Below are 57,671 nucleotides of genomic sequence, written 5' to 3' on the forward strand. Positions count from 1 at the left end.
CCACCGCCGTGGCCCTGCTGAGCGCGCGGCCCGGGCGCCGGCTCCTGGAAGCGGGGCATCTGCTGCGTGGAGTCGGCGGGCCCCTCGGCGGGCTCGCTGCGGAAGAGACTGTCGAACTCGGCCGGCGGCTGCCGGTCCCCCGGCGCCCCGGGCCGGATCCCGTACGGCGCTCCGGCCGGCGCGGGCGGCACGGCACCCTGAGCGGTCGGCATGGCGTTCTGCGCGGGCGGCACGGGCGGCAGGTACTGCGTGGCCTGGGCGTCGGGGCCGGCAGGCGCCTGCTGGCGTCCCAGGATGTACGTGGACTCGGCGGACTGCTCCGGAGGCAGGGCACCGGGCGGCGTCTGCGGGGGCAACTGCTGCGCCCCTGCGCCCATTTCGGGCGAATTGCCCATAACGGGCGGAATCATCTGCGTGGCGGCTTCGTCGCCCCCGGGCGCACCGTGCGGGCCCTGCGGCATGGGCGGCGTGGGCGGCATCTGCTGATTCGGCTGCATCTGCTGATTCGGCTGCATCGCCTGCATCGGCTGCTGAACCGGAGGCATCTCGGCCGGAGGCTGCTGAACCGGAGGCAGCTGAGATCCCGGCTGCTGAGCGGCCGGCATCTGGGGTATCGACTGCCCCGGCACCGGCGGAATGTACTGCGTCGCATCGGCATCCGCCTGCACGGGCGGAAGCGACGGGGACGAGGGCTGAGGCTGGGACTGAGGCTGCACCTGCGCGGCAGGCGGCAGCGGCTGCCCGCCACCCGAAGGCGCCTGCGGCGCCCCCCAGGCCTGCCCCGTCACGGGCCCTGCCTCGGACCCCGGCGCGTGCGCCGACTCCGGACCCCAGGGCTGGCCCCACGGCTGTCCGCCCGTGGGCACCGCCGCACCGGCGGGCTCCGCGTACATGCCGGGCATCAGCGGCTCTCCGCCGTCCGCGGGCAGCACGACGCCTTCGTGGGCGGGCCGCGCCGCGGGAAGCTGCGGCTCCTCGCCCTGTCCGCTCTGCGTCACCGGGACTCCTACCAATGGGGGAACTCTGGAATCGTCGGTTAACGCTACCGGCTCCCCAGTCGACGGCGGTACACAGCTCCGCCCCACCGCCCCGGCTGTAACAAGTGGGGCCGCAACGACGCTGTTCCTGGCCGCCCGAGCCCGCCCCGCCTGCCGTTCACGACCACATGTCCCGCAGTACGCCCAGCTCCGGGCCCCGGTTCACCTCCCGCACGCAACCCCCGGCGGCCCTGCACAGAACCCTTACGCCGGCCCGCGCCGCAGAACCCGTACGCGGGCCTGAATCACCGACCCCGTACGACGCGATCGCGCCGCACCTTCACACAACCGCAGCTCACCGCACCGTCACACAACCGCAGCCCACCGGGCCAGAGAACCCGCGCCCTCACCCAGCCCGCATATCCGCCCCTCACGCAGCCTGAATGTCCAGCCGTGCCCCGAACTCCCGGACCACCGCCTCCTCGCCGAACGGCTCGAGGCGCTGCTGCAGATCGTCCAGGTACTCGGCCCCGCGGTTCGACCGCAGCGTCCCGAGCAGTTCCACGGCACGCATCCCCGTATGGCAGGCGTGCTCCACCTCACGCCGCTGCACCTGCGCGGAGGCGAGCAGCACCAGTCCGATCGCGCGCCGCCGCACCCGCGTCTCCGGAAGCCCGTCGAGCGCCTCGCGGGCCGCCCGCTCGGCCGCGTCCGCCTGACCCAAGTCCCGGTAGCAGTGCGCCAGTTCATCGGCGAGATACGCCCGGTCGAAGTGCCGGATCCACACCGGGTCGTCACCGGACCCGGCCCCGGGGCCCGAGCCGGACCCGCTCGACTCCGCCCGCTCCATCGCCGCCTCGGCCCGCGCGACCACCAGCTGGGTCGTCCGCGCGTCCCCGAGCAGCGCGTGCCCGCGCGCCTCCGCCGCGTAGAACATCGCCTCGGCCCGCGGCGTGACCCGCCCGCGTGCCCCCTCCTGCGCGGCGCGCGCCAACTGCGCGATCTCGCGCGGATTGCCCAGCTGGGCCGCCAAGTGGCTCATGGACGCGGCCAGTACGTAGCCGCCGTAGCCGCGGTCGCCGGCCGCCTGCGCGAGCCGCAGCGCCTGGATGTAGTACCGCTGCGCGAGACCCGGCTGCCCGGTGTCGATGGCCATGTAGCCCGCGAGTTCCGTCAACCGGGCCACCGCGGCGAAGAGTTCACGCCCCACCGCTTCCCGGTACGAGCCGGCGAGCAGCCCGGACACCACGGAGTTGAGGTAGTGCACGACGACCGGGCGCACGTGCCCGCTGCCGAACTGGTGGTCCAGCTGCGTGAGCGCGTCCGTCATCGCCCGTACGGCTTCGACATCGGCCGTACCCACCCGCGCCCCGGCCGCACGCGCCACCTGCTGGTCAGTCCCTGTGATCAGCCAATCCCTACTGGGCTCGACGAGCGCGGACGCGGCCACGGACGAACCGGACAGGAAGTCGCGCCGCCCCACATCGCTGCGCCACAGCTCGCAGACCTGCTCGATCGCGCCGAGCACGGTGGGTGAGAACTGCAGCCCGACGCCCGATGCCAGGTTCTTGCCGTTGGCCATGCCGATCTCGTCGATCGTGACCGTGCGCCCCAGCTTGCGGCCGAGCGCCTCGGCGATGATCGCGGGGGCCCGCCCGCGCGGCTGCTGCCCGCGCAGCCAGCGCGCCACGGACGTCTTGTCATAGCGCAGATCGAGCCCGTGCTCGGCGCCGCACATGTTCACCCGGCGCGCGAGCCCGGCGTTGGAACAGCCGGCTTCCTGGATCAGCGCCTGCAGCCGTTCGTTCGGCTGCCGCGCTACGAGAGGCCTTGCGGCCATGGCGTACCCCCTGTGTGCGCCGCGGTGTCCTGCGAAGTAGTGATCACTCGTGATGATCAATGCCCAGGTACGGAAGGGAAGATGCACAAGCCGTGACCGACCCCTCACAGCTGGCTACCCACCCCCGCTGCCGATCCGCTCGCGCGCCCCCGCCCATGCATCCATGCGCCCCGTATGCAGGATCGATGCGCCTGCGCGGCGCGCGGACAGCCCGTAACCCGCGGTGACGGCTGGAGTTGAACACTCCGTGGAAGAGACCATCACCCCCGCGACGGCCGACCGGATCCCTCAACAGCGCGGCGAGACGCTGCTCGACGCCGCCGTGCGGTATGCGGAGGAACGGCACTGGGACGTGTTCCCCGGCACCTGGCTCGAGATCCGCGAGGACTCCTCCGGCTCCGAGTCCTGCTCGTGCGGGGCGCACGCCTGCCCCCTGCCCGGTGCGCACCCGGCCCGCGAGGACTGGGCCACGCAGGCCACGGGCAGCGCCACGGTCGCGCGCCGGCTGTGGTCGAAGCAGCCGGGGTCCTCGATCCTGCTGCCGACCGGGCGCACCTTCGACGCGCTCGACGTGCCGGAGACCGCGGGCTTCCTGGCGCTCGCGCGGCTCGAGCGGATGGAGCTGACGCTCGGCCCGGTGACGCTGACACCGAACCGCCGGATGCAGTTCTTCGTCCTGCCCGGGGCCACCGTCAAGATCCCCGATCTCGTACGGAAGTTGGGATGGGCCCCTGCCGCGCTGGACCTGCGCTCGCTCGGCGAGGGCGACTGGGTGGCCGCGCCCCCGACCCGCTTCGGCTCGCAGGGCGCCGCACAGTGGGCCCGCCGCCCCACCCCCGCCAACCGCTGGCTGCCGGACGCGGAAGAACTGATCAGCGCCCTGGCGTACGCCTGCGGCCGCGAGGCTCGCCGCTGAGCAGCCCCACAAGGGGACAGGGGGACCATCTGTTCAGCGAGGCGCCCGATTTGGGGCATTCTCGCGGACAGATGGTCCCCCTGTCGCTTTAGCCTGTGAGGACTCCGTCCAGGAACGGTTCCACCACCGCTCGCCAGCCTTCCGGCTGGTCGTAGTGGACCAGGTGGCCGGCGTCGGGGACCTCCGCGTACTCGCCGCGGGGCAGTACGCGGACCATCTCCTGGGCCTCGGCCCGGCCCAGCTCTCCGTCGAGGCCGCGGACCACGAGGGTCGGGCACTGCACCTGGGCGAGCTCCTCCCAGTGGGCGTCGTACACCCAGGTCTCACGGGTGTTGAGCATCTGGTCGCGGTCGAAGACCGGACCCCAGCCGTCCTCGGACTCGGTCATGACCTCGGCGTAGAAACTGCCGCGGGCCGGATTGGGGCGCTCCACCCAGGGGTCGTCCTCGCCGAACCACTTGCGGACGTCGGCGAGGGTGGCGAAGGGGACGGGCCAGGCCTCGAACCAGTCGGACCACTCGCGCTGCGAGGCGGCGCCGAGCGCCGATGCGCGCATGTCGCAGATGACAAGGCCGCTGACGAGATCGGGGCGGCGGGCGGCGAGCTGCCAGGCGGTGAGGGCGCCCATGGAGTGGCCGATGAGCACGGCGGGCGCGAGATCGAGCTGGACGAGGGCGGCCTCGGCGTCGTCGACATAGGCCTCGCGGGTGAAGGGGCCGCCGGCCGGCTTCTCGCTCTGGCCGTGGCCGCGCTGGTCGAGGGCGACCGCGCGATGCCGCTCGGCGAGCCAGCGCGCCGTACCCGCCCAGTGCGAGGCGCGGCCCATCAGGCCGTGCAATAACAGCACCCCGGGTTCGCACCCGAGCTCGGCGAGCTCCTTGTCGTCCTTCGGGGGATCGGCGAACTCCCAGGCGGCAAGGCGCACCCCGCCTGCTCCGGTCACATCGATGCGCCGCACCATACGTCCTGGCACCCCCCTCGCTCGGGCCTGTTGCCGTAGTGCTCCGTGAAGCAATGCTCCGTACGCCTAACGTACGGCCACGTTATCGAACCCCCATTCGAAAAACCCTTTTCGCCCGAAAACACCCCTCATTCGAGTGACCGCACTCAAGGATTGACCGGCGCGGCCGAGGGGAGATCTTCTGCGGGAGGCGGGCCGCTCGGGGAAACCGGTCCGGCGGGGTGACCTTGAGAGCTCGGGGCTCCAGGTCAGCACAGGGGAGGACAGGCCCCGGCACCGCGAGGTGCCGGGGCCCTCTGCTGTGTGGCGCCAGGGGTGACGAACAGGGGCCCCTGGACCCCCGGGAAACCTCGCCCTCCGGGGAGACGGCACCGACGGCGAGGCAGGGCAGGCGTGCGCCGTCTCAGTACGGCGGGTTGTACGGCACATCCTCCCGCCCCTCCCTCGCCGGCGCCCACGCGGTCAAGAGCCCTCAGGTCATATGCCTCACGAACAGCCTCGCACTTAAATTCCCCGGGCGGGGCGATTCCGTCCGTGAATCTTGGAATCGCCGGCCCCAACTTCCGTGTGCCATGGGGCAGTTGGGGCCCGACGGGCCCGTGGGCCCACCGCGGCACCAGGCGGGAGCCCGATCGGCCCCCGCCCCCGCCGCAACTCGGCCCCACCCCGCCCCAGGAGGACACGGCGTCCGAGGCGGCAGCGACTTCAGCCCTCGGCGACGACCACACGCGACGCCACCTCAGCGCTCGGCGACGAACACGCGCGACGCCACCTCAGCGCTTGGCGACGAACACGTGCGACGCGACCTCGGCGTCCAGCTCCGCGGCCTCGCCGCTGCTGCCCACCAGGACACCGCCGGCGGCCTGGGTCACGCTGACCACCGCACCGGGCTGTACGCCCGCGCGGCGCAGCGTGTACATCAGCTGGGCGTCGGTCTGAATGGGCTCGCCGATCCGGCGCACCACCACGGTCTTGCCCTCGGTGCCCGGCTCCAGGTCGGCGAGGCTGACCATGCCCTCGTCGAGGAACGGGTCGGCCTCGGCCTTCTCGCCCAGCTCTTCGAGACCGGGGATGGGATTGCCGTACGGCGACTCGGTGGGATGCCGCAGAAGCTCCAGGACGCGGCGCTCCACGGCCTCGCTCATCACGTGCTCCCAGCGGCAGGCCTCGGCGTGCACCTGCTCCCACTCCAGGCCGATCACGTCGACCAGCAGGCACTCGGCGAGGCGGTGCTTGCGCATCACGCGGGTGGCGAGCCGGCGGCCCTCGTCGGTCAGCTCCAGGTGGCGGTCCGCGGCGACGGAGACCAGTCCGTCGCGCTCCATGCGTGCGACCGTCTGGCTGACCGTCGGGCCGCTCTGGTCGAGCCGCTCGGCGATCCGGGCACGCATGGGGACCACACCTTCTTCCTCGAGCTCGAGGATGGTGCGGAGATACATCTCCGTGGTGTCGATCAGTCCGGACATACGTGCCCCTCGATGCAGTCTCGATGCGTCTCGTCGCGTCAGGGCCTGTCTTCGCACTCCCGCCGACGCCCGGCGCCGGGCCGTCGGGGATGCCAAGACAGGTCCTGGCCCTGAGTCAATTCTGACGCATCGCACCGACAACCGTGCCGCGCGGGCGAATACGGGCCTGCGAACACGGCCGCGGCGCTACTGCGAGGGCGTCTTTCGCGGCCCCGCGCGGCCCCCGCCGCGTCACGACAGCCCGTATTGACAGAGCACTGGTCCAGACCGCAACGTGATCCGCGGCACGTTGGCACCCACCCCCGGAAAGGGGCCTGAAGGCGATGAGCCCTACGCGCGAGAACAAGCTCGCCGACCAGTACTTCGACGCGGCCATCGGCCTCCTGGAGCGGGTGCGCGACGAGGAGGCCGCGAACATCGCGGCCGCGGGTGGTCTGATCGCCGAGGCCGTCGAGGCGGGCGGCCGGCTCTTCGCGTTCGGCGCGGGCCACTCCTCGCTGGCCGCGCAGGACATCGTCTACCGCGCCGGCGGGCTCGCCCTGATGAATCTGCTCGCCGTCCCGGGCGTGGTCGGCGTGGACGTCATGCCGGCGACGCTGGGCTCGGCGCTCGAACGGGTCGACGGGCTCGCGGGCGCCGTCCTCGACTCGTCCCCCGCACAGCCCGGGGACGTCCTGGTGATCATCTCCCTGTCGGGCCGCAACGCCCTGCCGGTCGAGATGGCCATGAACGCACAGGCCCTGGGACTGCGCGTGATCGGTGTGACCTCGGTGGCGTACGCCACGGAGACCCGCTCCCGCCATGTCTCCGGCACGTATCTCAAGGACCACTGCGACGTCGTCCTCGACAGCAAGATCGCGATCGGCGACGCGGAGCTGACCCTCGACGGGATCGAGGCACCGTTCGCCCCGGCGTCCACGGTCGTCACCAGCGCGCTGCTCCAGGCCACCCTCGCCACGGCGGCGGGCGACCTCGTCTCCCGCGGCATCGAGCCGCCGCTGCTGCGCTCGGGCAACGTCGACGGCGGCCACGAGTGGAACGGCCGCATCCTGACCGAGTACGGGGACCGGATCTTCTACCGGCACTGACGGCCGTCAGCGTCCTCGGCCGGCATCAGCGACCGCCCGGATCACCTACGGCACCAGCGACGGTCCGGATCCCCTACGGCACCAGCGACGGTCCGGACCTCCTACGGCGCGGCACTGAGACCGTCCGGATCCACTACCGGCGCTGACGTTCGCCCAGATCCTCCACGGCTCCAGCAACCGCCCGGCGGGACACGGCTCCTACGAGCTCCCCACCACTCCCGCCAGGTCCACCGCCGCCGCCACCCGCACCGCCACACTCTCCGCGTACGTGGCATCGGAGCGCTCGAACGGCGGGCGGCTGTCGCTGCGCAGGAACGTCACCACACCCAGCGTCCGGCCCCGGCTGCGCAGCACCGCGCACAGCGCGTGCACCGTGGAGTCCGGCCACTGACGTGCCTTCGCCCAGCCACGCGCGGCGTCCGGCGCCGCGGCGCCCGCGGAGGCACGGACCGAGCCCGCGCGCTGCACGCACTGGAGGGCCGGGTGCCCGTCCGGGTAGCGGACCGGGAGACCGGCCATCGGAACCGGCAGCACCGGGCCGGGGGAGCCGACCGGGCTGGCGGCCGCGCGGACCAGCCGCGGCGGCTCGAGCGACGTGGTCAGATCGATCAGGGCGTGGTCCGCGAAGCCCGCGAGGGCGAAGTCGAGATGGGCCGTCGCCGCCTCCATCGGGTCCTCGCACTCCCCCGCCGCGCGCCCGGCCCGGTGCAACTGATTGCTGCGGAAGCGCAGTTGGGCCGCCTCCTGCTCGACCGCCTTCGCGTCGGTCACGTCCTGGAAGAGCCAGCCCACGCCCAGCGGCACGGGCTCCTCGGCGAGCGGCGATCCCAGACGCAGGAAGCCACTGCGCCAGCAGCGCCGCTCCCCCGCGCCCTGCGCGTCACCGCGCACCGACACCCACAGCTCGGCCGGCGCGGGCGGCGCGCCTTCGGCCAGAACGTGCGTGAGCGCGCTCTCCAACTCCTCGACGCCCTGCGCGAGAAGCTCACCGAGCGGCCGCCCCAGCACCGCCGTACGCCCCACGCCGAGGGCCCGCGCCGCATGCGCGTTCACCACGGCGGGCCGCAGATCCGCGTCGACCAGGACCACACCCCACGAGGCGTCGTCGAAGAGCGCCTCGCTCAACGCGATCGAACGCTCCAGGTCGATCTGCGCGTGCACCTCGCTGAACGCGCAGTAAAGACCCGCCGGTTTGCCGTCGGGGCCGGGCACGGCCGCCGACTGCGTCCGTACGAGCACGCGCCCGCCGTCCTTCGTCACCAGCGCGAACTCGTGCACCTGCCGCCCCGGCGCGTGCATCGCCGCGAGCAGCCGCCCCTCGATCTCGTCCGCGTCCGCCGTACGCACCGCCCAGCCCGCGAACCCCCGCCGCCCCACGGCCTCTTCGGGGCTCCAGCCGAGGATCCGCGCCGCCTCACGGTTCCAATGCGTGACGACGCCGTCCGCGTCGAACGCGCACAGCGCCGCGTCCATTCCGTCGAGCAGCGCGGCGAGCAGATCGGCCGAACCGGGCCCACCGGTGCCGCTCGACTCCCCGGAACCACCGCCCGGCGTACCGGAGTCGGCGCCCGAGCCCTCGCCTGGGTTCTCCGGGTCCGTGGGCTGCGCAGTTCCGCTGCGCCGGGAAGCACTCACCTGGCCACCCCCTGCAGGACGAGTCCACCTGTCGGATTGCACTGACCATCCAACACAGATCATTGAACTCGAACGTGACGCAGCCCACATCAAGTTCGCCGAAATCGTTGCGCCCCGGAAACGTCCCGCCCACGCCTGCTCGGCCCGCGTGCCAGTCTGGGCACCATGACCATCGCCGTCCGCCCGGCCTCGGTTTTCGAGGACGTCGCCGCCGTCATCGGCCCCAAGTCACCCACCGCGAACGTGTGTTTCTGCCTGAGCTACCGCATCGGTTCGAAGCTCAACAACGAACTCCGCGGCCCGGCCCGCGCCGAGTACGTCGCCGGACTCTGCCGCGCCGACCCGCCGCCGGGCGTCCTCGCCTACGACGGCGACGAACCGGCCGGCTGGGCCGCCGTGGCTCCCCGCGCGGACACCTCCTTCGCCCGCAACCGCAAGATCCCCCACGTCGACGACCTCCCGGTCTGGTCCCTGTGGTGCATCCGCGTCCGCCCCGGCCACCGCAAGCAGGGCATCTCGCACGCCCTGATCGAGGGCGCGGTGGAGTTCGCGAGACAGCACGGGGCGCCGGCGATCGAGGCGTATCCCCTGGACAACGGCGACGCCCGCGTCGACCTGACGATGGCGTACGCGGGCCTGCGCAAGAACTTCGAACGCGCCGGCTTCACCCACGCTGCCGACACCACCTCGGTACTGGCGGGACACCCGAGGGTATTGATGCGGCTTGACCTGCGGTGATGCGCCGGCCCAAGCCGCGTAGGCAAACTTGCGGAAAAACCGGTTGAAGCGACGCCGGCCCCTTCCTAGTGTGTGGGGCACACGAGAAGGGAGGTGGTTCGGCAGATGGCAAAGAACCGGACGCGTGAGGTGACTGCGGGCTAGCGGCCCGCCGCCACACACAGTGCGGTGCCGGACCAGCGCGGGAGCGAACCGCGCAGCCGGCCCAATCCCAGCAGTCACCCGACCCACGGTCTCGCCGGTACGTCCGGCCGGCTCCCTCAGGGGATCCCGAGACCGTGGGTCGTCTGCGTTTCCGGGTGCGCGAGCACCCTCAGCCCTTGCTCACCGCCGTGAGGATCTCCGGCAGGCGGGCCGCCGCGCGTGGGGCCGAGAAGCGCAGGCCGAGGTGGGCGATGGCCCAGCCGTAGAGGGTTCCGCCGGGGAGCAGGAGCCAGAGCAGGTGGTCGTTGCCCGAGGCGTGCAGCCAGATCGTCAGGGTCAGCAGCGGGGCGCAGAGCAGGGCCGAGGCGAGCATGCCGCCGAAGATGGAGATCCAGGCGAGGCCGGCCTGGCCGGGGGCCACGTTCTTGTAGCCCTCCTGGGGGATCGAATAAGGGAAGCGGGCCGAGCACCAGGCGCCGGTGGCCAGCATCGAGCCGAGGAGCGCGAAGGACAGGCCGAGCGCTTCGGGCAGGGGGCGCCAGTCCCCGATGATCGCCGTGGTCACCAAGGTCACGAGCACGGCGTACGGGATGGTGATCAGCGCCAACGCGAGGGCTCGGGCCCGGAGTTCGGTGTACGCGTCGCGGGTCGTGGAGATCGTCTGGGCGACCATCCAGAAGGCCGAACTGTCCTGTCCGAACTGGTTGTACATCAGGATGCCGAGCATCCCCGCGGCGAAGCAGGCGAAGTAGACCGAGCCGGTGCCCTGGAGGGCGTTGAAGACGGGGACGATCAGGCCGATGGCGAGGGATGTGACCCAGGCGGCCTTGGTCTTGGGGTCGCGCCAGACGTAGCGCAGGGTGCGTTCCATGACGGTGCCGGTGCGGCCCTCGGGCAGAAAGCGGGTGAGTCCGTGGGCACGTGCGCGGGTGCGGGTGGGCTCGGCCGCCTGGAGGGTGGAGCCGTCGGGTGAGGTCATGAGGCGGGTGAGGCTGCGCTGCCAGTACGTGAGCAGGGCCGCCAGGAGGGCGATGCACAGGGCGAGTTGGGCGAGTCCGGTGGCGTACGAGCCCTGGGAGACGGAGTCGACCGCGCCGAGTGCGGAGGCGGGCGGGATCCAGCGGATGATGTCGGCGGCCGGGTCGAGGCGGGAAAGGCCGCCGGAGCGGCCGAGGCTCTGGGCGCCGAAGTTGACGACCTGGATGCCGACGGCGATGACGAGGCCGCTGAGTACGGCGAGGTCGCGGCCCTTGCGGCTGGAGAGCAGCCGCAGGTTGGCGGAGGCGACGCTGCGCGCGAGCGCGACGCAGACCAGCAGGGTGAGCGCGATCGCGACGAGCCCGGTGAGCGCGGCGGCGGTGCCGTGGGCTACGGCGACGACCGAACCGGCGGCGAGGCAGAGTGTGAAGAGCGGACCGATGCCGACGAGGGACGAGGCGAGCAGTGCGCGGACGAGCGGGCGGGGGCGCAGCGGCAGCATCACGAGGCGGGTGGCGTCGAGCGTTTCGTCGCCGCTCGGGAAGAAGAGCGGCATGAAGGTCCAGCCGAGCGCGAGGACCGCGGCGAGCAGGATCACGAGGGTGGCGGCGTGTTCGTTGCCGCGCAGTGCGATCAGGCCGATGAGCTGGAGGGCGGCGAAGAGCAGGGTGACGACGACGGAGGCGATGTAGGCGGCGCGGCGGCCCGCGGACTGGCGCAGTCCGTTGCGCAACAGGGCCAGCTTGAGGCTCACGAAGGTGGGGGTGAGGCTCGGGGTGCGGGCGGGGCGTGGGGCTTTGGTGGTCGTGGTGGCCATTACGCGGTGCCGCCGGTCGAGCCGAGCCAGTCCAGGGTGTCGCCGTTCGCGCGGTCGTTCGCGCCGACGAGTTCGAGGAACGCGCTCTGCAGGCTGGGGGCGTCTCCTCGTACGTCCGCGAGGGGGCCCTGGGCGCGGATCCGTCCGGCGGCCATGACGGCGACCCAGTCGCAGAGGGACTCGACGAGTTCCATGACGTGGCTGGAGAAGACGACGGTGGCGCCGGAGGCGGTGTAGCGCTCCAGGACGCCGCGGATGGTCTGGGCGGAGACGGGGTCGACGCCCTCGAACGGCTCGTCCAGGAAGAGGACTTCGGGGTTGTGCAGGAGAGCGGCGGCGAGGCCGATCTTCTTGCGCATGCCGGTGGAGTAGTCGACGACGAGTTTGTGCTGGGCGCCGGTGAGGTCGAGGACGTCGAGGAGCTGGGTGGTGCGCTTGTCGACGTCCTCGGCGGGCAGGCCGCGCAGGCGTCCGGTGTACGTGAGGAGTTCGCGGCCCGAGAGGCGCTCGAAGAGGCGGAGGCCTTCGGGGAGTACGCCGATTCTGGCCTTGACCTCGGCGGGGTCCTGCCAGACGTCGTGGCCGACGACGTGGACTTGTCCCATGTCGGGGCGGAGTAGGCCGGTGATCATGGAGAGGGTGGTGGTCTTGCCGGCTCCGTTGGGGCCCACGAGGCCGATGAACTTTCCGGCGGGGAGGGTGAGGTCGATGCCGGCCACGGCGATCTGTTCGCCGAACCTCTTCCAGAGTTGGGTGACTTGTACGGCTGCCGTCTCGGGCACGGGGGCCTTCCGGTGGGTTCGGTGGGAGGGTCGGGTGCGGGTGGGGCCTGCGGCGGCCAATTTTCCCCTACCCGCCCCTTCCCGAAACCGGGGCTGCGCCCCGGACCCGTATCCGACCTTGGGTCGGATGGCCTCAAACGCCGGCCGGGCTGGAGTGGAGCGGGCGCACCCCTACGCCGACTCGAACCCCCGTACCTCCTCCGGGCTCCGCGACGGCGGGCCCACGTAGCGGGCCGAGGGGCGGACCAGGCGGCCCGTGCGCTTCTGTTCCAGGATGTGGGCCGACCAGCCGGCCGTACGGGCGCAGGTGAACATCGAGGTGAACATGTTCGCCGGGACCTCGGCGAAGTCGAGGACGATCGCCGCCCAGAACTCGACGTTCGTGGCGAGGACACGGTCGGGCCGGCGGGCGTGGAGTTCGGCGAGGGCCGCCTTCTCCAGGGCTTCGGCGACCTCGAAGCGCGGTGCGCCCAACTCACGGGCGGTACGGCGCAGTACACGGGCGCGCGGGTCCTCGGCGCGGTAGACGCGGTGGCCGAAGCCCATGAGCCGCTCGCCCCGGTCGAGGGCTTTGCGGACGTACGCGTCCGCGTCCCCCGTACGCTCGATCTCCTCGATCATGCCGAGGACGCGCGAGGGCGCGCCGCCGTGCAGCGGGCCGGACATCGCGCCGACCGCGCCGGAGAGCGCGGCGGAGACGTCCGCGCCGGTGGAGGCGATGACGCGGGCCGTGAACGTCGAGGCGTTCATGCCGTGTTCGGCGGCCGAGGTCCAGTACGCGTCGACGGCCGCCACGTGCTTCGGGTCGGGCTCGCCGCGCCAGCGGATCATGAAGCGCTCGACGACGGAGGTGGCCTTGTCGATCTCGCGCTGCGGCACCATCGGCTGCCCCTGGCCGCGCGCCGACTGGGCGACGTACGAGAGGGCCATCACGGCGGCGCGCGCGAGGTCCTCGCGGGCCTGGTCGGCATCGATGTCGAGCAGCGGTTTGAGGCCCCAGACCGGCGCGAGCATGGCGAGCGCGGACTGGACGTCGACGCGGATGTCGCCGGAGTGCACGGGGATCGGGAACGGCTCGGCGGGCGGCAGGCCCGGATTGAACGCCCCGTCGACCAGCAGACCCCAGACGTTGCCGAAGGAGACGTTGCCGACCAGATCCTCGATATCGACACCGCGGTAGCGGAGCGCGCCCCCTTCCTTGTCCGGTTCGGCGATCTCCGTTTCGAACGCGATGATCCCTTCGAGCCCAGGGACGAAGTCGGACATCAGGCGGCTCCTCATGATGTGTACGACGAGACGGTTACGGGTCGGCCGCCCGAGGTGACGGGTGACCGGTGGTGATGGTGGGGCGGTGGTGACCGGAAGTCAGAAGCAGGTGCCCACAAGCCGGTTCCGCGGTCACTCACGACTCGCGGTCCGTTCATGGCCACCCCGGTGATGCCCCGTGCGGCAGGACGATATCCCTCGGTGCCACGGAAGGGGAGAGTTCACGGCACTGAGTGCCGCGAACCACACTCGTCCGGGGCGGCCGGGTGCGACAGGATGACGTCGTGAACCATCAGCACCTCGACCCGGCCGACGGGATCCACGGACCCGATCCGTCCGCCATGCGCGAGCAGTACCGCACCGCTCCGCTGCTCGAAGCCGACCTCGCCGGCGATCCGATGAACCAGTTCGACCGCTGGTTCGCCCAGGCGGTGCGCGTCGAGCTGCACGAGCCGAACGCGATGATCGTCTCGACCGCCGACGCGGACGGCCGTCCGAGCTCACGGACCGTGCTCCTCAAGGCGTACGGCGTCCGCGGCTTCGTGTTCTACACGAACTACACCTCGCGCAAGGGGCGGGAGATCGAGGCGAACCCCGCGGTCTCGCTGCTGTTCCCGTGGCATCCGATGGCGCGCCAGGTGATCGTCAGCGGCCGCGCCGAGCGGGTCGGGCGCGAGGAGACGGCCGCGTACTTCCGCTCGCGGCCGCACGGCTCGCAGCTCGGGGCGTGGGCCAGCGCCCAGTCCTCGGTGATCGGGTCGAGGGAGGAACTGGCGGGTGCGTACGAGGAGTTGGCGGCCCGCTATCCGCAGGGCGAGCCGGTGCCGGTGCCGCCGCACTGGGGCGGGTTCCTCGTCGTACCGGAGGCGGTGGAGTTCTGGCAGGGGCGCGAGAACCGGCTGCACGACCGGCTGCGGTACGTGGCCGAGGGCGGGGCCTGGAGCGTGGAGCGGCTCGCTCCCTGAGCCACCGAAGGTTCCCGATCCACGATCCGCCCGGGCCCGGAGCTACCCGAGTGCCTCGTCGAGCAGGTGCCCCCACTGCCGTACGACGCGTTCGCGGCGGCCGGTGTCGTCGGTGAGGACGTTGGCGAGGCCCAGTCCGCGCGCCATGTCCAGCAGGCCCTGGACGGTTTCGCGGACGCCGGGCCGTGACTCGTCGGCGTCGAGGAGGCGGACGGCGATGCGGTGGGTCTCGCGGCCGACGCGGCCCTCGAGTTCGGCGACGCGGGCGTGCAGCGCCGCCTCGTGCGAGGCCGCGACCCACAGGTGGAGCGCGGCGCGGAACAGTGGCCCGGTGTAGAGGTCGACGAGCGCCGCGACCACCTCGGCGCGGGTCTTGGCGGACACCTCGCGCAGGGCGTGCGAACGCTGCTCGGCGACGTACTCGACGGCGGCCGTGAACAGGTCCTCGCGGGTGGGGAAATGGTGCTGGGCGGCGCCTCGGGAGACACCGGCGCGCTCGGCGACGACGGAGACCGTGGAGCGGGCCCAGCCGAGTTCGGCGAGGCAGGCGACGGCGGCCTCCAGGAGCCGCAGGCGGGTGGCGCGGCTGCGGTCCTGCTTGGGTGCGCGGTCACTGTGTGCGGCAGCCGGTGTCACAGCACCCATGAAGCGTCCCGTCGCTCGAAGAAGGCGGTCATGCCCTCGCGCGCGGGGCCGGACGCGAACAGGGTCGCCGACCGCTGGACCAGGTCCTCCGCATCGCGCTCGAAGGCTTCCAGGACTCTAGCCGTGACCAGCCGTTTCGCCTCGGCGAGGCCCTGTGGTGCGGCCTTGCGGAAGGCCTCGCAGACGCTGTCGACGGCCGGTCCCAGCTCCTCCACGGCCTCGGTGACGAGTCCGATCCGGGCGGCCTCCGCGGCATCGAAGCGCTCGCCCGTGAGGTAGTAGCGGGAGGCGGCGCGCGCGTCCATCCGCGGCAGCAGGGTCAGCGAGATGATCGCGGGCGCCACTCCGATCCGTACTTCCGTGAACGCGAAGGTCGATCCGGCGGAGGCGAGCACCAGATCGCAGGCGCCGAGCAGCCCGAGCCCGCCGGCCCGCGCGCTGCCGTCCACGCGGGCGACGACGGGCTTGGGCAGCTCGACGATCGCGCGCAGCAGCTCGACGAAGGCATACGGATTGGCCGGTGACTTGAGGTCGGCGCCCGCGCTGAAGGTGGGTCCGGTGTGGTCGAGCACGACGGCCCGTACGTCCTGGTCGACGGCGCACCGCCGCAGGGCGTTCGCCAGTTCGGCGACGAGGTCCGCGGAGAGGGCGTTGCGGTTCTCCGGGGAGTTCAGGGTGAGGGTGGTGATGCCGCGCTCGTGTTCCCGCCCCACGTACTTCATCGGTCTGTCTCCTGGTTTCTCAGGCGCCGGTCGCCCGGTCGCGGTCCCGCAGCTGCCGCCGCAGGATCTTCCCGGTGGCCGCGCGCGGCACCGTCTCGATGAACTCCACGGCCCGCACCTTCTTGTGCGGGGCGACATGCTCGGCCACGTACGCCCGGACGTCCTCCTCCGTGAGGTCGGGGGCCGCGCGGACCACGTACGCCTTCGGGTACTCGTTGCCGTCGGCGTCGTACACCCCGATCACGGCCGCATCCGCGATCCGCGGGTCCCCGATGAGGACGGCTTCAAGCTCGGCGGGCGCGACCTGGAAGCCCTTGTACTTGATGAGCTCCTTGACCCGGTCGACGATGAACAGCCAGCCGTCCTCGTCGACCCGCCCGACGTCGCCGGTGTGCAGCCACCCGTCCTCGTCGATCATCGCGGTGGTCGCGTCGGGCCGGCCGAGGTAGCCCTTCATCACCTGCGGCCCGCGGAAGACCACTTCGCCCTCCTCGCCCGGGCCGAGGTCCTTCGCCGGGTCGTCGAGCGAGACGATCCGCATCTCGGTGCCGGCGAGCAGCTTGCCGACGCTGCCGTGCGGGATGGGCCGGTCGATCGGGGTGACGTGGGTGGCGGGTGAGAGCTCCGTCATGCCGTAGCCCTGGCCCACCGGGACGCCGCCGAGGCGGGCCGAGCAGGCGGCGGCGAGTTCGCCGTCCAGGGGTGCGGCCGCGCTGATCACGTAGCGGACGGAGGAGAGGTCGAAGCGCTCGACCACCGGGTGCTTGGCGAGGGCGAGGGCGATCGGCGGGACCACGTACAGGCCGGTGATCCGGTGCTTCTCGACGGCGGTCAGAAAGCCTTCGAGGTCGAACTTCGGCAGCACGACGACGGTGGCGCCATGGCTGAGCGGCGCGTTGAGCAGGGCGGTGAGGCCGTACGCGTGGAAGAACGGCAGCACGGCGAGGATGCGGTCACCGGGGCCCATCGGCATGGTCGGGTACAGCTGCGCGAGGTTGGTGGCGACCGAGCTGTGGGTGAGCATGACGCCCTTGGGGACGCCCGTCGTCCCGGAGGAGTACGGCAGCACGGCGAGGTCCTCGGACGGGTCGACCTCGACGGCCGGCTCCGGGAGGTCCGCGCCGACCATGTCGAGCAGCGAGCGATGGCCCTCGGCCTGATCCGCTTGGTCGCACAGGATGATCTCCCGTATCCCGCCCGCGAGTTCGGCCGCGGCCTGCGCGACGGGGAGGAGCATCGAGACCGTGACGATCCAGCTCGCTCCCGCGTCGCGCAGCTGCTGGGCGAACTCCTCGGGCGTGTACAGCGGGTGCACCGTGGTGACGGTGGCGCCGGCCCGGGTCGCCCCGTAGAAGGCGACCGGCCACAGGATGGTGTTGGGGCTGTGCAGGGCGACGACGTCCCCCTTGCGCACCCCCGCGTCCGCGAGCCCGGCGGCCACCTTGCGGTGGAAGCCGTCGAGCTGCGCGTACGAGAGCGACCTGCCCTGGACGCCGTCGATCAGGGCGGGCGTCTCGCCGAACTCGGCTGCCCGGCCCAACACGGCGTCATGGATGGGCAGTTCTACGGGCGGCACTGCTGCGTACTCACTCTGGAACACCATGTCGGGCCTCCGGGAAGCTTGGCGGTGCCTACGGCCGGTCTTGTGGATCAGGACCTGTCTTGTGGCTCAGGGCCTAGTACGACTTGGGCAGACCGAGGGTCTGGTGGGACACGAAGTTGAGGATCATTTCCCGGCTCACGGGGGCGATACGCGTGACGCGGGCCGCGGTCACCAGTGAACCGAGACCGTACTCCCGTGTCAGCCCGTTGCCCCCGAGTGTGTGCACGGCCTGGTCGACGGCCTTCACACAGGCCTCGCCCGCAGCGTACTTGGCGATGTTGGCGGCTTCCCCTGCTCCGAAGTCATCGCCCTGGTCGTAGAGGTGCGCGGCCTTCTGCATCATCAGGCGCGCCAGTTCCAGTTCGATGTGCGCCTGCGCGAGGGGGTGTGCGATGGCCTGGTGCGCGCCGATGGGCGCCTTCCATACGCTGCGGTCCTTGGCGTACGCGATGGCGCGGGCGAGTGCGTAGCGGCCCATGCCGATCGCGAAGGCGGCCGTCATGATCCGCTCGGGGTTGAGCCCCGCGAACAGCTGGAGCAGCCCCGCGTCCTCGTCGCCGACGAGGGCTTCGGCCGGCAGGCGCACGTCGTCGAGCACGAGCTCGAACTGCTTCTCGGCGGCCTGGATCTCCATGTCGATGACATTGCGCCGGAAGCCCTCGGTGTCGCGCGGGACGATGAAGAGGCAGGGCTTGAGCTTCCCGGTCCGTGCGTCCTCGGTGCGGCCGACGATGAGGGTGGCGTCGGCGATGTCGACGCCGGAGATGAACACCTTGCGGCCGGTGAGGATCCAGTCGTCGCCGTCGCGGCGTGCGGTCGTCGTGATCCGGTGGGAGTTGGATCCGGCGTCGGGCTCGGTGATCCCGAACGCCATGGTCCTGGTGCCGTCCGCGAGCCCGGGCAGCCACTGCCGCTTCTGCTCCTCGGTGCCGAAGCGGGCGATGACGGTGCCGCAGATGGCGGGGCTGACGACCATCATGAGCAGCGGGCTGCCGGCGGCACCCAACTCTTCCAGGACTATGGAGAGTTCGGCGATTCCACCACCGCCACCCCCGTACTCCTCGGGCAGGTTGACCCCGAGGTACCCGAGCTTGGCGGCCTCGGCCCACAGCTCCTCGGGGTGGCCGCCGGCCCGTACGACCTTGGTGAGGTACTCGCGTCCGTAGCGTGTGCCGAGCGCGGCGACGGCGGCGCGCAGGGCCTTGTGCTCTTCGGTCTCTATGACGGCGGCGCTCATGGGGTCTCCTCGTTCGGAACGGGATGTACGGCGTGCTGTGCGGGCTGCACTTCGCGCTGTGCGGGCTGCACTTGCTGTGCGGCCTGCTGTGCGGGCTGCACTGGCTGTACGACGGCGAGCAAGGTGCCCGGCTCGACCTGGCGGCCGGGTGTGACGTGCAGAGCGGTGAGGGTGCCGGCGGCGGGGGCGGCGATCCGGTGCTCCATCTTCATCGCCTCCAGCCACAACAGTGGTTGACCGGCACGGACTTGGTCACCCTCGGCGAGACCTTCCGCGATACGGACGACCGTGCCGGGCATGGGAGCGAGCAGGCTTCCCGGAGTGAGGGCGCGCTCGGGCTCCGGGAAGCGGGGCTGGGGGGTGAGGGTCCAGGTGTGGGTGCCGTGGTCGACGTGGACGTCGCCGCCGCCGTACGCGTGGATCTCGAAGTCCCGTCGGATGCCGTCGACTTCAAGCGTCACGCGGTTTGCGTGCGCCTCGACGACACGTGCCCCGGGTAGGCCGACGAGCTCGAATCCGGTGCGGGTGCGGTGGTAGCGGATCTCGTGCCGGTCGCCGCCGGCGTAGACCTTCAGCTGGGGCTGGGAGGGGAGGTTCCGGTAGGCGCCGGTGCGGCTCCAGCGGCCCTGGAAGCAGCTCGCCACCGCAGCGGCCGCGGCCGCGTACACCTCCGCGACCGGAGCGTCCTGCGCGACCAGCGACGACAGGTGCCGTTCGAAGAATCCGGTGTCCATGCGGCCGGACCCGAACTCCTCGTGTCCCAGCGCACGGACGAGAAGCGACCGATTGGTCACCACTCCGTGCACCCGCGTACGCCCCAGCGCCCCGGCCAGCCGCCGAACCGCCGAGGAACGCGTGGGCGCCCACGCCACGACCTTGGCCAGCATGGGGTCGTAATGCACCCCGACCGCGTCCCCCGACGCGAAGCCCGTGTCCACCCGTACCCCCGAAGGGAATGCGAGAAGGTGCAGCGTGCCGGCCTGCGGGGCCCAAGCGGCGGACGGGTCCTCCGCGTAGAGGCGGGCCTCCACCGCGTGCCCCCGCGGCTCGGGCGGATCCGGATCCAGCGCCTCGCCCTCCGCGACCCGCAGCTGCAGCTCGACGAGATCCACGCCGAACACCGCCTCGGTCACGGGGTGTTCGACCTGCAGCCGTGTGTTCATCTCGAGGAAGTGCGCCCGTTCGCCGGAGACGAGGAACTCCACCGTCCCGGCGCCCGCATAGGACACGGCCCGCGCAACCCGTACGGCCGAGGCGCGGATCTCCGCGTCCAGCGCCGGGGACAGCCCGGGCGCGGGCGCCTCCTCGATCACCTTCTGATGCCGCCGCTGGAGCGAGCAGTCCCGCGTCCCCAGCGCCCACACCGTCCCGTGCGTATCGGCGAGGATCTGCACCTCGACATGCCGCCCGCCCTCGACGTACGGCTCGACGAACACCTCGCCGTCCCCGAAGGCGCTCAGCGCCTCGGCCCGCGCGGCCGCCAACTCGTCGTCCAGTACGGAGAGTTCACGCACGACCCGCATACCGCGCCCGCCCCCGCCCGCGGCGGCCTTCACGAGCACCGGCAGATCGTCCGCCGTGACCTCCGTGAGCGGTGCGATGCCCATCAAGGACTTCGCGCGCGTCTTGGACGCCATCGCTTCGATGGCCTCCGGCGGGGGCCCGATCCACAGCAGCCCCGCAGCCTGCACGGCGCGCGCGAACTCGGCGTTCTCGGACAGGAACCCGTACCCGGGATGCACGGCGTCCGACCCGGCCGAGAGCGCCGCCTTGACGATCAGCTCGCCGCGCAGGTAGGTCTCGGCAGGCGTCGCCCCGGGGAGCCGTACGGCCGCGTCGGCCTCGCGCACGTGGAGCGCGGACGCATCCGGATCGGAGTACACCGCGACCGTCGCGATGCCCAGCTCGCGGCAGGTCCGGAAGATCCGGCAGGCGATCTCTCCCCGGTTGGCCACAAGAACAGAAGTGATCACGTGAACTTCAACCCCACTCACATCCGGAAGACGCCGAAACCGCCACGCGCGCCCTCGTAGGGGGCGTTGTGGATCACCGACAGGCACAGGCCGAGGACCGTGCGCGTATCGCGCGGGTCGATGACCCCGTCGTCGTAGAGCCGCCCGGACAGGAACAACGGCAGGGACTCGGACTCGATCTGCTGCTCCACCATCGCCCGCAGCGCGGCGTCGGCCTCGTCGTCGTACGGCTGCCCTTTGGCGGCGGCCGACTGGCGGGCCACGATCGACAAGACGCCCGCGAGCTGCTGCGGGCCCATGACAGCGGACTTGGAGCTGGGCCAGGCGAAGAGGAAGCGCGGGTCGTACGCGCGCCCGCACATCCCGTAGTGCCCGGCGCCGTACGACGCGCCCATCAGGACGGACAGATGCGGGACCCGTGAATTGGACACCGCGTTGATCATCATCGCGCCGTGCTTGATGATCCCGCCCTGCTCGTACTCCTTGCCGACCATGTAGCCGGTGGTGTTGTGCAGGAAGAGCAGCGGGATGTCGCGCTGGTTGGCGAGCTGGATGAACTGGGCCGCCTTCTGGGACTCCGCGGAGAAGAGCACACCCTGCGCATTGGCCAGGACTCCGACCGGATAGCCGTGGAGGGAGGCCCAGCCGGTGACCAGCGAGGTCCCGTACAGCGGTTTGAACTCGTCGAAGTCCGAGCCGTCGACGATCCGGGCGATGACCTCGCGCGGATCGAAGGGGATCTTGAGGTCGCCGGGGACGATGCCGAGGAGCTCGTCCTCGTCGTGCTTCGGCGGCTCGGCGGGTCCCGGATTCTCGTACGCCTTGCGCCAGTTGAGCCGGGAGACGACCCGGCGCGCCTGCCGGAGCGCGTCGTGCTCGTCGGCCGCGAGGTAGTCGGCGAGTCCGGACGTGCGGGCGTGCATCTCGGCGCCGCCGAGTTCCTCGTCGCCGGACTCCTCGCCGGTGGCCATCTTGACCAGGGGCGGGCCGCCGAGGAAGACCTTGGCGCGCTCCTTGACCATGATCACGTGGTCGCACAGGCCGGGGACGTACGCGCCGCCTGCGGTGGAGTTGCCGAAGACGACGGCGACGGTCGGGATGCCGGCGGCGGAGGACTGGGTGAGGTGCTTGAAGAGGGCGCCTCCCGGGATGAAGATCTCCTTCTGCGAGGGGAGATCCGCGCCGCCCGATTCCACGAGGTGGATCGACGGGAGGCGGTTGGCGTGGCCGATCTCGTGGGCGCGGAAGGCCTTCTTCAGGGTCCAGGGGTTGGAGGCGCCGCCGCGTACGGTCGGGTCGTTGGCCGTGATCAGGCACTCGACGCCTTCGACGACACCGATCCCGGTGACCATGGAGGCACCCACGGGATAGTCACTGCCCCAGGCCGCGAGCGGCGACAGCTCCAGGAACGGGGTGTCGGGGTCGACCAGCAGCTCGATCCGCTCGCGGGCGAGCAACTTGCCGCGCTTACGGTGCCGTTCGGTGTACTTCTCGCCACCGCCCGCGAGGGCCTTGGCGTGCTCGGCGGCGAGCTCGTCGAGTTTGGCGAGCATGGCTGAGCGGTGGGCTGTGTAGTCGGGGGATGCGGTGTCAAGGGCTGTGGACAGCAGGGTCATCGGCGTTCTCCGCGGGTCTCGGCGTTATCCACAGGCGGGGACGAGGGCGGTGGATGTGGATAGCCTGGAAAGGGCTTCGGCCCCCGGGTGGGCGGGGACTGTCCGGCGGGCGGGGACTGTCCGGCGGGCAGACACAGTCCAGCGGGCGGGGACTGTCCGGCGAGCGAGCACCGTCCAGCGTCCGGGCACCATCCGGCAGGCGGGGACTGTCCAGCGGGCGGGCACCGTCCAGCAGGCGGACACCGCCCAGCGTCCGGGCACCGTCCAACAGGCTGGCACCACCCACCAGATGGACAGCAAGCTCACAGCAGCACCTCCGGCACATCCACACACCGCGACCGCAGCCACTCCCCCAGCCCCTTCGCCTGCGGGTCGAAGCGGTGCTGGGAGGCGACGCCCTCGCCGAGCAGGCCCTCGATCACGAAGTTCAGGGCGCGCAGCTCGGGCAGCAGGTGCCGGGTGACGGCCAACCCCGCGGTCTCCGGCAGGAGTTGGGCGAGGCGTTCGACGGTCAGCTCGTGCGCCAGCCACCGCCACGCGGCATCCGACCGCACCCACACCCCCACGTTCGCGTCCCCGCCCTTGTCGCCGCTGCGCGCACCGGCGATCAGGCCGAGCGGTGCACGACGGGTCCCCTTGTGGAGCAACGGTGGCGGCAAATGCGGAGGTTGTACCGGTTCGAGCACCTGGGTCACCCCCGGTGGGGGGACCTTTTGTCGCGTCCCCTCCGGCAGTACGGCCACCTGCTCGACCTCGCCCTGCGGAACGTAAGCCGCCTCGAACACCCCGTACGGTGCGCCGCGGCCGGGCGGTGCGGTGAGCGTGAACCCCGGATAGCCGGACAGACCCAGCTCCACCGCAGCCCCGCTGAGCCGCCGCCCCACGAGGTCCGGGTCGCCGTCCCGTACGACCAGGCGCAGCAGCGCACTCGCCGTCTCCTGGGTGTCGGCGTCGGGCCGGTCGGTGCGCACCAGCTCCCAGCGGACCTCGCGCGGGCGTTGCTTGCCCCGTGACAGGGCGTCCTCCAACTGCGCCTGTACGTACGCCGCTTTGGCGTCGATGTCGAGGCCGGTCAGCACGAACTCGACCTGGTTGCGGTGCCCGCCGATCCGGTTGAGCCCCACCTTGAGCGTGGGCGGCGGCGCCTCGCCTCGTACGCCCTCGATCCGCACCCGGTCCGGACCGTCCTGCGCGAGTCGTACGGAGTCGAGGCGGGCGGTGACGTCCGGTCCCGCGTAGCGCACCGGGCCGGTCTCGTACAGGAGTTGAGCGGTGACCGTGCCCAGGTCGACGACGCCACCTGTGCCCGGATGCTTGGTGATGACGCTGCTGCCGTCCGCGTGCAGCTCGGCGAGCGGGAAGCCGGGGTGCAGCATCGTGCGCGGGTCGTGCTCGCCGAAGAAGGCGTAGTTGCCGCCGGTCGCCTGCGCCCCGCACTCCAGGACGTGCCCGGCGACGACGGCGCCCGCGAGCGCGTCGTGGTCCTCGGCGCTCCAGTCGAACCACCAGGCGGCGGGTCCGGTGACCAGCGCCGCGTCCGTCACGCGGCCGGTGACGACCACGTCCGCGCCGGCCCGCAGACAGTCGGTGATGCCTTGTCCGCCGAGGTACGCGTTGGCGGTGAGCACGCCCTCGCCCCAGCCCGGCCGGGTGCGCAGATCGTCGCCCTCGACGTGGGCGACGCGGGTGTCGATGCCGAGACGGCCCGCCAACTCCCGTACGCGCAACGCCAGTCCGGACGGATTGAGCCCGCCCGCGTTGACCACGATCTTCGTGCCCTGCTCCCGGGCGATCCCCAGGCACTCCTCCAACTGCCGCAGAAAGGACTTGGCGTACCCCGCCGCCGGGTCCTTCATCAGGTCGCGGCCGAGGATCAGCATGGTGAGCTCGGCGAGGTAGTCGCCGGTGACGACGTCGACCGGGCCGCCGGTGAGCATCTCGCGCAGGGCGCCGTGGCGGTCGCCGTAGAAGCCGGACGCGTTGGCGATACGGAGAGCGGGGCGCGTCACCGTTCGCCGCCTCCCGCGGGAGGCCGCCCCTTCCCGGGCGGTCCCGCGAAGGCCTGCGCGATGTCCAGCCAGCGGTCGGCGTCCGGGCCCTCGGCGCTCACATCGAGGTCGGAGCGGTGGGCGCGCTGGGTCACCAGGAGGCAGAAGGCGTACGCGTCGCCGGTGACGCGCTGGGGCGCGCCTTCGGGGCCGTACGTCCACAACTCACCGTCAGGCGAACGCAGTTCGCCCCGGAACTCCTCACCCGGCGGCTCGATCCCCCGCACCAGGAACGAGTAGTCCCTGGCCCGCACCCCGATCCGTACGACATGGCGCAGCCGCGCCGTGGGCACCCGGAGCACCCCGAGCCCGTCGGCCACGTCCTGACCGTGTGCCCAGGTCTCCATCAGCCGGCCGGTCGCCATGGACGCGACGCTCATCGGCGGCCCGTACCAGGGGAACTTGGCCCCCTCGGGAGCCGCCCGCAGCGCCTCCTGCAGCCGTTCACGGCCCGCGCGCCAGCCGGCGAGCAGTTCGGCGGGCGGGACCCGTGCACCCTCCTCGGCACCCTGGTCGACGAAACTGTCGGGCGCCGCGAGCGCCTTCTCCAGCTCCGCCCCGAAGGCCTCGGAGTCGGTCACGGCGATCAGCGCGGCGCGGTCCGTCCATGCGAGATGGGCGATCTGATGCGCCACGCTCCAGCCTTCGGCGGGCGTGCCGCGCCCCCAGTCCGAGCCGCTCAACTCCCCGACGATCACGTCGAGTTCACGGCTTTCCTCGGCCAGATCGTCGAGCACTGCCCGTACGACTTCGGACACGGCACGCACTCCCCTCGGGGGATGTCGGTGTGACGCTGTGACGGTGTGTGCGGCGAGCATGGCAGCGGGCGGAACAGGAAACAAGCACGCGTGCTTGAAAATCTGCGCTCCGGCCACCGATTAATTCCGCCGTGGCCCACGGTCAGACAGTGTGTAATCAGCGAACACCAACCTTGGAGATCTTGAAATGCGCACCCTGATCAGCACCTCATTCGTCTCCCTCGACGGCGTCATGGAGGCACCGGGCGGCGAGCCCGGCCACCGCAGCTCGGGCTGGACCTTCAAGGACATCGAGTTCCTGCCCGAGGCGTACGAGATCAAGGGCCGCGAGCAGGAGGAGGCCGGGGCGATGCTCTTCGGCCGGGCCAGCTACGAGGCGTTCAGCCCGGTGTGGCCCGGGATGGAGGAGTTCGCCACGTACAAGACGCTGCCGAAGTACATCGTCTCGACGACCCTCAAGCAGGAGGACCTGGTCGAGGGCTGGGGCGAGCAGACGATCCTGCGCTCCCTGGACGACGTCGCCGCCCTGAAGCAGACCGAGGGCGGCCCGATCAGCATGCACGGCAGCACCGAACTGGGCCGCAACCTCTCGGACGCCGGCCTGATCGACCGCTACCACCTCCTTGTCTTCCCGCTGCTGCTCGGCGCGGGCAAGCGCCTGTTCAGCGACACGGACAAGGACAAGCAGATGCTGAAGCTGGTCGAGCAGGAGACGTACGCCAACGGCATCCAGAAGATGGTCTTCGACGTCGTACGGTGATCATGGCCGGTGCGGTGGAGCGGTGTCGGCCGGCGCGGTGGAGCGGCTCGGCCGGAGCGGTGGAGCGGTGTCGCCGGGTGCGGTGGAGCTGTGTCGGCCGCTCCACCCGGCCGTCTCCCGCGGCCACTCCACCCGGCCGTCTCCCGCGGTCACTCCACCTGGCCGGCTCCCCCGACCCCCGGGCCGTGACGCCCCGCCTCACACCCCGGCCACCGCCCGCGCGAACTCCGCCGGGTTGTCGAACATGACGTTGTGCCCGGCTCCCGGCACGGTACGGACGTCCACTCCAGCCGCCCCCAGGGCTCTCCGCCCGCGCAGTTCGCCGCTCGACTCGCCCTGGAGATAGACCCGCTCCATGGCGGCCCGCTCGAACATCTCGCGCATCACCGGCCGGCTGCCCCGCACCAGATGCGTGGCCGAGCGGTGCAGCGCGAGCGGATCGGCCAGCCGCATGGTCGCGGCCCATAGCGGGCCCACCCGGTCGAGGACCCGCGCGAAGCCGCCCCCGCGCACGAACTCCTCCTCCGTGTACGAGGAGATACCGCTGCTTCCCGTTCCGGTCTCGGGAAAGCTGTCGAGGTTGCCCTCGGTGACCACCAGCCGCCCCACCAGGTCGGGCCTGCGGTGGGCCAGGACGATGGCGACCGCGCCGCCCATGCTGTGCCCCGCGATCACACCGGCCCGCACGTTCGCCTCGTCGAGCACGGCGGCCAGCGCGTCCGCGTGATCCTCCAGCGTGTACGCGAAGTCGGCGGGCCGGTCGCTGATGCCGTGCCCGGGCAGGTCGACGAAGAGCGTACGGCGACCGCCGAGTTCGGGCCGGGCGCAGATATGGGCGTGGTAGACCGCCGAGGACGCGCCCAGACCGTGCACGAACACGACGGGCGGCCCGCCGCGCTCCCCGGCCGGCGCACCGCCGTCCGCCTCGGTCCACCGGATCATGCTGCCCCGCGTATCGAACCGAACCTGCTTCATCACGCGACCCCTCCCCCGCTCTCCGCCTTCGGACGCGGACACTCTCCGCCTTCGGACGCCGACCATACATCGGCAGCGTAGTACTACGTCAACGAGGTACACCGGTGTGGGAGAGCGTGCGGGAGAATGGCCGCATGCTGGAGCTCTCGATCCTCGGATTCCTCTACGACGCCCCGCTGCACGGCTACGAGCTGCGCAAACGCATCACGGCACTCACGGGACACGTGCGCCCGGTCGGGGAGTCGACGCTGTATCCGGCGATCAAGCGCCTGGAGAAGGCCGGGCTCCTGGCGCGCGAGACCCAGCAGGGGCCGGCCGCCGCGCCCCGCCACGTCCTCAGCCTCACCGAGGCGGGCAGGCGGGAGCTGCTGCGCCGCCTCGCCGAGGCCGAGGGCCCCGAGGTGACGGACGAGAACCGCTGGTTCACCCTCCTCAGCTTTCTGCGCCACCTCGACGATCCGGCCGCCCAGGCGGCCGTCCTGCGCCGCCGCCTGTCGTTCCTGGAGGAGCCCACGAGTTTCTTCTACGACGGTGAACATCCGCTGAGCGCGGAGGAGTTGACCGACCCGTTCCGCCAGGGGGTACTGACGGTCGCCAGAGCCACCACCAAGGCGGAGTCGAAGTGGCTGCGGGAGACGTTGGCGGATCTGGCGGATGCGGTGGATACGGAGGGCGACAAGGCAAGGCGAAGCACGCCCTAGCAACCGCCCCCACCCGCGAGCCCCCACGTATACCGCCGCACGCCCCGGGCACCCTGGACCCCATGGACATGCAGGAGTTGGGCAGCCGGAAGCCGGACACCCGGGAGCTTCAGCAGGCACTGAGCGAGGTCGTCCGAGGGGAAGTCGAGTTCACAGCCGGGCAGCGGGCGTTGTTCACGATGGATGCGTCCAACTATCGGAGGGTGCCCCTCGGGGTCGTCGCGCCTCGGGATGCCGCCGATGTCGAGGCCACGCTGAAGGTGTGCGGGGAACGGCAGGTGCCGGTCGTGGCGCGCGGGGCCGGGACCTCGATCGCCGGGCAGGCCACGGGGGTCGGGGTGGTGCTCGACTTCACCCGGCACATGGACCGAATCGTCCGCGTCGACCCCGAGGCGCGTGAGGCCGTCGTCCAGCCCGGCGTCATTCTGGACCGGCTGCGCGACGAGGCCGGGCGGCACGGGCTCACCTTCGGACCGGATCCCTCCACCCACAGCCGCTGCACGCTCGGCGGGATGATCGGGAACAACTCCTGCGGCTCCCACTCCGTGGCCTGGGGCACGACCGCCGACAACACAAAGGCGCTGAAGGTCCTCTCGTACGGCGGGGAGGCCTTCAGCCTCGGGCAGGGCTGGGACGGTGCGCCCCAAGGACTCCGCCCGCTCGTCGACGCGCAACTCGCCCTGCTGCGGACCGGCTTTCCCGACCTCCCCCGCCGTATCTCCGGATACGCGCTCGACGCCCTGCTCCCCGAGAACGGCGTCGACCACGCCCGCGCCTTCTGCGGCAGCGAGGGCACGCTCGGCGTGCTCACCGAGGCGACGGTCGAGCTGGTCGAGGCGCCGAAGGCGCGGGCCCTCGCCGTCCTCGGATACGCCGACGAGAGCGCCGCCGCCGAGGCCGCGCCCGCGCTCCTCGCTCACGGGCCGCTGACCGTGGAGGGCATGTCCGCCGATCTCGTACCGGGGCCGAAGCACCAACTCCCCAAGGGCGCCGCCTGGTTGTTCGTCGAGGCCGGGGGTGCGAGTGCGGCCGAGGCGCGGGCGCACGGCGAGCGGATCGTGCGGGCCGCCGGGGCGCTGGACGCGAGCATCGTCACCGACCCGGCCGGACAGCGCGCCCTGTGGCGGATCCGCGAGGACGCCTCCGGCACCGCGACCCGGATGCCCGACGGATCGGAGGCCTGGCCCGGCTGGGAGGACTGCGCGGTGCCGCCCGCCCGACTGGGCCCGTATCTGCGGGAGTTCCGCGCCCTGCTCGGCGAGCACGGGCTGCGCGGCACCCCGTACGGGCACTTCGGTGACGGCTGCATCCATGTACGGATCGACTTCGATCTGCTGAGTACTGAGGGGATCGGCCGCTTCCGCCGCTTCTCGGAGGAGCTCGCCGAGCTGGTCGTCGCGCACGGCGGCTCGCTGTCCGGGGAGCACGGGGACGGGCAGGCGCGGGCCGAGCTGCTGCCGAAGATGTACGGCGAGGAGCTGGTGCGGGTCTTCGAGCAGGTCAAAGGGGTGTGGGATCCGGGCGACGGGCTCAACCCCGGGATGCTGGTGCGCCCGGACCCGCTGGACGCCAACCTGCGCTTCGCGCCGCTGCCGCGCGAGCCGGTGCCGGTCGCGTTCGGCTATCCGCACGACGGCGGGGACTTTTCGGCGGCCGTACGCCGATGCGTGGGCGTCGCGAAGTGCCGTAATACCTCGGCAAGTTCAGGTGCCGTGATGTGCCCCTCCTTCCGTGCCACCGGCGCCGAGGAGCACTCCACGCGCGGCCGGGCCCGGCTCCTTCACGAGATGCTCGCCGGCGAGGTGATCACCGACGGGTGGCGCAGCGAGGAGGTGCGCGACGCGCTCGATCTGTGCCTGTCCTGCAAGGGGTGCCGGTCCGACTGTCCGGTGGGCGTCGACATGGCCACGTACAAGAGCGAGTTCCTGCACCAGCACTACGCCGGGCGCCGACGGCCCCGCGCCCACTACACGCTCGGGCGGCTGCCCAGGTGGCTGCGGATCGCCGCGCCGTTCGCCCGCGTGGTGAACGCCGCCGCCTCCGTGCGGCCGCTCGCCGCGCTCGCCAAGCGGATCGGCGGGATCGCGCCCGAGCGCGACATCCCGCGCCTGGCGCCCCGCACCTTCCGGCGCTGGTTCGCCAAGCACCCCAAAAGCGCCACCCCCGCCGTCACCCTCTGGCCCGACACCTTCACCAACCACCTCTCCCCGTCCGTCGGCGAGGCGGCCGTCCGCGTCCTCGAGGACGCCGGGCTCGGTGTCGCGCTGCCGCCCGAAGGGGTCTGCTGCGGGCTCACGTATCTCTCGACCGGGCAGCTCGACCAGGCCCGCGCGATCCTGCGCCGCACTCTGGACCGCGTCCCCCTCGACCGGCCGCTCGTCGTGCTCGAACCGAGCTGCGCCGCCGCGCTCACATCAGATCTGCCCGAGCTGCTCGGCGACGACCCGCGCGCCCACCGCCTCGCCGCGTCCGTACGCACCTTCGCCGAGGCCCTCGCCGAACTCGCCCCCGACTGGACGCCCCCGCGGCTCGACCGCCCGGCCGTCGGCCAGACCCACTGCCACCAGCACGCGGTCCTCGGCGAACAGGCGGACAACGAGCTGCGCAGGCGGGCCGGCCTGACGGGCGAGCTGAGCGGGGGCTGCTGCGGACTCGCGGGCAATTTCGGGTTCGAGCCCGGCCACCACGAGGTGTCCACGGCCTGCGCCGAAGACCAGCTGCTGCCGGCTGTACGGGAGGCTGCGTCCGACTCCGTGCTGCTCGCGGACGGCTACTCCTGCCGGACGCAGCTGGAACAGCTGGCGGGGCGGCGGGCGTTGCATCTCGCAGAGGCGCTGGCACAGCACCTCGAGCCGCCCGCGACCGGTCCCGCTCCGGGCGGTCCTGCCGCGATGTGAGACGGCGCGAGGGGCGTACGTCACGTGCAAAATGGGGTTACAACCCTGACTCAGTCCAGTACCTTGGACGCACGAGTCCATCATCTTGCACTACACCGAGGGAAGCCGCTGTGAACGCTCAGCCCGGGACCGACCGTCCGACCACGGTCATCGCCGGAGCCGCCGTCACCGAGCCGGAGGCGCTCGGTGCGCTCGGCCGGCTTCGCAAGCGGGGCGGGCAGGGCTCGCTCGGCTCCATCGGTCTGGTGCTCGCGGCCGGGTTCTCGGTGCAGTTCGGTGCGGCGATCGCGGTGATGCTGATGCCGCGCGCCGGTGCGATCGGTGTGGTGACGCTGCGGCTCGTGGCCTCCGCGCTCGTCCTGCTGATCGTCTGCCGGCCCAAGGTGCGCGGGTACACGCGCGCCGACTGGGGCACGGTGTTCGCGTTCGGGCTCGCGATGGGCGCGATGAACACGCTGTTCTACCAGGCGGCGGACCGAATCCCGCTCGGTATCGCGGTCACCCTCGAGGTGCTCGGACCGCTGATCCTCTCCGTGATCGCCTCACGCCGCGCGGTCAACGCGGTGTGGGCGGGGCTCGCGCTGGTCGGTGTGTTCCTGCTCGGCGGGGCGGGCGGCCTCGGCTCGCTCGATCTCGTCGGTGCGGCGTTCGCGCTCGCGGCGGGCGCGATGTGGGCGGCGTACATCGTCTTCAGCTCGAAGACCGGGCGGCGCTTCCCGTCGGCGGACGGGCTCGCGCTCGCGATGGGTGTCGCTGCCGTGCTCAGCCTTCCGCTGGGTATCGCCGAGGCCGGCTCGAAGCTGCTCGTGCCGAGCACGATGCTGCTCGGTCTGGGCGTGGCGGTGCTGTCCTCCGTACTGCCGTACACGCTCGAACTCTTCGCGCTGCGGAGGCTTCCCGCCTCGACCTTCGCGATCATGATGAGCCTGGAGCCGGCGCTGGCCACGGCGGCGGGCTTCTTCGTCCTCCACCAGGGGCTTTCGGTCACGGACGCGATCGCCATCGCGCTGGTGATCGCGGCGAGCATGGGGGCGGTACGGACGCAGGCGAGGTCCGCGTCGCTGTGAGGCGGCGGCCTGGGGGCGTCAGCCCCCGGAACAACCACCCGCCGCGGAGCGGCGGAGCAACATCGGCCGCAGGCCGCAACGCCCATCTCGCGGGATGGACCAGCCGACAACGCCGACAAAGATGCCGCTAGGCTCGCGCCGTGGCTGAGATCCAGATCCCGAATGACATCAAGCCCGCCGACGGCCGTTTCGGCGCGGGCCCCTCCAAGGTGCGTACGGAAGCGCTCGACGCTCTGGCCGCCACCGGCACCTCCCTGCTCGGCACCTCCCATCGCCAGGCCCCGGTGAAGAACCTGGTCGGCCGGGTGCGTGACGGTGTGAGCAACCTGTTCCAGCTCCCCGAGGGCTACGAGGTCATCCTCGGCAACGGCGGCTCCACCGCGTTCTGGGACGTCGCGACCCACGGGCTGATCGACAACAAGTCGCAGCACCTCAACTTCGGCGAGTTCTCCTCCAAGTTCGCCAAGGCCGCGAAGCTCGCGCCCTGGCTGGCCGAGCCCACCGTGATCGCCTCCGAGCCCGGTACGCACCCGGAGCCGCAGGCCGAGGCGGGCGTGGACGTGTACGCGTACACGCACAACGAGACCTCGACCGGTGTGGCCGCCCCGATCAAGCGGGTCGCGGGCGCCGACGAGGGTTCACTCGTCCTGGTGGACGCCACCTCCGGCGCCGGCGGTCTCCCGGTGGACATCACCGAGACGGATGTCTACTACTTCGCCCCGCAGAAGTCCTTCGCCTCCGACGGCGGCCTGTGGATCGGCGTGTTCTCGCCCGCCGCGATCGAGCGCGCCGAGCGCATCCACGCGAGCGGCCGGCACGTCCCGGAGTTCTTCTCGCTGCCGACGGCGATCGACAACTCCCGCAAGAACCAGACGTACAACACGCCCGCCCTCTCCACGCTCTTCCTGCTCGCCGAGCAGCTGGACTGGATCAACGGGCAGGGCGGCCTCGCCTGGTCGACCGCGCGCACCAAGGACAGCTCGGACCGCCTCTACGGCTGGGCCGAGGAGTCCAAGTTCGCCACCCCGTTCGTCACCGACGCGGCCAAGCGCTCGCAGGTCATCGGCACGATCGACTTCAACGACGACGTGGACGCGGCCGCGCTCGCCAAGGTGCTTCGCGCCAACGGCATCGTCGACACCGAGCCGTACCGCAAGCTGGGCCGCAACCAGCTGCGGATCGCGATGTTCCCGGCGATCGACCCGGCGGACGTACAGGCGCTGACGGCCTGTATCGACTACGTGATCGAGAAGCTGTAACCGGACGACCGAACCTCGCACTCAGAGAAAAGGGCCGACGCGCGATGCGTCGGCCCTTTCCCTTTGTTGCGGTCGTGTTGCATTCATCAAGGCTATCCAACGGCGCTTATACGGGACGTATTCGAAGCCCGGGACTTTGGTCCCTAATACCCGGGCAAAGCGCGACCCAAGAGTTCGGGAAAGCCCGCAGTTGAACGGCGTGATGGGCCCCGGGACTTTCGGCGAAGACCCCTGGTCACGGGGGTGCGGGCGGGAAACCGCGTGCCCAGGATGAACCTCATAGACAGTGCACCGGGGAACAAATCCCCGGCCCTGCAAGGAGGTTCACTCATGCGTAAGGCACTCACCGTCTCGGCGATCGCCGTAGTCGCCTCGATGGCCATCGCCGCTCCGGCGACTGCTTTCGCCGCGGACGCCTCGCCGTCGCCGTCGGCTTCCGCGTCCGCGACGCCCGGCCCGAAGGACGACGCCGCGAAGAGCGACTCGTCGGACAAGGCCAAGGCCGAGGTCGCGGTGGTCTCCACGCCGAAGGACCCGACCGGCTACAAGGCCGGCGAGCAGGTCCGCTTCCAGGTGGAGACCTCCGGCGACGCGAAGGTCAGCGGCTCCTCCGACGCGCTCAGCGGTATCTCCGTCAAGAAGGTCGGCAGCGGCACGTACGAGGGCACGGGCACGGTCAAGTCCGGCTACGGCATCGGCACAGCCCACCTCAAGGTCACCGCCGACTACGGCGACACCGGAGCGCAGGGCTCCGCCACCTTCCTGGTCAACACCGACGGCGCCAAGCCCAAGCCCGACCCGTCCAAGGCCTCGCTGTCGCTGTCCACCGACGGCGGCAAGGTCGGCGACAAGGTCTCCGTGACCGTCAAGGACGCCGGTTCCGACTCGGTCGCCACCGTGAAGTCCGACGCGTTCGGCGGCACCGTGAAGCTGGAGCGCGACCCGCAGCACGAGGGCACCTGGCACGGCACCGCGACCGTCGCGGACTCCGCCAAGTCCGGCTACTACCGGGTGGACGCGCTGCTCGACGGCAAGGTCGTGGACTCCGCGAAGTTCGGCGTCCAGGGCAAGGAGGCCCCCGTGGTGGGCAAGTCCTCGCTCGCCGTGAACCCGGGCAGCGGCAAGGCCGGCGACAGGATCGCCCTCACCGTGGACGCCCCGTCCATCAACCCCAAGAGCAACGTGTCGGTGGACTCCAAGGCCTTCGGCAAGGTCTCCCTGACCCTGGGCAAGGACGGCAAGTGGCACGGCACGGCGACCGTCGCGAACGTGCAGCTCGGCCGGTACGACGTCAACTCCAGCACCGGCTCCAAGGCCGTGTTCACCGTGACGAAGAGCGGCGCCGTCAAGCCGCTCAAGCCCTCGGACCACAAGACCCCGCACGGCTCCGTGAACACCGGTATGGCCCCGGCCGATGTCTGAGATACGCACCCGTCGCGTCCGGGCGGCCACGCTCGCGGTGGTGGCGGCGGTCTCCGTCGCCACCGCCGCGGGGTGCTCCTCGCAGGCGAAGGACTCGGCGCAGAGCGCTCAGAACGCGGCGCATGTGAAGGCCGCTTCCGTGCTGCAGCCCTCGGTCCCCGACCACCTCACGATCCCCTCGATCAAGGTGGACACGGACCTCGGCACCGTCGGTCTCGACGGCAGCGGCGCGATGCAGACGCCGCCGTTCGACAAGCCGATGGAGGCCAGTTGGTACAAGGATGGTCCGACTCCGGGTGAGAAGGGTGCGTCGGCGATCGCCGGCCACATGGACACGCCCCAGGTCGAGAAGGCGGTCTTCTACAACCTCAAGGACCTCGAGAAGGACCAGGAGATCGACATCCGCCGCGAGGACGGCACGACGGCCGTCTTCAAGGTCGACGAGGTCGACACGTACAAGAAGTCCGACTTCCCGACCCAGAAGGTCTACGGGAAGACGGACAAGGCGGAGCTCCGACTGATCACCTGCGGCGGCGACCTCACCAAGGACCGCCACTGGGACTCGAACGTCGTGGTCTTCGCCCATCTGACGGGCTCGGAGACGGCCTGACCGGCGTCGAAGCGATACGTGTGGTGGGGCGTCCCTTCTCGCAAGGGGCGCCCCGCACGCGTATCAGCGGCTGAGCTTCTGGAATCGGCGAACCGCCAGCGGCAGGAAGACCGCCGTGACCACCAGCGGCCAGACCACGGCCATCAGCAGCGCGTTCTGCTCGATCCAACTGCCGTCCGCGCCCACGGGGTTGCCGAAGAGTTCACGGACCGCCGTGCCCGTCGAGGAGATCGGGTTCCAGGCGGCCACCGTGCCCAGCCAGCCCGGCATCGACGAGGTGGGCACGAAGATGCTGGACACCATCGTCAGCGGGAAGACCACCGCATAGAGCCCGCCGGCCGCCTCCGGGGAGGGGACGAGCAGGCCGAGCCAGACGCCGACCCAGATCAGGCTGAAGCGCAGCAGCACGAGCAGCGCGAAGCCGGCGACGGTCTCGCCGAACGAGCCGTGCGCGCGCCAGCCCATCGCGAGCGCGGTGAGCGCGAGGATCGTCAACTCGGCGCAGGCCACGATGATGTCCGTCAGACCGCGTCCGGTGACCACCGCCGACGGGGCCATCGGCATGGAGCGGAAGCGGTCGATGACGCCCTTGGTGGCGTCGTAGACCACACCGGTCGCGGTGTTCATGAAGCCGAACGCCATGGTCATCACGAACATGCCGGCCATCAGGAAGTCCCGGTAGGCATCGCTGCCTCCCTCGCCTCCCGGTGCCTTCATCGCCCCGCTGAAGACATAGCCGTAGAGCAGCACCGAGATGATCGGGAAGCCGAGCTGCCACAGGATGTACGAGGGTTTGTTGCGGTAGTGGGTGAGGAAGCGGCGGGCGACGTTGAAGCTGTCGGCGAGCGCCCAGTACAGGCGGCGTTCGTCGCCGGAGTCCACGCTCAGGTCGACGGGCGTGCGCTCGGCGGTGAGTTGGGCGCTCATGCCGGGACCTCCTCGCGTACGGACGGTGCGGGTTCTCCGGGTTCTTCGGAGTCCTTGGTGGTGTGGCCGGTCAGCGTGAGGAACACGTCGTCGAGGCTCGGGCGGCGCAGGCCGATGTCCTCGACCTGAACTGCCTGGTCCTGCAAGGTCCGGGCCACCTCGGTCAGGGCCGCGACGCGGTCGGCGACGGCCGCGTGGATACGGCGTTCCGCGCGGTCCACGGACGGTTCGCCCTCGCAGACCCGGGCCACGACGGCCAGCGCGGAGACGATCTCCGACTCCTCGGCCACGACGACCTCGATCCGGTCGCCGCCGACCGTGTTCTTGAGCTCGGCGGGGGTGTCGTCGGCGATCGCCCGGCCCTGGTCGATCACGGTGATCCGGGAGGCCAGCTTGTCGGCCTCGTCGAGGTACTGCGTGGTCAGCAGCACGGTCGTGCCCCCGTCGACCAACGCCCTTACCGCTTCCCAGACTTCACCGCGGCCGCGCGGGTCGAGCCCGGTGGTGGGCTCGTCGAGGAAGAGCACCTCGGGCGCGAGGATCATCGACGCGGCGAGGTCGAGGCGGCGGCGCATCCCGCCGCTGTAGTCGCCGACGCTTTTGGCCGCGGCCTCCACCAGGTCGAACTGCTCCAGGAGTTCACCGGCGCGCAGCTTCGCGCGCCGCCCGCCGAGGTGGAAGAGCCGGCCGAACAGCTCCAGGTTCTGCCGCCCGCTGAGCAGTTCGTCGACGGCCGCGTACTGCCCGGCGAGCCCGATCTTCGCCCGTACACCCCGGGGGTCCTCGGCCACATCGACCCCGGCGACCTGCGCCCGGCCGCCGTCGAGCTTGAGCAGGGTGGCCAGGGCGCGCACCGCGGTGGTCTTGCCCGCGCCGTTCGGACCGAGCAGTCCGTGTACGGCGCCGCGGCGGACGGTCAGGTCGAAGCCGTCCAGGGCGCGTTTCCCGCCGTACCTCTTCTGCAGGCCTTCCGCCCGCACCGCATGGGTTTCCACTGGACCCTCCCGAGGTCTCGCCAGCCATCTGAGTACACCGTACCCTAATTCGAGTACAGCGTACCCAGTTTTTCGGCCGAGGCGTACGGCGAAGGCATAGGGTGAGGTCATGAGCAGCAAGGACAGTGCGACCACCACCAGCGGCAGCGGTGATATCCGGCGCAGCCTCGAGCTGCTGTGGGGCACCGGCGAGCGGGCCGCACGCGGACCCAAGCCGACCCTGACGCTGGACCGGATCGTCGAGGCGGCCGTCGAGCTCGCGGACCGCGAGGGGATCGCGGCGGTCTCGATGCGCCGGCTCTCCACCGAGCTCGGGACCGGCACGATGTCGCTCTACCGGTACGTGCCGGGCAAGGCCGAGCTGCTCGATCTGATGCTGGACAAGGTGCAGGGCGAGGCCGTGCCCGAGGGGGCGGCGGTCCCGCAGCGCTGGCGCGAGTGCGTCGAGGCCATGGCCCGCAGACAGCTCGCCTATTACCGCGCCCATCCCTGGCTGCTCAAGGTCAACCAGGCGCGTGCGGTGCTCGGACCCAGTGCGATCCGCAGCATGGAAGTGGTGATCGCCCCGCTGCGCACCATGGGGCTGACCGACCCCGAACTCCTGTCGGTGATCATCACCGTGACGAGCTGGGTGACGGGCCACGCGCGCACCGAGGCCGACGCCGTCGAGGCGGTCAAGGAGACCGGTCTGAGCGACGAGGAGTTCTGGGGCAGCCAGCAGCCCTTCCTCGAACGGGCCATGCTCAGCGGCGAGTTCCCGCAGATGGCATCGCTCTCGGAGGACACCTTCAACTACGACTACGACCACTTCGAGTTCGGGCTCCAGCGCCTCATCGAGGGTTTCGCGACGCTGGTGGAGGAGCGGAATCGGAGCGGCCACGGGTGACAGCGGGCCCGTTCCGTGCATGCATGGAGGCATGACGTCCCCCAGTGAGACCCCGAGCCCCGGACTCGCCCCGTTCGTGAAGCAGCGCAACATCCTGCTCACCACGTACAAACGGGACGGCACGGCGGTGGGCACGCCCGTGAACATCGCCGTCGACGGCGACCACGCCTATATCCGCACGTACGACAAGGCCTGGAAGGCCAAGCGGATGCGCAACAACCCCGAGGTGGAGATCGCGGCCTCCACCGCGCGCGGGGTCCCCACCGGGCCGCCGCTCAAGGCGCAGGTGCGGCTGCTCGACGCGGACGGCGACGAGGCCCGGCGTGCGGCCTCGCTGCTCCAGCGCAAGCACCGTGTGCTGCAAGGGATGTTCGTGCCGTTCTTCCACCGCGTGAAGAAGTACCGGACGCTGCACTACGAGGTGCGGCTGCTCGGCGAGTGATCAACTCTTCTTGCGCAGCAGCCCTTTGAGGCCGAATACGGCGAGGACGACGACGGCCAGGGCAAGAGCACCGGTCTTGAAGCCGGAGTCCGACCCGTCGCCCGCACCGTCCTGGCCACCGCCCGATGCCTGGTCCGAGCCCGAACTTCCGCCGCCGTCGGGCGACTCGGGCGCATCCGGCGCCTCGACCGGCTCCACCTCACTGCCTGCGCCCTCGCTGCCGTACATGAGCGCCCGGCCGTCAGGCGAGTACGCCACCGACTCGCCCTGGCGCTGCATGGGCACGTCCACGCTCTCGCCGTCGCCCCGGAGCCGGCCGTCCTTCCAGTCGTACGCCTGCGCCCCGAAGTAGCTGCGGAGCACCAGCTTGTCGCCGTCGGGCGAGAACGCGCCGTCCGTGGTCCACAGGTCGATGTCGCCGATCCGGGTGAAGACGTTGTTGCGTCCGGGCCGCAGCTCGGCCGGGCCCTCGTACAGACCGCCGTTGCTGTCGCGCTTCTTGTCGGCGATGTACACGCGGCCCGTCTTCGGATGGACCATGAGCGCCTCGGCGTCGCGGGCTCCGCCGGCGTACGTCACGTCGTACTGCGTGGCCTTGATCGTCTGGTCGCCGAGCTTGTCCGGCTCGGGCAGACGGTAGATCCAGACGTGGTCCCAGGTGCCGCCGAGGTTGTCGCCGATGTCGCCCACGTAGAGGTCGCCGTCCGGGCCGATCGAGATGCCCTCGACGTCCCGCGCCTGGCCCACGCCCTGCATCGTGACGCGGGCGACCGTCCTGCCCGACTTGCTGTCCACGGCGTAGAGGTACGAGCCGTCGTCACTGTCGTTGTGCGTCCAGTAGACGCGCGGGTGCTTCTTGCTGGCGACCAGGCCGCTGGACTCGGTGATCCGGGGGTCGTCCAGGCTGAAGGCCTCGTTGTCCGCGAAGGCGGCGGGGGCCGGGCCCAGGACGAGAGCGGCCGTGACCGCCGCACCGAGAAGCAGACGCATGGGGCCACCGTACGTGGCCGCGGGGCGTACGGGAGTGGGCAGCTTCACAGCGCGGCGGTCCCCTTGATCCGCGATGATGACCGGATGCTCAGGCTCCTTTTCGTCGGCGACTCGATGACCATCGGCAGCGCCGGCGAGCACACCTGGCGCTACCGGATGTGGCAGCATCTGCGCTCCTCCTACGGCGCCCCGTTCAAGATCGTCGGCCCGCGGACCGCGCTGTACGACAAGGCCGCCGACGCCCCCGTCTCGTACGAGTACGCGGACCCGGACTTTCCGCAGGAGCACCTCGCGGGCTGGGGCGAGGGCTGGCAGCACATGGTCCCGCTGATCGGCGAGACGGTACGGGCCACGCGCGCCGATCTGCTCCTGATCTCGCTCGGCCTGATCGACCTGGGCTTCTACACCGACGCCGAGAAGACCGCGGCCAACGCCCGCGCCTTCATCGCCGAGGCCCGCGCCGCCAACCCGAACGTGGCCGCCGTCCTGCTGCCGGTCATCCCCAACACCCGCGCCCAGGACGACCCGGAGTTCGCGCTCGAAGTGGCCCGCTTCAACGAGCTGCTCGCCAAGGCCGTGGCCGATCTCGACACGGACCGCTCCCCGCTGCTGCTGGCCTCACCCCCGGCCGCGTACGAGATCCATCACGACACCTACGACGGCACCCACCCGAACGCGAGCGGCGAGCACAAGCTGGCGGCGGCCTTCGGGGACGCCATGTACCAGGCGTGGGATCTGGGGGCGCCGTACGAGCCCGTGAACTGAGCGGGCTCAGCGGCAGGCCGTGTCCTCGGGCGGGAGCGTGCCCTGCGTCAGATAGCGGTCCACATGCTCGTGGATACAGCTGCTGTCCGTGGTGTACGCGCCATGGCCTTCGCCCTCGTACGTGAGGATCCGGCTACCGTTGTCGAGCGCGTCGGCCATACGGGCGGTGTTCTCGTACGGGGTGGCCGGGTCGCCCTTGGTGCCGACGAGCAGGGACGCGGGCGCGTCCTCGGCCCCGACCTCGCGTGAGCTGTTGTCGCCGGATACGGGCCAGCCGGTGCACTCCAGCATCGCGGCGGCCGTGTTGCGGCCGAAGACCGGGGACAGCGCGGTGAACTCGTCGACCGCGGCCAAGTAGTCCTGGGCGGTGGGGCGTTCGCTCGCGTCCCGGCAGTCGATGGCGCGCAGCGCGAACTCCTGCTGCCGCGCCTCGTCATCGGAGGAGACCGCGGGGAACGGGCCCTGCGTCAGCTGCGCCCCCGGCAGCTTTCCTCCCACCTCCGCCAACGCCCGACCGTCGCCCTTCGTCGCCAGATCGGCGAGGGCGGACCGCAGTTCGGGCCAGTGCTTCGCCTTGCTGTAGAGCGAGCTCTGGACGGCCGTGGTGAACGTCGCCTGGTCGAGCGTGCCCGACGCCGTCTCGAGCGGTTTTCCGTCGAGGCCGGTGAACAGGGCGTTCACCTTCGACTTCGCGGCCTCGGGAGTGGAGCCGAGCGGGCACTGCTTCGCACCGTGGGCCACACAGTCGGCGAGGAAGTTGTCCAGGGCACGCTGGAACGCCTTGGTGCTGGACAGGGCGTACGCCCGGGTGTCAAGGGTCGGGTCCACGACCCCGTCGAGCACCAACCGGCCGGCCCTGTCGGGGAATTGGTGCAGGTAGTTGGCGCCGAGCTTGGTGCCGTACGAGAAGCCGAGGTAGTGCAGCTTGTCTTCGCCGAGCGCGGCGCGCAGGACGTCGAGGTCGCGCGAGGAGTTGGTGGTGCCCACCCAGGGCAGGACCCGTCGGGCCGCCGCCTGGTCGCACCGGGCGTTCTTGGCAGCCTGCGCCTCGACCACCCGGGCGACCTCGTCGGCGGTGTCGGGGGTCTGGTCGTGGCCCGGTTCCCGGGCGGAGTCGCTGTCCTGCGGCGCATCGCACAGCACCGGGTCGCTGGCCACGACACCGCGCGGGTCGTGCGCGACCAGGTCGAACCGTTCGTTGAGTCGGGTGAGTTGGGGGATGTGGGAGTTCAGGGCATAGCGCCCGGACAGTCCCGGTCCGCCGAAGTTGAGGACCAGGGAGCCGATACGGCGCTTCGGGTCCGTGGCCTTGAGCCGCAGGGCGGCGATCTGGGCCGTACCGGCCTTGCCATGCGGGTCGGCGTAGTCGCGCGGCACTTCGACGTCACCGCATTCGAAGCGGGACATGGCGGCCGGCAGCTTCTCGGCGTCCGAGGCCCAGGTGCGCCGCGCCTGGTACTCCATCTCCTCGCCGCAGCCGGTCCACGCGATCCGCTGACCGTAGAACCGGGTCAGATCGGGTGCGGTGGCGGCGGGTGCGGCGGCAGCGGCGGGCACGGGCCCCGGAAGGACGAGCGCGGCGACCGCGGCGACCGCGAGGGCCGCGATGCCTCGTATGTCACCTTTCGTGGTCACCTTCTCACCGTAGGCGCAGGGCTCCGGGTCGGCACGTTCCCGCCAGCCCGGAGCCCCGAAGCCCGAGGTCAGAGACCCGAAGTCCGAGGGCGGAGCCCTACGCGCTAGGTCAGAGACCCGAAGTCCGAGGGCGGAGCCCTACGCGCTAGGTCAGGCGGCCGCGCTTGAGCTGGAGTACCTCATCGCTGGCCTGAGCGACCTCCCGTGAGTGGGTCACGACGATCACGCACTTGCCGTCGTCGTGGGCGAGCTTCCGGAAGACCTCGATGATCCCGGCGGCCGTCTCCTGGTCGAGCGCGCCCGTCGGCTCGTCGGCGAACAGGACATCGACCTCGCAGGCCAGCGCGCGGGCGATGGCCACGCGCTGCTGCTGGCCGCCGGAGAGCTGCAGGGTGCGGCGGTTCTGGTCCTGCCTCTCCACACCCAGGAGGTCCAGGAGCTCGACGGCGCGCTTCCTGCGCGGGCCTTCGACGCCGGTGATCTCCATGGCGGAGGTGATGTTCTGGACGGCCGTCATATACGTGAGCAGGTTCAGCGACTGGAAGACGGTCGCCGCATGCCGGTTGCGGTAGCGGCCCAGGCCCAGCTCCGCGATGTCCTCGCCGCGGAAGCGGACCGTGCCCGCCGTCGGGGAGTCGAGACCGCTCGCGAGCGAGAGCAGCGTGGACTTGCCGCTGCCGGAGGGGCCGACGATCGCGTACATACGGCCCGCCTCGAAGGCGTGGTCGACGCCCTTGAGCACCGTGCGGCGACGGTTGCCGCTCTCGTACGAGCGGGTCAGGCCCTTCAGTTCGAGGACCGGGGAGCCGGCGGACGCCGGTGCGCCCGGGGCCGTGAGGGAGGTGGCCACGTCAGTCGCCCTTCGTGAGGATGTCGCGCGGGTTGAGCCGCAGTACGCGTGCGCCGGGGACGAGGGTGGCGAGGGCCGCGATGCCGAGGCCGGTGGCGCCGACCTTGGCGATGTCCGCGGGGCCGGTCCGGATGTCCATGGAGTCGATCGGCTCGACCTCCGGCTCGTCGCTCCTGTTCGCGCCGCCCGTCGGGTCGGAGGGATCGGGCTTGGCGGCCTCGTTCGCGGCCTGTTCGTTCGCGGAGGACACCTCGCCCGAAAGCAGCCGGTCACCGATCGCCTGGGACAGGAACTGGCTCGCCCCCGCGGCGAACCCGATCGCGAGCACCGCGCAGGCCATCACCTCGACCAGGTGCTGTCCGAGCAGCCTGGGCTTCTTCTCGCCGAGCGAGAGCAGCACACCCATCTCCTTGCGGCGTTCGCGCAGGTTGGACGCGATGATCAGGGCGAGGATGACGGTGCCCGCGATCGCGACCAGCCAGACCGTGACGGAGGCGAAGTCGGCCGTCTTGTTGATCGGGCCGACCAGGGTCTTGTACTGCTTGTCGTTGACGGTCAGCGGAAAGATCTCGAGGTCGGCGCCGGCGGCCTCGGCGTCCTGCTTCAGCCTGCCCAGGTCGCCCGGGTCGCGCAGCGTGAAGGTGGCCTCCTTGATCACGCCTCCGTCGGCGCCGACCTTCTTGCCGTCGAGGCGCGTCGCGCCGTCCGGGGTGACGTAGATCTGGTTCGAGGGCGCCATCATGGGCGGGACGTACGTGCCGGTGTCGGCCGTGTTGTTCCGGTAGATGCCGCCGATGACGAAGTCCGTCTCCTTGGTGCTCAGCCTGCCGTCGGGATTCTGGATATTGGCATTGAGCTCGACCTTGTCGCCGACTTCGAGATGGTTGTCCTTCGCCACCCGTTCCTCGATGACGACCATGTCGCTCTTGCTGTCGGGCTTGATCCCGGAGCCGGCGACGATTTTCGAGTCGCCGTTGCGGAAGTCCTTGACCGCGTCCAGATCACGGATTCCGTCCGCCTTGAAGAAATCCACTCCGCCGCTGTCCTGACCGGCCGGCGCCGGGACCGGCTGATGGAGTTTCACCTGATCCGTCGGGGCCGCGACGCCGTCCTTCATGTAGTTGCAGGACGCGACGACCGACGACTTGCAGATCTTGTCCACGAGGCTGCGGCGCAGGTCGCCCTCGGTGCCGATCATGCCGGGCGTACCGCCGCCGCCCTGCTGCATCCTGCCCGAGTCGATCAGGGCGTTCAGATCCAGCTGCATGGTGGCCACGGCGCCCACGCTGTTCTTCGCGGAATCCGCGGCACGTGCGGCGGCCGACTGGATCAGGAATCCGGACAGCACCAGGGTGCATATGACGAAGAAGAGCCCGACCAGCATCACCGTCTTGCCCAGATGGGCAGTCAGCCGCCACCAGGCCCGTTTGAACAAATTCATGGCCTTCACGCTAAGGAGCGGCCCTTTTGAACGGTGTTTGTGCGGCCGGGCTTGCTCATACACCGGTCAAATACCGGGTCTGATAGGACGTATCGGAGCCAATGGGAAGCCGAAAGGAAGAGTCGAGCGATGCGGGTGCTGGTGGTGGAGGACGAGCCGTATATGGCGCGCGTCCTGGAGCTGGGCCTGCGGCGCGAGGCCATCGCCGTCGATGTGGTGCACGACGGCGACAGCGCGCTGGAGAGCGTCACGGTCCACGATTACGACGCGGTGGTCCTGGACCGCGATCTGCCGGGCGTGCACGGCGACGAGGTCTGCCGCCGGATCGTGGCGATGGACCTGGGCTGCCGCATCCTGATGCTCACGGCCGCGGGCCGGCTCGACGACAAGGTGGCGGGTCTCGGCCTGGGCGCCGACGACTACCTCGCCAAGCCCTTCGACTTCCCCGAACTCGTCGCACGGCTGCGGGCGTTGTACCGGCGCAGCCCCATGACCCACTCCCCCGTCCTCTCCTTCGCGGACGTCGTCTTCGACACCCACCGGCGCCGCGTGACGCGGGCGGGCGCGGAGGTGAGGCTGACGCCGAAGGAACTCGCCGTACTGGAGCTCCTGATGCGCGCGGACGGCGGCGTCCTGAGCGCGGAGTACCTCCTCGACAAGGCCTGGGACGCGCACACCGACCCCTTCACCAACGCGGTACGCCTCGTCGTCCACACCCTGAGGAAGAAGCTGGGCGAACCGCAGCTCGTCCACACGGCGATCAGCGCGGGCTACTACCTGGGGACGAAATGACCGGGCGCAGGCGGACGTTGAGCATCCACGCCCGCCTCTTCCTCGGCTTCGCCTGCGCCCTCGCCGCCTGCGCCGCGCTGATGGTCGCGATCATCTACGTCGGCATGCGCTTCCTTCCGACATACGGGTTCATGGACACCGTGGTCGTCGACCCCTCGCAGGTCACCGACGTGGCCCCGGGCCGGCGCCTCCCGGCGAGCGGAGAGCACCCCGACATCACCACCAAGGAGGACGTCTGGAACACCGTCCTCGCCGTATCGGCCGGCGGTGTCCTGGTCGTCGGGGCGCTCGGGCTCGGCGTCGGCTGGTTCGTCTCCAAGCGGCTGCTCGCCCCACTGGGCACCATCAACGAAGCGGCGCGCAAAGCCGCGGAGGGCAACCTCGGCGAGCGCATCGCCGCGACGGGACCGCCCGATGAGCTGCATCAACTCGCCGACACCTTCGACGAGATGCTCGACCGCCTCGAGGAGTCCTTCGCCGCCCACCGGCGCTTCGCCGCCAACGCCTCCCACGAGCTCCTCACCCCGCTGGCCACCACCCGCGCGGCCCTCCAGGTCGCCGGCGACGCACCCTCCCGCGAGGAGCTGGCCGAACTCCTTCCGATGCTCCGCGAGACCAACGAGCGCGGTATCCGCATCGTGCACGCCCTGCTCGACCTGGCGAGCGCCCAGAACGCGGCCTTCGAACCGGCGCCGGTCGACCTCTCGGCCCTGCTCGGGGCGGCGGTCGCGGAACGGTCCGCTCAGGCGTCCTCGTACGGAATCGAGCTCTCCACCGAGATCGAGCCGGGACGCACGGTCTCCGGAAATGCCGTCCTGCTGCGGCAGTTGACCCTGAACCTGCTCGACAACGCACTGACCCACAACGCACCGGGCGGCTCGGCGCACATCCGCCTGTCGCAGACGGACCGTACGGTCCTCGAGGTCTCGAACACCGGCCCCCATGTCACCAAGACCCAACTCGCCCGGCTCTTCGAGCCGTTCTACCGGGCCGAGGAGCGCGTGGCGAGCGCGCGCAAGGGCCACGGCCTGGGCCTCGCCATCGTCCGCTCGGTCACGGCGGCCCACCACGGAACGCTGCACGCCACGGCGAACCCGGCGGGCGGTCTGACGATCCGGGTCGAACTGCCGCGCTGACCGGTCCCGTTCGGCCGGGCACGGGGGTGGCTCCTCAGCCGGCGAACAGGACCTCCACCCCCAGCCCGACGAGCTCTTCGGCCACCGCGTCCCCGCGCCCCGCATCGGTGATCAGACCGCTGACCTCCCCCCAAGGCAGCACACGGAACTGCGAGGCGGTGCCCAGCTTCTCGGATGAGGCGAGGACGTACGTGTCCGCGGCCCGCGCCGACAGGGCGCGCTTCATCGCCGCCTCCTCCGCGTCCCCCGTGGTCAGACCCGCCTCGGGGTGGACACCGGTGACACCGAGCAGACACAGATCGGCGGACACGTTCTGCGCCGCCTCCACCGCGGCCGCCCCGCAGGCCACCGCCGAGTGCTTGAAGATCCGGCCGCCGAGCAGGAACAGCTCCGCCCGCGGATGGTCGAGCAGGGCCGCGACGATGGTCGGGCTGTGGGTGATCACCGTGCAGCCGAGATCCTTCGGCAGGGCGCGGGCGACCGCGAGCGCGGTCGTGCCGCCGTCGAGGATCACGGAGCCGCCCGGCGGTACGAGTCCGACGGCCGCCGAGGCGACCTTCCGCTTGCCGTCCGGGGCCACGGCCTGGCGTGCGCCGTAGTCGACGACGGCCGGCGACACCGGCAGCGCGCCCCCGTAGACCCGCTGGCACAGCCCTTCGGCGGCGAGATCGCGCAGGTCGCGCCGGACGCTGTCCTCGGAGAGGCCCAGATCGGCGGCGACCTCCTTGGCGACGATCTTTCCCTCACGGGCGAGCAGCCCGATCAGATGGTCGCGCCGTTCGGCAGCCAGCATGCGCACTCTCTCCTGTTCTTGCACGGTTCTGCATGTACCTTAGCGCCCATGAACTCCACGCACGCCGCCACACCCCCACCCGCCTCCGGCACCCCGGGCCTCGACACCCCCGACCACCGCGGCCGCACCGGTCTCGACCGGGTGGGGCGCGATCTGGACCGTAACCCCGATGTCGTGGTCCGCGAGGTCGAGCTCACCTCCCGGGGCTGGCACGTCCTGCGCCGTACGACCTTCGACTACCGCCGCCGCGACGGGCGTTGGGAGACCCAGGCGCGCGAGACCTACGACCGGGGCAACGGCGCCGTCGTGCTGCCGTATGACACCGCACGCGGCTGTGTGCTCCTGACCCGCCAGTTCCGCTACCCGGCCTACGTCAACGACCACCCCGACGGCATGCTCGTCGAGGCGGCCGCAGGACTGCTCGACGCGGACGATCCGCTGACCGCGGTCCGCCGCGAGAGCGCCGAGGAACTGGGCGTCGAGCTCGGTCCGCTCACACCCGTCTTCGAGGCGTACATGAGCCCGGGCTCCGTCACCGAGCGCCTGCACTTCTTCGCCGCGCCCTACACCCCGGCCGACCGCACCGGCGAAGGCGGCGGCCTGGAGGAGGACGGCGAGGACATCGAAGTCCTCGAACTCCCCTTCACCACCGCCCTCGCCATGATCCGCGACGGCCGGATCGCGGACGGCAAGACGATCATGCTCCTCCAATGGGCGGCCCTGGAGGGCCCGTTCGCACCGCGGCCGAAGGCCCTCTTGCCTTGAGCGGACTCGAAGGCGTTGGGTGAATTCCCATGAAGTACACGCAGCTCGGACGCACAGGACTTGAAGTCAGCCGCCTCGTCCTCGGCACGATGAACTTCGGTCCGCAGACGGACGAATCCGACAGCCACGCGATCATGGACGCCGCGCTCGCCGCGGGCATCAACTATTTCGACACCGCCAACGTCTACGGCTGGGGCGAGAACAAGGGCCGTACGGAGCAGATCATCGGCACCTGGTTCGCCCAGGGCGGCGGCCGGCGCGACAAGACCGTCCTGGCCACGAAGGTGTACGGCAACATGGCCGGCGACGGCGACACCTGGCCCAACCACCACAAGCTCTCCGCGCTCAACATCCGCCGTGCGGTGGACGCGTCCCTGAAGCGGCTGCAGACGGACTACATCGACATCTACCAGTTCCACCACGTCGACCGGTCCACTCCGGTCGACGAGATCTGGCAGGCCATCGAGGTCCTGATCCAGCAGGGCAAGATCCTCTACGCCGGGTCGTCCAACTTCCCCGGCTGGAAGATCGCCCAGGCCAACGAGGCCGCCGCCCGGCGCGGTCAGGTCGGCCTGGTCAGCGAGCAGTGCCTGTACAACCTCGCCGAGCGCCGCGCCGAGATGGAGGTCATCCCGGCCGCGCAGGAGTACGGCCTCGGGGTCATCCCCTGGTCGCCGCTGCACGGCGGACTGCTCGGCGGCGTCCTGAAGAAGGAGGCCACATCCGGCCGCCGCGCTTCGGGCCGCTCGGCCGAGGCGCTCGCCGACTCCACGATCCGCGGCCAGATCCAGTCGTACGAGGACCTCCTGGACAAGCACGGCCTGGCCCCCGGCGAAGTGGCCCTCGCCTGGCTCCTCACCCGCCCCGGCGTGACCGGCCCGATCGTGGGCCCGCGCACGGCGGAGCAGCTCGAATCGGCGCTGCGCGCCCTGGAGTTGGAGCTCTCCGACGAGGTCCTGTCCTCCCTGGACGAGATCTTCCCGGGCCCGGGCCCGTCCCCGGAGGCGTTCGCCTGGTAACCGTGCGTTCGCGTACCTGGTGGGGCCCAGCCCCCGCACTGCCGCCTGCGGCTCGTGTGGGGGTCGGTGCCGGTCCGGGGTACCTGTCATACGGGCAATGGCACCGTTCCCGCGAAGGGCTGCCGTGGCCGACGGGGGCGCCCGTATGACAGGCACCCCTCCCTGTCCCCTTCCGCCGTCGAGCGGCTACCGGCCGGTGGGGGTACGCGGCCGCGTGGGGTACGCGGCAGCGTATCGGCATGAGGGGAGCGGGGAACGGGAGCGGCCGGCGCCGGGTGTGACGCTTGCCCCCACCGGCCCGCAGCCGCGTACCGGCGGAAGGGGACGGGGTGGGGTGCATTGTCATTCGGGCACTCCCGACGTAGGCGGTGACCCTTCGCGGGAACGGTGCCATTGCCCGAATGAGCAAGCACCCCACCCCGGCCCCGACCCACGACGAAACCGCACGCGAAAACGAACCGGCAGAAAGCCGCACACGAAACCGCACCCACGACGACACCGCACGCGCAGAACGCACCGGCAGACAGCCGCACACGAAACCGCACCCACGACGAAACCGCACGCGCAGAGCGCACCGGCAGACAGCCGCACACGAAACCGCAGGCGCAGAACGCACCGACGGAAAGCCGCACACGAAGCAGCCCCCAAGCCAGGGGGCCTGGGGGCGCAAGCCACCAGCGGGGGTCCGGGGGCAGAGCCCCCGTGACAGCGCCGCAGAACAGCAGGCGTCAGCCCACCGCCGCCGCCACCGCGATCACAGCGAACATCAGCACGAGCACACCGGCCATGATCCGGTTCCTGGTCTTGGGGTCCACGCGTCGAGGTTAACCCTCCGCGACCGCCCGCACGTCGCCAGCCCCCAAGGACCAGCGGCCCACGGTCTCGTACCGGGGCTGCTCACCGGGCACTCCGCTGCGCGGCAGAACGCTCCTGACGAGACACAGCTCACGCACGGTCCACGGCGTCCCGGAGAACCCGTCGAGCTCAGCCGCGTACGGCAGCAGATCCACCTCGGGCGGATGCGTCTGCCGACGCCCGCCCCCGCTGCGGGCGAGGGTGAGATGGGGCACGAACCGATGGGTCTCCTCCATCGCGACCCCCGCCTTGCCCCCGGCGGCATACGCCCGCTCTGCCAGCCGTCGCAGCGTCCCGACATCCCCGCGCGCGCCCGCCCACAGCGCACGCTGCCCGAACCGCCCGCTGCGGTACAGCTGGAGCTCGAAGGCCGGCGTGCGATGCGCGGCCCGCCGCAGCCGCTCCTCCAGGTCCGGACGCACCGCATCCGGTACCTCCCCGAGGAACGCCAGCGTGAAATGCCACCCGGCCGAATCGGTCCACCGCAGCTTGTCGGCCCCGGGAAGGGCCTTCAAGGTACGGGTCGTGTCGGCGAGTTCGGCGACGGCGGAGCTGGGCGGCAGCACCGCCACGAACAGTCTGGCCATTCAGCCCTCCGGCATTCGAGGCTGCCCGGCGGAAGGCCGGACACAGGCCCGGGGCCGGGCCCCGGACCGGCAAACTACGCCGCCGTAGCCATCTGTTCCCGCGGAACGAACCGCACATGCGGATGCCCACGGTGCCAGCCGAGACGCAGCCTCAGGTCACCGACCCGCGCCAGCATCAGACCGACCCCGGTCGCGGCGAGCAGGGCGACCAGACCGCCCGTGGCCATGCCCACCCGCACTCCGTACGTGTCCGTGACCCAGCCGACCAGCGGCGCGCCCACGGGCGTACCGCCGGTGAAGACCATCATGAACAGCGCCATCACCCGGCCCCGCATCAGCGGGTCGGTGGCCATCTGGATCGAGGAGTTGGCGGTCACGTTGACCGTCAGACCGAACACGCCGAGCGGCACGAGCAGCACGGCGAAGAGCCAGAACGACGGCGCCATCGCCGCCACGACCTCGAGCAGCCCGAAGATCATCGCGGCGCCGACGAGGATCCGGAGCCGCGCGGTGCCGCGGCGGGCGGCGAGCAGCGCACCGGCCAGCGAACCGGCCGCCATCAGCGAGTTGAGCAGACCGTACGTGCCGGGCCCGGCGTGGAAGACATCGTCCGCGAAGGCCGAGAGCCAGATCGGGAAGTTGAAGCCGAAGGTGCCGATGAACCCGACGAGCACGATCGGCCAGATCAGGTCGGGCCGCCCGGCCACGTACCGCAGGCCCTCCTTGAGCTGGCCCTTGCCGCGCGGAGCGATCTCGACCTTGTGCAGCTCGGAGGTGCGCATCAGCGCGAGCGAGGCCAGCGGCGCGATGAAGGACAGACCGTTGAACAGGAACGCGTAGCCGCTGCCGACCGCCGCGATCGCCACACCGGCGACGGCGGGTCCGATCAGACGCGCGGACTGGAAGTTGGCGGAGTTCAGGCTGACCGCGTTGGCGAGCTGGTCCTTGCCGACCATCTCGGAGACGAAGGTCTGCCGCGCGGGGTTGTCGACGACGGTGACCAGACCCATCAGGAAGGCCGTCAGATAGACGTGCCACACCTGGACGTGTCCGGTGAGGGTCAGGGTCGCGAGCGCCAGGCCGGTGAGGCCCATCGCGGACTGGGTGAAGAAGAGCAGGGGCCGTTTCGGCAGCCGGTCCACGAGGACACCGCCGTACAGGCCGAACAGGAGCATGGGCAGGAACTGCAGTGCCGTGGTGATACCGACGGCCATGGCAGAGCCGGTGAGGCTGAGCACCAGCCAGTCCTGGGCGATGCGCTGCATCCAGGTGCCGGTGTTCGAGACGACCTGTCCGGTGAAGAAGAGCCGGTAGTTACGGATCTTCAGCGAGGAGAAGGTCGAGGGCTTTCTGGTACGTGCGGTGGAGTCGTGGGCGGTCGGTGCGGGGGCGGAGTCTGCTCCGGATCCCGTACTCAAAAGGGCTCGCCTCCTCGGCGGTCGGTGTTCTGCGTCTGTGGCGCGCTGTGCTGCGGGTTACCCACGTGCGCGCGGTCAAAGGTGCGCGAGCTTCTCCAGTACGGGGGCGGCGGCGCGCAGTTTCGCCCACTCGTCCTCGTCGAGCTCGTCGGCGAGCGAAGCCAGCCAGGCGTTCCGCTTGCGGCGGCTCTGCTCGAGCATGGCCTCGGCCTGCTCGGTCTGGCTGACCACCTTCTGCCGGCGGTCCTCGGGGTGCGGCTCCAGCTTGACCAGACCCTTGGCTTCGAGCAGCGCCACGATGCGGGTCATCGACGGCGGCTGGACGTGCTCCTTGCGGGCGAGCTCGCCGGGGGTGGCCGAGCCGCAGCGGGCGAGGGTGCCGAGCACCGACATCTCGGTGGGGCTCAGCGACTCGTCCACACGCTGGTGCTTGAGCCGGCGCCCGAGCCGCATCACGGCGGAGCGCAGGGAGTTCACGGCGGCGGCATCGTCGCCATGGGAAAGGTCAGGCATGTAGTTAGAGTAACTCATTACCCTGACTAAGGAAACCGCTTAACGGCTCACGCGCCTCAAGAGTTCCTCAAGATTTCTAAGCCGTCCACAAGGGAAGATCACCCATATGGGTGAGCCGATCGCGGAAAGTGACGCGAAAACGGAGTGCTGCCGTGGACGCTGGAGCGCATGGGGACCAGCGTGCTCAGCCTGCGTATAGACGGAGAGCTGCTCGACCGACTCCGTCACCATGCCGGCATAAGGGGAATGAACGTCCAGGACTATGTGATCCGCGCCCTCGTGCGGAACGACTTCGACGAACGCTTCAAGGCGGCCGTCGAGGAGACACAGCGGTTCTACGAGGACAGTGAGACGACGGGGCCCGGGCTGCCAACAGGAAGCCCGGGACACGTCAGAGGTGCTGCTAACCGGGGTTCCGGGGGCTCCTATTCGTCGCCCCCGGCAACTCAGGTCAGCCCGAGCGCCGGCATCAGGTAGTAGAAGGCGAACACGGCGGCCACCGCGTACATCGCCGCCGGCACCTCGCGGCCGCGGCCCGCGGCCAGGCGCAGCACCGTGAAGGCGATGAAGCCGATGCCGATGCCGTTCGTGATCGAGTAGGTGAACGGCATCATCATCATGGTCAGGAACGCCGGGATCGCGATCGTGTAGTCCTTCCAGTCGATCGCGGTGATCGAGCCGGACAGGATCAGGAAGCCCACCGCGAGCAGCGCGGGCGTCGCGGCCTGCGAGGGGACCATGAGGGCCAGCGGCGTCAGGAACAGCGACAGCGTGAACAGGCCGCCGGTGACGATGTTCGCCAGACCCGTGCGCGCGCCTTCGCCGACACCTGCCGTGGACTCCACGAAGCAGGTGGTGGCCGAGGAGGAGCTGGCGCCGCCCGCGGCGACGGCGAGACCGTCGACGAGCAGCACCTTGTTGATGCCGGGCATCTGACCGTCGGCGTCGACCAGCTTGGCCTCGTCGGCGACGCCCATGATCGTGCCCATCGCGTCGAAGAAGCACGAGAGCAGCACGGTGAAGACGAAGAGGACACCGGTGAGGATGCCGACCTTCTCGAAGCCGCCGAACAGGCTGACCTGACCGATCAGACCGAAGTCCGGGGACGCGACCGGGTTGCCCGGCCACTCGGGGGTCGTCAGACCCCAGCTGGGGATGTCGGCGATCGCGTTGATGATCATCGCGGCGACCGTCATCACGACGATCGAGATCAGGATCGCGCCGGGCACCTTGCGCACGATCAGCGAGAGCGTGAGCAGCGCGCCGATCACGAAGACCAGGACGGGCCAGCCGTTGAGGTGGCCGTCGGAGCCGAGCTGCAGCGGGACCGTGGTGTGGGCGGCGTCCGGGATACGGGAGACGAAGCCGGCGTCGACCAGGCCGATCAGCATGATGAAGAGGCCGATACCGATCGCGATGCCCTTGCGCAGGCCGAGCGGCACCGCGTTCATCACGCGCTCCCGCAGCCCGGTCGCGACGAGCAGCATCACGATGAAACCGGCGAGCACGACCATGCCCATCGCGTCCGGCCAGCTCATCCGGGGCGCGAGCTGCAGCGCGACCACGGTGTTGACGCCGAGGCCCGCGGCGAGCGCGATCGGGACGTTGCCGATCACGCCCATGAGCAGGGTGGTGAATGCGGCGGTGAGGGCGGTCGCGGTGACCAGCTGGGCATTGTCCAGCTGGTTGCCGTACATGTCCTTCGCGCTGCCGAGGATGATCGGGTTCAGCACGATGATGTAGGCCATCGCGAAGAAGGTCGCGAAGCCTCCGCGGACCTCGCGCGCGACGGTCGAGCCGCGCGCGGAGATCTTGAAGAAGCGGTCGAGGCCGTTGCTCGGATACGGCGGGGGCTTCGGGGAGTCGACCGGGGCGGGGGCCGAGGAGGACATGCGTGACCTTCGCGGAGGAGGGAGTGTCGGTGTCGCTCTCCGGCCAATTTCCGTCCGCTTCTCGATCGATTCGTGCGATCCAACGAAAGAAACTGGCCATATCAGAGCTGTTTCAGTATGAATAAACAGCCCTTAAAAAGCCATCTACGCGCGTAACCGCAAGCGTGGGGCGGGCGCGAGGGCCCGGCCGTCCAGCGCCTAAGCTGGGCGCATGGCGAAGTGGACCCCCAAGCACGAGGCGCCGGAGCCCCTGGAGGGCCCGATCGTCGCCACCATCACCGGCGGCACGATCCTTTGGTTCGTCCTCTTCCTGGTGCAGGTCCCCTTCTACGGCTGGTTCGACGACCGCGATCTGACCTGGTGGGTGTGGACCTGCCTGGCCGGCGCCGGACTCGGCCTCATCGGGATCTGGTACGTGCGGGGGCGCGACGCCGCGCTCAAGCGGCACGCGGCCGAAGAGGCCGCCGCGCAGAACGCCGCGCAGTCCGGCGCACAGACCGCCGCGCCCGCCGCCGAAGGGACCGCCGAGCAGGCCGCCGACGGCAGGCAGACACCGGCCGAAGGTGCCGGCGCGTAGTACTCAGGTCGGATCTTCCGGGCCCGTACCCCTGAATCCCGTGCCCTCGACGGGAAAGAGCCTCCCCGGCCCCGTACCGTCTGACTCATGACGCAGCGGGCACAGCTAGACACGGACGGACCCGAGCCGGGGGGCAGGCCACCGACGATCGACGCAGGGGCCGAGCTCGACCCGGTGCACCCGGTCCCGCCTCCCGAGGCGGCGCCCGACCGGGCCCGCGGTCTGACCACCGCCGAGGTCGCCGAGCGGGTGGCGCGCGGCGAGATCAACGACGTGCCGGTGCGCAGCAGCCGGTCGCTCGGCGAGATCGTCCGCGGCAATGTGTTCACGCGGTTCAACGCGATCATCGGCGTGCTCTGGTTCATCATGCTGTTCGTCGCACCGATCCAGGACAGCCTCTTCGGCTTCGTGATCATCGCGAACACCGGCATCGGCATCATCCAGGAGTGGCGCGCCAAGAAGACCCTGGACAGCCTCGCGGTGATCGGCGAGGCCAAGCCGACCGTACGGCGTGACGGCATCGCGGCCGAGGTCTCGACCTCCGAGATCGTGCTCGGGGACCTGATCGAGATCGGGCCCGGAGACAAGATCGTGGTCGACGGCGAGGTGGTCGAGGCCGACGGTCTGGAGATCGACGAGTCGCTGCTCACCGGTGAGGCCGACCCGGTTCTGAAGAAGCCCGGCGACCAGGTGATGTCGGGGTCGTTCGTGGTCGCGGGCGGCGGCGCGTTCACCGCGACGAAGGTGGGCCGCGAGGCGTACGCGGCGCAGCTCGCGGAGGAGGCCTCGCGCTTCACGCTCGTCCACTCCGAACTGCGCTCCGGTATCTCCACGATCCTCAAGTACGTGACGTGGCTGATGATCCCGACCTCGATCGGTCTGGTGATCTCGCAACTGGTCGTCAAGGACGACGACTTGAAGCAGTCCATCGCGTACACGGTGGGCGGCATCGTCCCGATGATCCCCGAGGGTCTCGTCCTGCTGACCTCCGTGGCCTTCGCGATCGGCGTGATCCGGCTGGGCCGCAAGCAGTGCCTGGTGCAGGAGCTGCCCGCGATCGAGGGCCTGGCCCGTGTGGACACGGTCTGCCTGGACAAGACGGGCACGCTGACCGAGGGCGGCATGGACGTCAAGGCGCTGCGGATGCTGAACGGCGCGGACGAGACGTACGTACGCAAGGTCCTCGGCGCGCTCGGCGAATCCGACCCGCGGCCGAACGCCTCGCTCAAGGCGATCATCGACGCCTACCCGGACAGCGAGGACTGGCGCTGCACCGAGTCGCTGCCCTTCTCCTCGGCCCGCAAGTACAGCGGCGCGAGCTTCAGCGAGGGCAACGGCGAGAGCTCGACATGGCTGCTCGGCGCCCCCGATGTCCTGCTGCCCGCCGACGATCCGTCGCTCGCGGACATCGAGGAGCTCAACAAGCAGGGCCTGCGCGTCCTGCTGCTCGCCCGCAGCGAGGCGAGCGAGCTGGACGACCCGGCGGTCGCCACGGGCGCCCGCGCCACGGCCCTTGTCGTCCTGGAGCAGCGTCTGCGCCCCGACGCGGCCGACACTCTGCGCTACTTCGAGGAGCAGGACGTCGCCGCGAAGGTCATCTCCGGTGACAACGCGGTCTCGGTCGGCGCGGTGGCCGGCAAGCTCGACCTGCCGGGCGCCGAGAACACGGTCGACGCCCGCACCCTGCCGAAGGACCAGGCCGAGATGGCCCAGGTCCTCGACGAGAACGCGGTGTTCGGCCGGGTCACCCCGCAGCAGAAGCGGGACATGGTCGGCGCACTGCAGTCCAAGGGCCACACGGTCGCGATGACGGGCGACGGCGTCAACGACGTCCTCGCGCTCAAGGACGCGGACATCGGCGTCTCGATGGGCTCGGGTTCGGAGGCCACGCGCGCGGTCGCGCAGATCGTCCTGCTCAACAACAGCTTCGCGACGCTGCCTTCGGTGGTCGCCGAGGGCCGGCGCGTGATCGGCAACATCACGCGGGTCGCGACCCTCTTCCTCGTGAAGACCGTCTACTCGGTGCTCCTTGCCCTCCTCGTGGTCTGCACGCAGGTCGAGTACCTCTTCCTGCCCCGCCACCTGACGCTGCTCTCCACGCTGACGATCGGCGTCCCGGCCTTCTTCCTCGCGCTCGCGCCCAACAAGGAGCGCGCGAAGCCGCACTTCGTGAAACGGGTCATGCGGTACGCGATCCCGGGCGGCGTGATCGCGGGCACGGCCACGTTCGTCACGTACGTCCTGGCGCGCAGCCACTACTCGGGTGCGGGCGCGCGCGAGGCGGAGACCAGCGCGGCGACGCTCTGCCTCTTCCTCGTCGCCATCTGGGTCCTGGCGATCATCGCCCGCCCCTACACCTGGTGGCGGCTGCTCCTGATCGGCACGATGGGCTTCGGCTTCATGCTGGTCATGGTCGTCCCCTGGCTCCAGGACTTCTTCCAGCTCAAGCTCGCGGGCACGACGATGCCGTGGGCGGCGGTGGCGATCGCGGCGGTGGCGGCGGCGGGGATCGAGTTCGCGTTCCGGTGGGTGGACCGGAAGTTCCCGGCGTAGTCCCTACGGACAAGAAGGAGCCCGGCCCCTCACCGATTCGGTGAGGGGCCGGGCTCTTTGCCGCGCACAGCCGGCTGTACGGCAGGAGGTGTCAGCGCACGTCGACGAAGTCACCCGCGGTCTTGACGGCCGGGGTGGTCGACGTACCCGCGAAGTTCCAGCGCCAGTAGCCGTCCACGGAGGCCGTGACGGTGGTGCTCAGCTTGCGGGACGTGGCGGAGGACTTGACCGTCTTCACGGTGGTGTACGTGGAGCTGGTCTTCTTGCGGAACTGGAGCTGCACGGGCTGGCTGCTGTAGCCCGCGTACGCGCCCGTGTCCCAGTTGGCGCGGGTCAGATCACCGGTGACGGTGATCGTCCTGCCCTTGCGCACCGGCTCGGGCGACGCGTTGACGGTGAGCTTGGAGAAGCGCTGGAGCTTGGTGGTGGCGACCTGGTCCTTCTCGGACACACCGACCTGGCTCTGGTCGAAGTCCGGGTCCGCGGGGTCCTGGCCGTTGAAGTCGACGGCGTAGACAACGGCCTTCCAGCCGGTGGCGTCGGCGTTCCACAGCTCGACGGCCGGGAGGATGTCGATCCGGGCCGTGCAGGCCGCGACCGTGGCGGACTTGGCCGTGCAGACTCCCCAGTCATCGCCCGTGAGGACGTTCTCGGGGTTGTCGTACGTCCCCCGGTAGATGTCGAGGGCGGAGACGAAGTCGTCCTTGGTGACATCGAGGCCGGCGGCGTGGGTCATCGTGTAGGTGACCGGGACGCTGACCTTGTTGCTGATGCCGGCGACGATCGGCTTGCCGTTGTTGATCTTCACGCCGGAGAAGGTGATGCCGAGGTCGTACGGCAGGCCGTCGGCGGCAGCCCGCAGCGAGGCCTTGGAGCCCTGGGCGTGGCGCGCTTCGCGCACCTGCTCCACGGCGGAGCGGGTGGAGTCGCCCTCCGCCTGGGCCGCGGCCGGTACGAGGAAGGCGGAAAGGGCC

At 70.8% G+C, this 57,671-nt stretch carries 49 protein-coding genes and 1 pseudogene (1 of these 50 running past the window's edge); 21 read left to right on the plus strand and 29 right to left on the minus strand.

What is annotated here, in order from left to right:
• Together ABT367_RS12525 and ABT367_RS12530 are read right to left on the minus strand one after the other, a co-directional pair.
• Positions 1–998, minus strand: a pseudogene (locus tag ABT367_RS12525) (hypothetical protein); the annotation flags it as partial.
• A 409-nt stretch (positions 999–1,407) separates the two neighbouring features.
• On the minus strand, positions 1,408–2,817 hold the full coding sequence (locus tag ABT367_RS12530) for a transcriptional regulator (protein ID WP_352252387.1): 1,410 nt from the start codon (positions 2,815–2,817) through the stop codon (positions 1,408–1,410).
• Positions 2,818–3,064: 247 nt separating this feature from the next.
• Here ABT367_RS12530 and ABT367_RS12535 point away from each other — a divergent pair, with 247 nt between their 5' ends.
• Complete coding sequence (locus ABT367_RS12535; RefSeq protein ID WP_352252389.1) at positions 3,065–3,733, plus strand: bifunctional DNA primase/polymerase; 669 nt, start codon at positions 3,065–3,067, stop codon at positions 3,731–3,733.
• A gap of 88 nt (positions 3,734–3,821) precedes the next feature.
• Here the strand turns inward: ABT367_RS12535 and ABT367_RS12540 are convergent, their stop codons facing one another.
• Positions 3,822–4,694 (minus strand): alpha/beta fold hydrolase, encoded by an 873-nt coding sequence (locus ABT367_RS12540; protein WP_352252391.1) that lies wholly within the window; start codon positions 4,692–4,694, stop codon positions 3,822–3,824.
• A gap of 773 nt (positions 4,695–5,467) precedes the next feature.
• Positions 5,468–6,160 (minus strand): metal-dependent transcriptional regulator, encoded by a 693-nt coding sequence (locus tag ABT367_RS12545; RefSeq protein ID WP_052579321.1) that lies wholly within the window; start codon positions 6,158–6,160, stop codon positions 5,468–5,470.
• A gap of 323 nt (positions 6,161–6,483) precedes the next feature.
• Here ABT367_RS12545 and ABT367_RS12550 point away from each other — a divergent pair, with 323 nt between their 5' ends.
• Entirely contained in the window at positions 6,484–7,248 is a 765-nt protein-coding gene (locus ABT367_RS12550) for an SIS domain-containing protein (RefSeq protein ID WP_352252393.1), read from the plus strand.
• Between the two features lie 198 nt (positions 7,249–7,446).
• Here the strand turns inward: ABT367_RS12550 and ABT367_RS12555 are convergent, their stop codons facing one another.
• Positions 7,447–8,883, minus strand: a complete 1,437-nt coding sequence (locus tag ABT367_RS12555; protein ID WP_352252395.1) for a PAS domain-containing protein — start codon at positions 8,881–8,883, stop codon at positions 7,447–7,449.
• A gap of 165 nt (positions 8,884–9,048) precedes the next feature.
• Here ABT367_RS12555 and ABT367_RS12560 point away from each other — a divergent pair, with 165 nt between their 5' ends.
• Positions 9,049–9,621 carry a GNAT family N-acetyltransferase gene (locus ABT367_RS12560; protein WP_352252397.1) on the plus strand — a complete coding sequence of 191 codons (573 nt, stop codon included), beginning with the start codon at positions 9,049–9,051 and terminating at the stop codon, positions 9,619–9,621.
• Between the two features lie 313 nt (positions 9,622–9,934).
• Here the strand turns inward: ABT367_RS12560 and ABT367_RS12565 are convergent, their stop codons facing one another.
• From ABT367_RS12565 to ABT367_RS12575, 3 genes are all read right to left on the minus strand, one after another.
• The gene (locus ABT367_RS12565; RefSeq protein ID WP_352252399.1) at positions 9,935–11,560 is read right to left on the minus strand and encodes a transporter; all 1,626 of its coding nucleotides are present in this window, start codon (positions 11,558–11,560) and stop codon (positions 9,935–9,937) included.
• Positions 11,560–12,342, minus strand: coding sequence for an ABC transporter ATP-binding protein (locus ABT367_RS12570; protein ID WP_352252401.1), 783 nt, complete (start codon positions 12,340–12,342; stop codon positions 11,560–11,562). Before ABT367_RS12570 ends, ABT367_RS12565 begins: the two co-directional genes overlap by 1 nt.
• Before the next feature lie 171 nt (positions 12,343–12,513).
• Positions 12,514–13,608, minus strand: coding sequence for a citrate synthase 2 (locus ABT367_RS12575; RefSeq protein WP_352252403.1), 1,095 nt, complete (start codon positions 13,606–13,608; stop codon positions 12,514–12,516).
• Between the two features lie 266 nt (positions 13,609–13,874).
• Here ABT367_RS12575 and pdxH point away from each other — a divergent pair, with 266 nt between their 5' ends.
• A complete protein-coding gene (pdxH, locus tag ABT367_RS12580) occupies positions 13,875–14,573 on the plus strand; it encodes a pyridoxamine 5'-phosphate oxidase (RefSeq protein ID WP_434975453.1) in 699 nt (232 codons plus the stop codon).
• Between the two features lie 42 nt (positions 14,574–14,615).
• Here the strand turns inward: pdxH and ABT367_RS12585 are convergent, their stop codons facing one another.
• The 8 genes from ABT367_RS12585 to ABT367_RS12620 form a co-directional block, all read right to left on the minus strand.
• Positions 14,616–15,218, minus strand: coding sequence for a TetR/AcrR family transcriptional regulator (locus tag ABT367_RS12585; RefSeq protein WP_352252405.1), 603 nt, complete (start codon positions 15,216–15,218; stop codon positions 14,616–14,618).
• The gene (locus ABT367_RS12590) at positions 15,206–15,940 is read right to left on the minus strand and encodes an enoyl-CoA hydratase family protein (RefSeq protein ID WP_352252407.1); all 735 of its coding nucleotides are present in this window, start codon (positions 15,938–15,940) and stop codon (positions 15,206–15,208) included. The genes ABT367_RS12585 and ABT367_RS12590 overlap by 13 nt, the downstream gene beginning before the upstream one ends.
• A 19-nt stretch (positions 15,941–15,959) precedes the next feature.
• Positions 15,960–17,540, minus strand: coding sequence for a 4-coumarate--CoA ligase family protein (locus ABT367_RS12595; RefSeq protein WP_352252493.1), 1,581 nt, complete (start codon positions 17,538–17,540; stop codon positions 15,960–15,962).
• A 76-nt stretch (positions 17,541–17,616) separates the two neighbouring features.
• Positions 17,617–18,780, minus strand: coding sequence for an acyl-CoA dehydrogenase family protein (locus ABT367_RS12600; RefSeq protein WP_352252409.1), 1,164 nt, complete (start codon positions 18,778–18,780; stop codon positions 17,617–17,619).
• Positions 18,777–20,753: a biotin carboxylase N-terminal domain-containing protein gene (locus ABT367_RS12605; protein ID WP_352252411.1), complete on the minus strand. Its 1,977-nt coding sequence runs from the start codon at positions 20,751–20,753 to the stop codon at positions 18,777–18,779. Before ABT367_RS12605 ends, ABT367_RS12600 begins: the two co-directional genes overlap by 4 nt.
• Before the next feature lie 17 nt (positions 20,754–20,770).
• Positions 20,771–22,369 (minus strand): acyl-CoA carboxylase subunit beta, encoded by a 1,599-nt coding sequence (locus ABT367_RS12610; RefSeq protein ID WP_352252413.1) that lies wholly within the window; start codon positions 22,367–22,369, stop codon positions 20,771–20,773.
• 302 nt (positions 22,370–22,671) lie between these two features.
• Positions 22,672–24,378, minus strand: a complete 1,707-nt coding sequence (locus ABT367_RS12615; protein ID WP_352252415.1) for an acyclic terpene utilization AtuA family protein — start codon at positions 24,376–24,378, stop codon at positions 22,672–22,674.
• Complete coding sequence (locus tag ABT367_RS12620; RefSeq protein ID WP_352252417.1) at positions 24,375–25,175, minus strand: TIGR03084 family metal-binding protein; 801 nt, start codon at positions 25,173–25,175, stop codon at positions 24,375–24,377. Before ABT367_RS12620 ends, ABT367_RS12615 begins: the two co-directional genes overlap by 4 nt.
• Positions 25,176–25,362: 187 nt before the next feature.
• Here ABT367_RS12620 and ABT367_RS12625 point away from each other — a divergent pair, with 187 nt between their 5' ends.
• Positions 25,363–25,935: a dihydrofolate reductase family protein gene (locus ABT367_RS12625; protein WP_352252419.1), complete on the plus strand. Its 573-nt coding sequence runs from the start codon at positions 25,363–25,365 to the stop codon at positions 25,933–25,935.
• Between the two features lie 198 nt (positions 25,936–26,133).
• Here the strand turns inward: ABT367_RS12625 and ABT367_RS12630 are convergent, their stop codons facing one another.
• The gene (locus ABT367_RS12630) at positions 26,134–26,910 is read right to left on the minus strand and encodes an alpha/beta fold hydrolase (protein WP_352252495.1); all 777 of its coding nucleotides are present in this window, start codon (positions 26,908–26,910) and stop codon (positions 26,134–26,136) included.
• A gap of 134 nt (positions 26,911–27,044) precedes the next feature.
• Between ABT367_RS12630 and ABT367_RS12635 the strand changes: the two genes are divergently transcribed.
• From ABT367_RS12635 to ABT367_RS12660, 6 genes are all read left to right on the plus strand, one after another.
• A complete protein-coding gene (locus ABT367_RS12635; protein WP_352252421.1) occupies positions 27,045–27,611 on the plus strand; it encodes a PadR family transcriptional regulator in 567 nt (188 codons plus the stop codon).
• Positions 27,612–27,679: 68 nt separating this feature from the next.
• On the plus strand, positions 27,680–30,508 hold the full coding sequence (locus ABT367_RS12640) for an FAD-binding and (Fe-S)-binding domain-containing protein (protein ID WP_434975454.1): 2,829 nt from the start codon (positions 27,680–27,682) through the stop codon (positions 30,506–30,508).
• A 110-nt stretch (positions 30,509–30,618) separates the two neighbouring features.
• On the plus strand, positions 30,619–31,575 hold the full coding sequence (locus tag ABT367_RS12645) for an EamA family transporter (protein WP_352252425.1): 957 nt from the start codon (positions 30,619–30,621) through the stop codon (positions 31,573–31,575).
• 140 nt (positions 31,576–31,715) lie between these two features.
• Positions 31,716–32,834, plus strand: coding sequence for a phosphoserine transaminase (gene serC / locus ABT367_RS12650; RefSeq protein ID WP_352252427.1), 1,119 nt, complete (start codon positions 31,716–31,718; stop codon positions 32,832–32,834).
• Positions 32,835–33,164: 330 nt separating this feature from the next.
• Entirely contained in the window at positions 33,165–34,256 is a 1,092-nt protein-coding gene (locus tag ABT367_RS12655; RefSeq protein ID WP_352252429.1) for a hypothetical protein, read from the plus strand.
• Positions 34,249–34,866, plus strand: coding sequence for a class F sortase (locus ABT367_RS12660; protein ID WP_352252431.1), 618 nt, complete (start codon positions 34,249–34,251; stop codon positions 34,864–34,866). Before ABT367_RS12655 ends, ABT367_RS12660 begins: the two co-directional genes overlap by 8 nt.
• A gap of 63 nt (positions 34,867–34,929) precedes the next feature.
• On the opposite strand, the gene ABT367_RS12665 is transcribed toward ABT367_RS12660, so the two are convergent.
• Together ABT367_RS12665 and ABT367_RS12670 are read right to left on the minus strand one after the other, a co-directional pair.
• Positions 34,930–35,793: an ABC transporter permease gene (locus ABT367_RS12665; protein ID WP_352252433.1), complete on the minus strand. Its 864-nt coding sequence runs from the start codon at positions 35,791–35,793 to the stop codon at positions 34,930–34,932.
• Entirely contained in the window at positions 35,790–36,788 is a 999-nt protein-coding gene (locus tag ABT367_RS12670) for an ATP-binding cassette domain-containing protein (protein ID WP_352252435.1), read from the minus strand. The genes ABT367_RS12665 and ABT367_RS12670 overlap by 4 nt, the downstream gene beginning before the upstream one ends.
• Before the next feature lie 109 nt (positions 36,789–36,897).
• Here ABT367_RS12670 and ABT367_RS12675 point away from each other — a divergent pair, with 109 nt between their 5' ends.
• Both ABT367_RS12675 and ABT367_RS12680 read left to right on the plus strand, forming a co-directional pair.
• On the plus strand, positions 36,898–37,674 hold the full coding sequence (locus tag ABT367_RS12675) for a TetR/AcrR family transcriptional regulator (protein WP_352252437.1): 777 nt from the start codon (positions 36,898–36,900) through the stop codon (positions 37,672–37,674).
• Between the two features lie 31 nt (positions 37,675–37,705).
• Positions 37,706–38,116 (plus strand): PPOX class F420-dependent oxidoreductase, encoded by a 411-nt coding sequence (locus ABT367_RS12680; RefSeq protein ID WP_352252439.1) that lies wholly within the window; start codon positions 37,706–37,708, stop codon positions 38,114–38,116.
• Here ABT367_RS12680 and ABT367_RS12685 read toward each other — a convergent pair whose 3' ends face one another.
• Entirely contained in the window at positions 38,117–39,106 is a 990-nt protein-coding gene (locus tag ABT367_RS12685; RefSeq protein WP_352252441.1) for a WD40 repeat domain-containing protein, read from the minus strand.
• Positions 39,107–39,190: 84 nt separating this feature from the next.
• Here ABT367_RS12685 and ABT367_RS12690 point away from each other — a divergent pair, with 84 nt between their 5' ends.
• Positions 39,191–39,871: a GDSL-type esterase/lipase family protein gene (locus tag ABT367_RS12690; protein ID WP_352252443.1), complete on the plus strand. Its 681-nt coding sequence runs from the start codon at positions 39,191–39,193 to the stop codon at positions 39,869–39,871.
• A 6-nt stretch (positions 39,872–39,877) separates the two neighbouring features.
• On the opposite strand, the gene ABT367_RS12695 is transcribed toward ABT367_RS12690, so the two are convergent.
• From ABT367_RS12695 to ABT367_RS12705, 3 genes are all read right to left on the minus strand, one after another.
• Entirely contained in the window at positions 39,878–41,506 is a 1,629-nt protein-coding gene (locus tag ABT367_RS12695) for an alpha/beta hydrolase (RefSeq protein ID WP_352252445.1), read from the minus strand.
• A 145-nt stretch (positions 41,507–41,651) separates the two neighbouring features.
• Positions 41,652–42,356 carry an ABC transporter ATP-binding protein gene (locus ABT367_RS12700; RefSeq protein ID WP_352252447.1) on the minus strand — a complete coding sequence of 235 codons (705 nt, stop codon included), beginning with the start codon at positions 42,354–42,356 and terminating at the stop codon, positions 41,652–41,654.
• Between the two features lies 1 nt (position 42,357).
• Positions 42,358–43,797 carry an ABC transporter permease gene (locus ABT367_RS12705; RefSeq protein WP_352252449.1) on the minus strand — a complete coding sequence of 480 codons (1,440 nt, stop codon included), beginning with the start codon at positions 43,795–43,797 and terminating at the stop codon, positions 42,358–42,360.
• 129 nt (positions 43,798–43,926) lie between these two features.
• On the opposite strand from ABT367_RS12705, the gene ABT367_RS12710 reads away from it, so the two are divergent.
• Together ABT367_RS12710 and ABT367_RS12715 are read left to right on the plus strand one after the other, a co-directional pair.
• Positions 43,927–44,589, plus strand: coding sequence for a response regulator transcription factor (locus ABT367_RS12710; RefSeq protein ID WP_352252451.1), 663 nt, complete (start codon positions 43,927–43,929; stop codon positions 44,587–44,589).
• Entirely contained in the window at positions 44,586–45,725 is a 1,140-nt protein-coding gene (locus ABT367_RS12715) for a sensor histidine kinase (RefSeq protein ID WP_352252453.1), read from the plus strand. Before ABT367_RS12710 ends, ABT367_RS12715 begins: the two co-directional genes overlap by 4 nt.
• Positions 45,726–45,759: 34 nt before the next feature.
• Here the strand turns inward: ABT367_RS12715 and ABT367_RS12720 are convergent, their stop codons facing one another.
• Entirely contained in the window at positions 45,760–46,518 is a 759-nt protein-coding gene (locus ABT367_RS12720; protein WP_352252455.1) for a DeoR/GlpR family DNA-binding transcription regulator, read from the minus strand.
• Between the two features lie 48 nt (positions 46,519–46,566).
• On the opposite strand from ABT367_RS12720, the gene ABT367_RS12725 reads away from it, so the two are divergent.
• Positions 46,567–47,283 carry an NUDIX domain-containing protein gene (locus tag ABT367_RS12725; RefSeq protein WP_352252457.1) on the plus strand — a complete coding sequence of 239 codons (717 nt, stop codon included), beginning with the start codon at positions 46,567–46,569 and terminating at the stop codon, positions 47,281–47,283.
• A 29-nt stretch (positions 47,284–47,312) separates the two neighbouring features.
• On the plus strand, positions 47,313–48,302 hold the full coding sequence (locus tag ABT367_RS12730; protein ID WP_352252459.1) for an aldo/keto reductase: 990 nt from the start codon (positions 47,313–47,315) through the stop codon (positions 48,300–48,302).
• Between the two features lie 824 nt (positions 48,303–49,126).
• On the opposite strand, the gene thpR is transcribed toward ABT367_RS12730, so the two are convergent.
• The 3 genes from thpR to ABT367_RS12745 all read right to left on the minus strand — a co-directional run bounded on the left by thpR (position 49,127) and on the right by ABT367_RS12745 (position 51,675).
• A complete protein-coding gene (gene thpR / locus ABT367_RS12735; RefSeq protein ID WP_352252461.1) occupies positions 49,127–49,744 on the minus strand; it encodes an RNA 2',3'-cyclic phosphodiesterase in 618 nt (205 codons plus the stop codon).
• A 74-nt stretch (positions 49,745–49,818) separates the two neighbouring features.
• The gene (locus tag ABT367_RS12740; protein WP_352252463.1) at positions 49,819–51,162 is read right to left on the minus strand and encodes an MFS transporter; all 1,344 of its coding nucleotides are present in this window, start codon (positions 51,160–51,162) and stop codon (positions 49,819–49,821) included.
• A gap of 75 nt (positions 51,163–51,237) precedes the next feature.
• Positions 51,238–51,675, minus strand: a complete 438-nt coding sequence (locus ABT367_RS12745; protein ID WP_052579289.1) for a MarR family winged helix-turn-helix transcriptional regulator — start codon at positions 51,673–51,675, stop codon at positions 51,238–51,240.
• 168 nt (positions 51,676–51,843) lie between these two features.
• Between ABT367_RS12745 and ABT367_RS12750 the strand changes: the two genes are divergently transcribed.
• Complete coding sequence (locus tag ABT367_RS12750) at positions 51,844–52,152, plus strand: hypothetical protein (protein WP_352252465.1); 309 nt, start codon at positions 51,844–51,846, stop codon at positions 52,150–52,152.
• Here the strand turns inward: ABT367_RS12750 and ABT367_RS12755 are convergent.
• Complete coding sequence (locus tag ABT367_RS12755) at positions 52,122–53,567, minus strand: NCS2 family permease (RefSeq protein WP_352252467.1); 1,446 nt, start codon at positions 53,565–53,567, stop codon at positions 52,122–52,124. The two genes, ABT367_RS12750 and ABT367_RS12755, sit on opposite strands and share 31 nt — an antisense overlap.
• A gap of 211 nt (positions 53,568–53,778) precedes the next feature.
• On the opposite strand from ABT367_RS12755, the gene ABT367_RS12760 reads away from it, so the two are divergent.
• On the plus strand, positions 53,779–54,144 hold the full coding sequence (locus ABT367_RS12760) for a DUF2530 domain-containing protein (protein ID WP_352252469.1): 366 nt from the start codon (positions 53,779–53,781) through the stop codon (positions 54,142–54,144).
• 87 nt (positions 54,145–54,231) lie between these two features.
• Positions 54,232–56,697, plus strand: coding sequence for a cation-translocating P-type ATPase (locus ABT367_RS12765; RefSeq protein WP_352252471.1), 2,466 nt, complete (start codon positions 54,232–54,234; stop codon positions 56,695–56,697).
• Positions 56,698–56,788: 91 nt separating this feature from the next.
• Here ABT367_RS12765 and ABT367_RS12770 read toward each other — a convergent pair whose 3' ends face one another.
• A protein-coding gene (locus ABT367_RS12770) for a hypothetical protein (RefSeq protein WP_352252473.1) crosses the window boundary here: on the minus strand, positions 56,789–57,671 show its 3' portion. Its footprint extends 41 nt past the window's final position; only the last 883 of its 924 coding nucleotides appear in the window; the start codon falls outside the window, past its right edge; its stop codon occupies positions 56,789–56,791.

Origin of the sequence: Streptomyces mesophilus, from assembly GCF_040300965.1 — a bacterium.
GTDB classification, from domain to species: Bacteria; Actinomycetota; Actinomycetes; order Streptomycetales; family Streptomycetaceae; genus Streptomyces; species Streptomyces mesophilus_A.

Coding starts and splice junctions, on each gene's coding strand:
- ABT367_RS12530 (WP_352252387.1), bottom strand. CDS start 2,817: ATGGCCGCAAGGCCTCTCGTAGCGCGGCAGCCGAACGAACGGCTGCAG.
- ABT367_RS12630 (WP_352252495.1), bottom strand. CDS start 26,910: ATGAAGCAGGTTCGGTTCGATACGCGGGGCAGCATGATCCGGTGGACC.
- ABT367_RS12655 (WP_352252429.1), top strand. CDS start 33,165: ATGCGTAAGGCACTCACCGTCTCGGCGATCGCCGTAGTCGCCTCGATG.
- ABT367_RS12715 (WP_352252453.1), top strand. CDS start 44,586: ATGACCGGGCGCAGGCGGACGTTGAGCATCCACGCCCGCCTCTTCCTC.
- ABT367_RS12640 (WP_434975454.1), top strand. CDS start 27,680: ATGCAGGAGTTGGGCAGCCGGAAGCCGGACACCCGGGAGCTTCAGCAG.
- ABT367_RS12760 (WP_352252469.1), top strand. CDS start 53,779: ATGGCGAAGTGGACCCCCAAGCACGAGGCGCCGGAGCCCCTGGAGGGC.
- ABT367_RS12750 (WP_352252465.1), top strand. CDS start 51,844: ATGGGGACCAGCGTGCTCAGCCTGCGTATAGACGGAGAGCTGCTCGAC.
- ABT367_RS12625 (WP_352252419.1), top strand. CDS start 25,363: ATGCGCACCCTGATCAGCACCTCATTCGTCTCCCTCGACGGCGTCATG.
- ABT367_RS12560 (WP_352252397.1), top strand. CDS start 9,049: ATGACCATCGCCGTCCGCCCGGCCTCGGTTTTCGAGGACGTCGCCGCC.
- ABT367_RS12755 (WP_352252467.1), bottom strand. CDS start 53,567: ATGTCCTCCTCGGCCCCCGCCCCGGTCGACTCCCCGAAGCCCCCGCCG.
- ABT367_RS12685 (WP_352252441.1), bottom strand. CDS start 39,106: ATGCGTCTGCTTCTCGGTGCGGCGGTCACGGCCGCTCTCGTCCTGGGC.
- ABT367_RS12665 (WP_352252433.1), bottom strand. CDS start 35,793: ATGAGCGCCCAACTCACCGCCGAGCGCACGCCCGTCGACCTGAGCGTG.
- ABT367_RS12680 (WP_352252439.1), top strand. CDS start 37,706: ATGACGTCCCCCAGTGAGACCCCGAGCCCCGGACTCGCCCCGTTCGTG.
- ABT367_RS12675 (WP_352252437.1), top strand. CDS start 36,898: ATGAGCAGCAAGGACAGTGCGACCACCACCAGCGGCAGCGGTGATATC.
- ABT367_RS12730 (WP_352252459.1), top strand. CDS start 47,313: ATGAAGTACACGCAGCTCGGACGCACAGGACTTGAAGTCAGCCGCCTC.
- ABT367_RS12705 (WP_352252449.1), bottom strand. CDS start 43,797: ATGAATTTGTTCAAACGGGCCTGGTGGCGGCTGACTGCCCATCTGGGC.
- ABT367_RS12545 (WP_052579321.1), bottom strand. CDS start 6,160: ATGTCCGGACTGATCGACACCACGGAGATGTATCTCCGCACCATCCTC.
- ABT367_RS12660 (WP_352252431.1), top strand. CDS start 34,249: ATGTCTGAGATACGCACCCGTCGCGTCCGGGCGGCCACGCTCGCGGTG.
- ABT367_RS12575 (WP_352252403.1), bottom strand. CDS start 13,608: ATGTCCGACTTCGTCCCTGGGCTCGAAGGGATCATCGCGTTCGAAACG.
- ABT367_RS12720 (WP_352252455.1), bottom strand. CDS start 46,518: ATGCTGGCTGCCGAACGGCGCGACCATCTGATCGGGCTGCTCGCCCGT.
- ABT367_RS12550 (WP_352252393.1), top strand. CDS start 6,484: ATGAGCCCTACGCGCGAGAACAAGCTCGCCGACCAGTACTTCGACGCG.
- ABT367_RS12635 (WP_352252421.1), top strand. CDS start 27,045: ATGCTGGAGCTCTCGATCCTCGGATTCCTCTACGACGCCCCGCTGCAC.
- ABT367_RS12600 (WP_352252409.1), bottom strand. CDS start 18,780: ATGAGCGCCGCCGTCATAGAGACCGAAGAGCACAAGGCCCTGCGCGCC.
- ABT367_RS12610 (WP_352252413.1), bottom strand. CDS start 22,369: ATGACCCTGCTGTCCACAGCCCTTGACACCGCATCCCCCGACTACACA.
- ABT367_RS12590 (WP_352252407.1), bottom strand. CDS start 15,940: ATGAAGTACGTGGGGCGGGAACACGAGCGCGGCATCACCACCCTCACC.
- ABT367_RS12690 (WP_352252443.1), top strand. CDS start 39,191: ATGCTCAGGCTCCTTTTCGTCGGCGACTCGATGACCATCGGCAGCGCC.
- ABT367_RS12745 (WP_052579289.1), bottom strand. CDS start 51,675: ATGCCTGACCTTTCCCATGGCGACGATGCCGCCGCCGTGAACTCCCTG.
- ABT367_RS12765 (WP_352252471.1), top strand. CDS start 54,232: ATGACGCAGCGGGCACAGCTAGACACGGACGGACCCGAGCCGGGGGGC.
- ABT367_RS12725 (WP_352252457.1), top strand. CDS start 46,567: ATGAACTCCACGCACGCCGCCACACCCCCACCCGCCTCCGGCACCCCG.
- ABT367_RS12585 (WP_352252405.1), bottom strand. CDS start 15,218: ATGGGTGCTGTGACACCGGCTGCCGCACACAGTGACCGCGCACCCAAG.
- thpR (WP_352252461.1), bottom strand. CDS start 49,744: ATGGCCAGACTGTTCGTGGCGGTGCTGCCGCCCAGCTCCGCCGTCGCC.
- ABT367_RS12540 (WP_352252391.1), bottom strand. CDS start 4,694: ATGGTGCGGCGCATCGATGTGACCGGAGCAGGCGGGGTGCGCCTTGCC.
- ABT367_RS12710 (WP_352252451.1), top strand. CDS start 43,927: ATGCGGGTGCTGGTGGTGGAGGACGAGCCGTATATGGCGCGCGTCCTG.
- ABT367_RS12565 (WP_352252399.1), bottom strand. CDS start 11,560: ATGGCCACCACGACCACCAAAGCCCCACGCCCCGCCCGCACCCCGAGC.